This is a genomic window from Actinoplanes sandaracinus (assembly GCF_030009775.1).
Classification (GTDB): domain Bacteria; phylum Actinomycetota; class Actinomycetes; order Mycobacteriales; family Micromonosporaceae; genus Actinoplanes; species Actinoplanes sandaracinus.
The window spans coordinates 184,120-241,790 of the sequence record NZ_JASCTH010000013.1 but is presented as its reverse complement, the minus strand read 5'-3'; the positions used below and the strand labels follow the sequence as shown (position 1 = coordinate 241,790).

The window sequence follows — 57,671 nt, the reverse complement described above, 5'->3', positions numbered from 1 at the left end:
GGGCGCGCTGGGCGGGCACGCCTTGACGGCGCCGGAGATCACGTAGGCGTGCGAGATGTAACGCCCGTCGGTCAGCCGGTCCCACTGGGTGCTGGTTCGCACGGTCCCCTTGACCTTGGCGCCCGGCACAGCACAGGCGATCTTCACCGCGGCGCCGTCGGTGGCCTTGCGCACCACGGCGTGCGCCGAGGACGGGCCGCTGCGCACATTGACCGGGCCGTCGCCCGTGCGCACCTTGCCGGTCACCGCGGCCGTCGCGCCGGCCTGCGTGCCGCAGGGCCGGATGACGGCCGCGGTCCGGACATAGGCGTGCGAGACGTAGCGGCCATCGACCAGGCGGTCCCACTGCGTGGTGGTGCGGACCTTTCCGCGGACGCCCTGACCGGTCACCGCGCAGTCGACGGCGATCTTCTGGCCGTCGGTGAGCGTACCCACCACGCTCGCCGTCAGGCGGGGCGCCGACCGCGCCTTCAGCTCGCTGTTCACGTCGACGGTGGCCGTGGATCCGGCCGCCGCAGCGGCGACGGGGGCGGCCACCGCCCCGGCCCCGGCGGCAAGCACCAGCACAGCGCCGGTGAGCAGTCGTCGGGTGGTGTGGCTCATGAACGAGTCCCCTTCATACCGGCAAAGACGGACATTCCCGTCGTCGTCGGTTACGAAGATCCATCCCGCGCGTTGCACCTCCGGGCCTCGAACGGGTGCGCCCGCGTTGCCGTGCTTGGAAATCGTGCGGATTGGGGAAAGCGTGTCCGCATCGTCAGTCCAGGAGAGGTTCCCGATGACCGCTGTCGAGTCCCGCACGGTCACCACCCGCACGCCGGCGGGCAGCGTGTGGCACACCATCACCCCGCTGTTGCTCGCGGCCCTCGCCGTGGCCGGCACGTTCGCCGTGCACCGGCTGTTCGTCGGCACGGCCCTGGGCCAGTCGGTGGACACCGAGGCGCTGCGCGGTGGCGACTTCGACCATCCGCGGGTCAGCGCGGTGCTCACCCGTACCCTCGACGCCACCCGCTTCGCCGCGCTCGCGATCGTCTGCGTGTTCGCCGCGATCTTCGGTGTGGTGCGCCGCCGCCTCGACCTCGCCGTCGCGGCCGGTTTCGTGGTGGTGAGCGCGAATCTCGTCACCCAGCAGCTCAAGGCCCACCTGGGTCGCCCCGACCTGGACGGCTTCCCGGCGCCCAACTCGTGGCCCAGCGGACACGCGACCGCCGCCGCCACCGCCGCGTTCGTGCTGGTCCTGGTCCTCCCGCGGGCGCTCCGGGGCACCGTCGGCCTGGCCGGGGCCGGTTACGTGACGGTCGTCTCGGTGGCCACCGTCTGGGCCGAGTGGCACCGCCCCAGCGACGTCATCGCCGCCCTGCTCATCGTTCTGGCCTGCGGCTCGCTGGCGGTCTTCGGGGTGCGCCTGCGCCGCACCGGCCCGTCCCGCCCCATCCACCTGCCCAACCGCCTGGTCATGGTGGTCCTGGGGGTGACCGCCGCGCTGGCCGCCGCGACCGCCCTGTTCGGCATGGGCGCGGTCGCGCTGTCCGAACGGCCCCTGCCGGATCTGGTCTCCGGCCGCTTCGCCTTCCTCACCGGCGTGGCCGGCATCGTCGCCGCCGTCGCCGTCTCCTTCATCGCCTGGGTCCGCCTGACCGCCGGCGAACCCTCCGCCTCCGCCCGCACCCCTCAGGGAGAGTCCGCATGACCAACCCCACCGGCGACACCTCGTTCCCGCCCACCCGGGAGCAGGCGGCGAACGTCCCGCCCACCCGAGACCCGGCCGGCGCCGCGGTTCCGCCCGGGCCCGCCGGAGCGGTTCCCGCACTGCCCGCCCAGACCACCGGCACCGGCATGGGGAGCGGCCCGACCGTCGTGGTCGGCACGTACCCCGACTACGCCCTGGCCCAGCAGGCCGTCGACCACCTCTCCGACAACAGGTTCCCGGTCCAGCGGACCTCGATCGTCGGCACCGACCTGCGCCTCGTGGAGAACGTCCTCGGCCGGCTCACCACCGCCCGGGCGGCCCTCGCGGGCGCGGCCAGCGGCGCCTGGTTCGGTCTGCTGATCGGCCTCTTCTTCGGCATCTTCAGCGACTCCAGCTGGATCGCCGTGCTCCTCACCACGGTGATCATCGGCGCGATCTGGGGCGCGATCTTCGGCGCCATCGCCCACGCCGCCACCGGCGGGCGCCGCGACTTCACCTCCCGCAGTTCGCTGCAGGCCGCGACCTACGAGGTCCACGCCGACACCGAGGTCGCCGACGAGGCCCGCACGCTGCTCATCAGCCTGAATTGGCAGGCCAGCGGCGCCCAGTGACGCGAGAACCCCGTGGACCAGGCCGGTCCGCGGGGTTCCCTCATGCCGTTTGCGTCGTTTCGCACACCGTCCCGGTCGCTTGCCACGCCGTTTCAGTCGGCGAGCTGGCGCCGCAGCTTTCCGAGGGCCTTGGTGAGCAGGCGGGACACGTGCATCTGGGAGATGCCGATCTGGTCGGCGATCTGCGACTGGGTCAGGTTGCCGTAGAACCGCAGCGTGAGAATCCGCTGCTCCCGCTCGTCGAGGGTGGCCAGCGCCGGCCCGAGCGCGACCCGCGTCTCGGCGATCTCGTACTCGTGGTCCTCCCCGCCGAGGGTGTCCCCCAGTTCGGTGGTGCCGTCGGCGCTGATCGGGGTGGACAGCGAGGTGGCGTTGTAGGCGCGGGCGCCTTCCAGCCCCTCGAGGACGTCCTCCTCGCTGATGCCGAGGTGGACGGCGATGTCGGGAACCGTCGGCGAACGGCCGAGGCTGTGGGTCAGGGTCGAGTTGGCCTCGGTGATGGCGAGACGCAGCTCCTGAAGGCGGCGCGGCACGCGGACCGACCAGGTGCGGTCGCGGAAGTGCCGCTTGATCTCGCCGATGATGGTCGGGATGGCGTAGCCGGCGAAGTCGACGCCGCGCTCGGGGTCGAATTTGTCGACGGCCTTGATGAGGCCGACGGTGGCGGTCTGGACGAGGTCGTCGGTGGGCTCGCCACGGCCCGAGTAGCGGTGGGCGAGGTGGCGGGCGAGAGGCAGCCACGCCTCGATCGCCCGGTCCCGCAAGCGGGACCGTTGCCGGCCCGGTGGAGCCGACGCCATGGCGGCGAGGAGGTCCGACGCGGTCGACCCGGGCACCGAGTGCGCGGGGTGATGCGGCGTGACCACGGGTGGTGTCACAGCGGGTGCTGTCTCGACGGGCGATTTTTCCAGCAGGGTCATGAGTGGTCCTCCATCAGACGGGCAGAGAGCCGTGCCCGCACGCGGCGACCGTTCTGAAGTGCAACGCTAGCCGTGAAGCCTAGCGATGCCTAGCCGAAAGTATGAGTGACATTGCGTGAATACGGGAACCACGGAGCGAATTCATCCTATGGTGTCCGGCCGGTGAGGTCCTCCAGAGCGCGAGATTTAAGGTCGCACTCACGTGGTAGACAGCAACGGCGTAGGACAACCTGAAGAACGGGAAGACGGATGACCATCCTCGGCATCGACATCGGCGGCTCCGGCGTGAAAGGGGCGCCGGTCGACCCGGCGCGCGGCGAGCTGCTCGCCGAGCGGGTCCGTGTGCCCACCCCCCAGCCCGCCGACGTGGACAGCGTGATCGAGGCGGTCGCCGAGGTGGCGGCCCAGTTCGACGGTTTCGGCAGCATCGGCGTGACGTTCCCGGGCGTGGTCGTCGACGGTGTGACCCGCAGCGCGGCCAACGTCGACAAGTCCTGGGTCGACGCGCCCGCGGCGCAGCTGTTCACCGAGCGGCTCGGCAAGCCCGTGACGGTGCTCAACGACGCCGACGCGGCCGGTGTGGCCGAAGTGGCGTTCGGGGCGGGCCGCGACCAGTCCGGCCTGATCATGATGTTGACCTTCGGCACCGGCATCGGCAGCGCCCTCTTCCTCGACGGCGTCCTGATCCCGAACACCGAGTTCGGTCACCTGGAGCTCGGTGGAGCCGACGCCGAACTGCTCGCCGCCGACCGCGCCCGCGAGGTGGAGGACCTGAGCTGGGAGCAGTGGGCGGCCCGCGTCGAGCGTTACCTGCGCCATGTCGAGATGCTGCTCTCCCCGCGCCTGTTCATCGTCGGCGGCGGCGTCAGCAAGAAGTCGGAGAAGTTCTTCCCGCTGCTCGACATCCGCACCCCGATCGTTCCGGCCACCCTGCTGAACAACGCCGGCATCATCGGCGCCGCGATCGCCGCGGGCCAGGCCGCCGCCGGCCCCGGCCCGCAGGACCCCGGGGCCATCCAGGTCGACGCCGCCGAGCCCGCCCCGCAAGCCTGAGGAAAGGGATCGGCCATGGCGCGCGGCATCGCGACGAACGACCGGGTCGGACGGGAGGAACTCGTCGAGTTCCTGCGCCCGCGGCACCACGCGATCCTGATGACCACCCGTAAGGACGGGCGCCCGCAGTCGTCGCCGAACACGTGCGGCGTCGACGACGAGGGCCGCATCGTCATCTCCAGCTATCCCGAGCGCGCCAAGGTCGCCAACATCCGCCGCGACCCGCGGGTCACCCTCTGCGTCCTGTCGGACGAGTGGAACGGCCCGTGGGTGCAGGTCGACGGCGTCGCCGAGGTCATCGACCTCCCCGACGCCGTCGAACCGCTGGTGGAGTACTTCCGCTGCATCTCCGGCGAGCACTCGAACTGGGACGAGTACCGCCAAGCCATGCGCGACCAGGGCAAATGCCTTATCCGCGTGACGATCGAGTCCTGGGGACCGATCGCCACCGGCGGCTTCCCGGCCCGCCTCGCCGAGTAGCGGGCCGCTCCCTCACGACCGCTGGACGAGTCCCGTCCCGCAACGCCGAAAGAGGCCGCGAGGCCGGCACCCAGGAGGACAAGGGCGGTGCCGGCCTCGCGGCCTGGGACCCCCCCGTTCCGGCGGTCAGACGCGCAAGCGCAAGACCTCGGGAGGGAAAGACGGTATTCGACCGGATCTAAGCCGAATCAGAGCGACAGTGAAGGCCGGTCAGCTCACCGCGAGGTCAGCCGGCTCGGCGTCGAGCAGGTACAGCAGGGTGTCGCGGTGCAGGGAGGCGATCGGGTCGAGCAGGTCCGGGTGGCGCAGCAGAGCGGCGGCCTCGCGGTCGCGGGAGTCCGGCTGCAGCAGGCGGCGGAACTCGGTGGGCATGCCGGTGCCGGTGGTGCGGCGGGCGTGCGGGCGGGGCCGGTGGTCCTGCTGGACCGGCATCGCGGCGATCACCGAGTCGACGCCGCGGCGGGCGAGCAGCGGGTCGGCTAGCAGGCAGGCGGCCCAGCTGACGACGACCTCGTCGACCCAGGTGCGCCAGCCCTCGCCGTCGGCGAACTCGTCGTCGGGCTCGCTGCCGGCCTTCCAGTCGAGGATCGCCGAGCCACCGGGGCCGGCGATCGCGACGAGCGCGGCGTCGATCTCGGTCGGGTAGCGGAGCCATGCGGCGACGGTCACGGCCTGCCGGGCCTGCAGTTCGGCGAGGGTGTGCGCCACCGTGTTGGAATCGCCACCGGGGTAGGCACGGGCCAGCCAGTGGGTGCTGGCAGCGATGACCGGCGACAACGCGGTGGACGGACCTGTCACGTGGGGCTCCTCCCTCAGGCGCCGCCGGGATCCGGTGGCGTCAGGGATATAGCTCGGTGGCACGGCGCCGTTCTTGAGCACGGTTCCTCAATGGCAACGCACCGCAACCAACGCACTCCCGTCGTCGCTCGTGGCGGAGAGGGGCGCGGACGCCGTACCGCCGAGGGTGTCGCATCTCGGTGAGGGGCGGGCTGACGGTGCCGCCGCTGCCGCCGGGTCCCGATGAACGTCTGTTGCCGGCAGGTGAAATTGTCGTGTTTTCCGGCGGCGCGCGGCCGCGTCTGGATGCGCCGTAGGCACCCGCCTCCGGTAGGTTGGACGCATCGGCGATCGGCCGTTTCAAAAGCCTCCACTGCGGAGAAGTCATAGAGACGCCGGCGGTGGTTTTCCCGGTCGTCGAGTCCTCTGGCTGCCCTCTGACTACGGTGGAGATCATGACCGGTCGCTTCCCCATCGAAGACGTGACACCGGCTGTCGCCGGTGGCCGCTACCCCGCTAAAGCGGTGGTCGGTGAATTGGTTCCCGTCTCGGCGGTGTCCTATCGCGAAGGTCACCACGCGCTCGGCGTGAACGTGGTATGGCGCGGCCCCGACGGCGAGACCCAGCCGTTCACCCGCATGACCCCGGGCGAGCCCGGCCTCGACCAGTGGCACGCCGCGATCCGCCCGGACAGTGTGGGCCGGTGGACGTTCACGGTGGAGGCGTTCGACGATCCGTACCGGACGTGGCGCGACGCCGTGGTGAAGAAGATCGGCGCCGGACAGGGCGCCGAAGATCTGTTCAACGATCTGGCCGAGGGCGCCGACGTGCTCGACCTGGCCACCAAGATCGTGCCGGCGGAGTTCGAGGACCGGGTCCGCGACGCCGCGGCCGCGCTGCGCGACGAGCAGAAGTCGCTGTTCGCCCGGGTCACCCCGGCTCTGGACCTGGAGGAGCTGCTCTGGCACAACCCGGTGCGGCTCCTGGTGACCACGACGCGTTCGTTCGCCATCTGGGCCGATCGGGTCCGCGCTCTCTATTCGTCGTGGTACGAGTTCTTCCCCCGCTCCGAGGGCGCCGAGATCGGCCCGGACGCGACGCCGATCCGGCACGGCACGTTCGCTACCGCGGCGCAGCGGCTGCCGGCCATCGCGGCGATGGGCTTCAACGTGGTCTATCTGCCGCCGATCCACCCGATCGGCAAGATCAACCGTAAGGGGCGGAACAACACGCTGGTGGCCCGCCCGGAGGACGTCGGCTCGCCCTGGGCGATCGGCTCCGACGAGGGCGGCCACGACGCCATCCACCCGCAGCTCGGCACTCTCGACGACTTCCGGCGGTTCCGGGAGCGGGCCGAGGAGCTCGGCATGGAGGTCGCTCTGGACCTGGCCCTGCAGGCGGCGCCCGACCACCCGTGGGTCAAGCGGTTCCCGCAGTTCTTCACGACCAAGCCCGACGGCACCATCGCGTACGCCGAGAACCCGCCCAAGAAGTACCAGGACATCTACCCGATCAACTGGGACAACGACTACCGCACGCTGCGCGACGAGGTCTACCGCGTGGTCATGCACTGGGTGAACAACGGCGTCAAGATCTTCCGGGTCGACAACCCGCACACCAAGGCCGTCAACTTCTGGCAGTGGCTGATCCCGAAGGTCAAGGAGACCGACCCTGACGTGCTGTTCCTGGCCGAGGCGTTCACCCGGCCGGCGATGATGAACGGGCTCGGCAAGATCGGCTTCACCCAGTCGTACACGTACTTCACCTGGCGCACCACCGCCGCGGAGATGCGTCAGTACATGCAGGAGCTGCTGACCTCGATCGACTGGATGCGGCCGAACTTCTGGCCGAACACGCCCGACATCCTGCACGAGTCGCTGCAGCACGGCGGTCCGCCGATGTTCAAGATCCGCGCCGCGCTGGCCGCGATGCTCACCCCGTCGTGGGGCCTCTACTCCGGATTCGAACTGTTCGAGCACGTGGCCCGGCCCGGCGCCGAGGAGTACATCGACAACGAGAAGTTCGAGCTGAAGCCGCGGGACTGGGCCGCGGCGGAGCGCACCGGCCGGTCGCTGGCGCCCTACCTGACCAAGCTGAACCGCATCCGCGACGAGAACCCGGCCCTGCACTGGCTGCGGAACCTGCGGTTCCACGAGATCGACAACGGCGCGCTGCTCTGCTTCTCCAAGCGGGATCCCGACACCGGCAACACCGTCCTGGTCATCTGCTCGTTCGACAGCAGCAACGTGCAGTGGGGCAACACCACTCTGGACATGCCGGCGCTGGGCATGGACTGGCACGAGCGTTTCACGGTGGTCGACCAGATCAGCGGGGCGACTTACGAGTGGGGTCAGTACAACGCGGTCCGGATCGACCCGTACGTCGAGCCGGCGCACATCTTCGTCGTTCAGGCGGGGTAGGGGGAGAAAGACGATGGAGCTGCCGACCGAGCACGACCCGTCTGACGGGAGTCACACCGAGGACGGGGTGGTCGAACACCCGAGCGCCGACGATTTCGGGCACGCCAGGGCCCTTCCCGCGGACCGGACCTGGTTCCAGCGGGCCGTCTTCTACGAGGTGCTGGTCAGGGCGTTCTACGACTCGGGCTCGGACGGCGGCGGCGATCTGCGGGGGCTCATCGAACGGCTCGACTACCTGCAGTGGCTCGGGGTGGACTGCCTCTGGCTGCCGCCGTTCTACGACTCTCCGCTGCGTGACGGCGGTTACGACATCCGTGACTTCTACAAGGTGCTGCCGGAGTTCGGCACGGTCGAGGACTTCGTGGCCCTGCTGGACGCGGCGCACAAGCGCGGCATCCGGGTGATCACCGACCTGGTCATGAACCACACGTCCGACTCGCACCCGTGGTTCCAGGCGTCCCGGCACGACCCGGAGGGGCCGTACGGCGACTTCTACGTCTGGAACGACACCAGCGACAAATACAAGGACGCGCGCATCATCTTCGTCGACACCGAGGAGTCGAACTGGACGTTCGACCCGGTGCGGCGGCAGTTCTACTGGCACCGGTTCTTCTCGCACCAGCCGGACCTCAACTACGAGAACCCGGCCGTGCAGGAGGCGATGCTCGACGTCCTGCGGTTCTGGCTCGACCTCGGTATCGACGGATTCCGGCTGGACGCGGTGCCCTACCTCTTCGAGGAGGAGGGCACCAACTGCGAGAACCTGCCGGCCACGCACAACTTCCTGAAGCACTGCCGCAAGGTGATCGACGACGAGTTCCCGGGCCGGGTCCTGCTGGCCGAGGCGAACCAGTGGCCGGCCGACGTGGTGGAGTACTTCGGCGACGCGCGTTCCGGCGGCGACGAGTGCCACATGGCGTTCCACTTCCCGCTGATGCCGCGCATCTTCATGGCGGTGCGGCGCGAGTCGCGTTTCCCGATCTCGGAGATCCTGGCGCAGACCCCGGCCATTCCGGAGAACACCCAGTGGGGCATCTTCCTGCGTAACCACGACGAGTTGACGCTCGAGATGGTGACCGACGAAGAACGCGACTACATGTACTCCGAGTACGCCAAGGACCCGCGGATGAAGGCGAACGTCGGCATCCGCCGCCGGCTCGCCCCGCTGCTGGAGAACGACCGCAACCAGATCGAGCTGTTCACCGCCCTGCTGCTGTCGCTGCCCGGCTCGCCGGTCCTCTACTACGGCGACGAGATCGGGATGGGCGACAACATCTGGCTCGGTGACCGCGACGGCGTGCGCACCCCGATGCAGTGGACCCCGGACCGCAACGCCGGCTTCTCCACCGCCACGCCGGGCCGGCTCTATCTGCCGGTCAACCAGGACCCGGTGTACGGATACCAGGCGGTCAACGTGGAGGCCCAGCGGGACAGCGCGACCTCCCTGCTGAACTGGACGCGGACCATGCTCGCCGTCCGCCGCAGGCACGAGGCGTTCGCCGTCGGCACGTTCCGTGAGCTGGGTGGCTCCAACCCGTCGGTCCTCGCCTATCTGCGGGAGATCGGTGACGACGTGGTGCTCTGCGTCAACAACCTGTCACGCTTCCCGCAACCGATCGAGCTGAACCTGCAGCACTGGAACGGTTACACACCCGTGGAGCTGACCGGACACGTCAACTTCCCCCGGATCGGGCAACTGCCTTACCTGCTGACGCTCCCGGGGCACGGGTTCTACTGGTTCCAGTTGTGCGGGTCGGAGGAGAAGCAATGACGCTGCCTTTCGCCGAGTGGTTACCGAAACAGCGCTGGTACGCCGGGCGCAGCCGAGTCCTGTCCTCGGTCAAGGAGGCGTCCGCCACGCCGTTGGGCGATGACCTGGAACTGGTCCTCGTCGACGTCGAGTACACCGACGGCAGTTCCGAGCGATACCAGGTCCTGGTGGGCTGGGGCGCCGGGCCGATACCGGAGTACAGCGCGGTGGCCACCATCGGCACCGCCGACGACGGCCGGGTCGGCTACGACGCCCTCTACGATCCGGCGGCCGCGCGCTATCTGCTCGGGCTGATCGACCGGTCCGAGCCGGTCGGTGACATCGGCTTCGAGAAGGAGCCCGGTGTCGTGCTGCCGCTGGAGGCCTGGCCCCGGGTGTTCGACGCCGAGCAGAGCAACACCAGCGTGATCTTCGACGAGGACGCGATCCTCAAGCTGTTCCGGCGGGTCACCTGCGGCATCAACCCGGACATCGAGCTCAACCAGGTGCTCGGCCGGGCACAGAACCCGCACGTGGCACGGCTGCTCGGCTCGTTCCAGACGGCCGACGACGCCGGTTCGTGCTCGCTCGGCATGGCCACCGAATACGCCGTCAACTCGGCGGAGGGCTGGGCGATGGCCACCGCGTCCGCGCGGGACCTGTTCGCCGACGCGGCGTACGCGGCCGACGAGGTGGGCGGCGACTTCCAGGGCGAGTCCTACCGGCTCGGCGAGGCGGTCGCGTCGGTGCACCTGACGCTCGCCGCGGAGCTGGGCACCGGCCCGTCGCCGTTCCCGGTCGACGCCGTCCTGGCCCGGTTGCGCACCGCCGCCAACGCGGTGCCCGAACTCCAGCAGTACGTCCCGGCGATCACCGAGCGGTTCACGAGCCTCACCGGCGAGCAGGTCGACGTTCAGCGGGTCCACGGCGATCTGCATCTCGGGCAGGTGCTGCGCACTCCCGAGGGCTGGCTGCTGATCGACTTCGAGGGCGAGCCCGGCCAGCCGCTGGACGAGAGGCGGCTGCCCGACTCGCCGCTGCGCGACGTGGCCGGCGTGCTGCGCTCCTACGAGTACGCGGCCTACCAGTTGCTGGTCGACCAGGACGACGACGAACACCTCGCGGCACGCGCCCGGGAGTGGGTGGACCGCAACCGGGAGGCGTTCTGCGACGGATACACGCACGTGGCGGGCAGCGACCCGCGCGCTCACCGTGCGCTGCTGGCGGCGTACGAGCTGGACAAGGCGGTCTATGAGGCCGCGTACGAAGCCCGGCACCGGCCCGGCTGGCTGCGGATCCCCCTGCGGTCGATCGCCCGGCTCGTCGGATGAATCCCGGAGGGCACCCCAAGATCATGATCGGACAGACCACTTCTCGTCTCGCCGCCGACAAACGCGCCATGGACAGCGTGATCGCCGGGGACTCCCACGACCCGCACGCCGTCCTGGGCGCCCATCCACACGGCGGGCGCACCGTCATCCGCACCCTCCGCAAGGGCGCCACGAGCGTCACCGTGCTGCACGACGGGGAACGGTACGAGACGACGCTGGTCCACCCGGACGGGATCTTCGCGGCCGAGCTGCCCGGCACGGTGCTCGACTACCGGCTCGACGTGGACGGGACGCAGTACGACGACCCGTACCGTCACCTGCCCAGCCTCGGCGAGCTCGACCTGCACCTGATCGGTGAGGGCCGGCACGAGCACCTGTGGCGTGTCCTCGGCGCGCAGCCGCGCGGCACCGGTGTCGCCTTCGCGGTCTGGGCGCCGGGCGCCCGCGGTGTGCAGGTGATCGGCGACTTCACCGGCTGGGGCCCGTTCGACGGGTGGCCGATGCGGTCGCTCGGGTCCAGCGGCGTCTGGGAGCTGTACGTGCCGGCCGCGCACGTCGGCAGCAAGTACAAGTTCAAGATTCTCGGCCGGGACGGGGTGTGGCGTGAGCACGCCGACCCGCTGGCCCAGCACACCGAGGTGCCGCCGGCCACCGCGTCGGTCGTCTACCAGTCGTCGTACCAGTGGCACGACGAGGCCTGGATGCGCGAGCGGGCCCGCAAGTCGTGGCACCAGGAGCCGATCAGCTGCTACGAGGTGCACCTGGGCTCGTGGCGGCCGGGCCTGTCCTACACCGAGCTCGCCGAGCAGCTCGTCGAGTACGTGGTGGAGACCGGCTTCACCCACGTCGAGCTGATGCCGGTGATGGAGCACCCGTTCGGCGGCTCCTGGGGCTACCAGGTCACCGGCTATTACGCCCCGACCTCCCGGTTCGGCACGCCCGACGAGTTCCGGCACCTGGTCGACAAGCTGCACCAGGCCGGCATCGGCGTGATCCTCGACTGGGTGCCCGCCCACTTCCCCAAGGACGAGTGGGCGCTGGCCCGGTTCGACGGCTCCCCGCTCTACGAGCACGGCGACTGGCGTCGCGGCGAACAACCCGACTGGGGTACGTACGTCTTCGACTTCGGCCGCAAGGAGGTCCGCAACTTCCTGGTCGCCAACGCCCTCTACTGGTGCGAGGAGTTCCACGCCGACGGCCTGCGGGTCGACGCCGTCGCCTCGATGCTCTATCTGGACTACTCGCGCAAGGAAGGCGAGTGGACCCCGAACCAGTACGGCGGCCGGGAGAACCTCGACGCGATCAGCTTCCTGCAGGAGACGAACGCGACCGTCTACAAGAACCACCCCGGCGTGATGATGATCGCCGAGGAGTCCACCGCGTGGCCGGGCGTCACCCGTCCCACCCATCTCGGCGGCCTCGGTTTCGGCTTCAAATGGAACATGGGCTGGATGAACGACACCCTCTCCTACATGGAGAAGGAGCCGGTCTATCGGCAGTGGCACCACCACCAGATGACCTTCGCCACCGTCTACGCGTGGAGCGAGAACTACTGCCTGCCGATCAGTCACGACGAGGTGGTGCACGGCAAGGGCTCACTGACCGGCAAGATGCCCGGCGACCTGTGGCAGAAACTCGCCAACACGCGCGCACTGCTCGGTTTCATGTGGGCGTTCACCGGCAAACAGCTGCTCTTCATGGGCTCCGAGATGGGCGACCTCCGGGAGTGGAGCGAGGAACGCGGCCTGGACTGGGACCTGCTCCAGGACCCGCAGTTCGGCGGGATCAAGGGCCTGGTCGGTGACCTGAACCGGGTCTATCGGGAGACGCCGGCGCTGTGGACGCAGGACACCACGCCGTCCGGCTTCCGGTGGATCACCAGCGAGGACTCGCAGCACAACACGTTCTCGTTCGTCCGGTTCACGCCGAACGGCGATGCCCTGGCGTGCGTCGTCAACTTCGCCGCCATCCCGCACGAGGGTTACCGCATCGGCCTTCCCCGGCCCGGCCGGTGGACCGAGGTGATCAACACCGACAGCGAGCTCTACGGCGGCTCCGGCGTCGGCAACCTCGGCGCCGTCGACGCCGAGAACCTGGCCTGGCACGGTTTCGACGCCTCCGCCGCCCTGCGGGTTCCTCCGCTGGGCGCGGTGTGGCTGCGCTACGACGGCTGATCCTCGCTGATCTTGTGGAGTTCGCCAGGAACGACGCGGCCGAACTCCACAAGATCGCGGCTTGCTGGCCACTCCGTGGCCAGCAAGCCGTACAGGAGGTCGTCTGTCCACTCACCCTTCAGGTATGTCTGCTGTCGTAGCAGGCCTTCGCGGGTGAAGCCCAGGCGCTCCAGCAGGGCTGCTGACCGCGCGTTGCGCGCGTCGCACTCCCCCATCACCCGGTGCAGCCGCTGCACGCGGAACAGGCGGTCCAGCACGGCCCGCACGGCCTCGGTCGCATAACCCCTCCTCTGGTACGCGGTGGCGAGCGTGAACCCGATCTCCGCCTGCCTGAGGTTGTCGTGCAGCCGCACCGCGACGTCCCCGATCAGGGTCTGCTCGGCGGTGAGCTCGATCGCGTACTGGAACCAGCCGGCCCCGGACGGCGAGCCGGCCGCGAAGTCGCGGACCGCGGCCTCCGCCTTCTCCAGCGGGAACGGCGCGTCCCATGACTGGTAGCGCGCCACCTCGGGGTCGGACCGGTAGGCCGCCAGGACGGGCGCGTCGGATGCCCGGAATCGTCGCAGGGTGAGCCGCTCGGTCGCCATCAGCACGGGGCCGAGAATATGTCACACCCGGAGCGCAGAATGCGGGGCATGGACGCGACGACGACGACCGAGCGGATCCGCGAGATCTGCCTGCGCCTGCCCGAGGCGACCGAGCGGCTCAGCCACGGCTCGCCCGCCTTCTTCGTCCGCGGCAAGAAGCAGTTCGTCATGCTCTGGCCCGACGGCCACCACGACCACGAGTTCCCTCACCTGTGGTGCGCCGCCCCGCCCGGCACGCAGGAGGAGCTGATCGCCGCCGACCCGGCCCGTTTCTTCCGGCCACCCTATGTGGGTCATCGCGGCTGGGTCGGCGTCCGCCTCGACCGCGATCCCGACTGGTCCGAGATCGCCGAGCTGTGCGAGGACGCTTTCCGCACCCTCGCCCCGACAACCCTGCTCACCCGCCTCGACGAACAAGATTGATCGAGAGCGGCAACGGCATCGCCCTCCATGACGCCCCCGGGGGCGGGGTCATGAGCCGGCGGGTGGGACGCCGCAGTTGCGGCGGAGCATGGTGTCGAGGGCCTTCCGGTCGTCGTCGTCGACCGGCACGGTCGTGTGAAGCTGCCGGCCCCCGTCCAGCGAGACTCTGACCGGAAACTCGAAGGGCTTCTTCACCTCGGCGAAGGCGTGCAGATCGCAGCGCAGCGGACCGGCCACGAACGGCACGGTGGCGGTCGGGCCGGCAGCGGTCACCTCGGCCAGCGGTGTGGCCGGGGCGAAGGTGAGGCGATACATCACGTTGCCGTCGAGGGAGTGGAGCCGCACGGCGCCGGTGGCCGCCGCGGTCCGCTCGACGACGAGACTGCCGCGGACGCCGTCGGCCCCCAGGTCCTCCCAGTCGCCGAAACGCAGGACGACGCTGTTTCGCACCGTCTCGGTGGCGCAGTCGTCGGCGAGGAGGCGGTTCAGGAGCTCGCTGGGGTGCGGCAGGGCGAGTCGCACCCGCTGCCACCCGGTCCGCCCTTCCGCACGCGCCACGACCGTCACCGAGGACGGCGCGGCGGCCGGCTGGCACGATCCGGTGCCGTACGGCACGGTCACATCCACCCGCAGCCCGTTCGCCGGGAGGAGGGCGGGCGTGTCGACCGGGGCCTCACCCTCGAAGGACGGCAGATCGGGCTCCACCCGGGAGACCCAGACCGGCGAGTCCCCGTCGTTGTAGAGCGCCACGCCGAGCAGGCGGGCGACCTCGTCCTGCCGCCACTGCTCGGCGGTGGCCCGCAGCCGCAGCGGCGGGCCGGCGTCGGCCGGGTCGCCGGTGCCGCGGGTGGACAGGGCCGCCACCGCCCCGGCGATCAGCAGGGCGGCCGCCACCCCGGCGATCACCAGGTGGCGGCCCCGGCTCATCGTTGCCGTCAGGCTTCGACGACGTCGGCGATGATGACGGTCACGTTGTCGGGCGCGCCGTTCTCCAGAGTGCGGTTGACCAGTTCGGCGGCGCACGTCTTGCGGTCGGCGACCTCGCGCAGCGTGTGCGCGATCATCGCGTCCTCCACATAATCGGACAGGCCGTCGCTGCACAGCAGGAAACGGTCACCGACGCGGGCCGGGATCATCCGGCCGGCCGGGCGGAACGGGCCGCCCTGCACGGCCTGGGTGACCAGCGCCCGCTGCGGGTGCCGCCGGGCGTCCTCGGGCGTGAGCACGCCCTGGTCGACCAGCGCCTGCACGTAGGTGTCATCGCGGGTGACCTGCTGGAACTCGCCGTCGCGGAGCAGGTAGCAGCGGGAGTCGCCGACGTTGAGGGCGGCCAGCCGGTCGCCGGAGAGCAGCAGCGCGGTCACCGTCGTACCCATGCCGTCGCGGGCGTCGTCGTCGGCGACGGCCGCCTCGATCCGCTGGTTGGCGGTCTGCAGCGCGTTGATCAGATCCTGAAGGGGTTCGCCGTTGTCCGGCGCGGTGTCGACGACACTCAGGCTCTGCACCAGAATGTCGCTCGCCAGTTCCCCGGCCGGGAGCCCACCCATGCCATCCGCCACCACGAAGAGTCGATTACCGACGAAGACCGCGTCTTCGTTGTTGGACCGGACAAGGCCCTGATCAGTGGCGGCGACCGCCCGGACAGCAAGCGTCATGTGACAAGAGTGCCAAAGGCCAATTCCGTTGTCTCTAGTACCTCCTACCAAGTGTCTTTCCGGGGGTGCGGTATCAGGGTCCGGCGGGCACCGTCCGCGCCGACCGCCCGGCGGATGTCTGCGCTGGTCAAGGGCCTCGACGGCGGCAGAAACGCCCGCCCGGCACGCCTGGGGCGGACGCCGCTGCCGACCCGGCCGGCGATCCGGATCCCGCCGGACGGCGCGCGGGCCGGACGTGACATTCGCGACATCGGAGTACGGACGGCCACCGCCGGACGGTTCAGGGCGGATCCGGGCATGCCTCGCGAGCGGTGCCCGGTACGCCCGGCCGCGTACCACATGACGGCCCGGGTGTCAGCCGAACCGGCCGACGGCGTCCGGTGGGTGGTGGTTCGGCACCCGGCCGTGCGGGGCGGCGCGACAAGGTGTGGCGGCCTCGGTAACAATCGTCGGCGTGACGACAGCTATCCATCAGCGCATCGCCTCGGAACTCGGGGTACGGGAAGGTCAGGTCACCGCCGCGGTCGAGCTGCTCGACGGCGGGGCCACGGTGCCGTTCATCGCCCGCTACCGCAAGGAGGTGACCGGCACCCTCGACGACGCCCAGCTGCGCACGCTGGAGGAGCGCCTGGGCTACCTGCGGGAGCTGGAGGACCGGCGGGCCGCGGTGCTGGAGTCGATCCGCTCCCAGGGCAAGCTCGACGACGCCCTGGAGCAGCAGATCCTCGCGGCCGACACGAAGGCCCGCCTGGAGGACATCTATCTGCCGTTCAAGCCGAAGCGGCGCACCAAGGCGATGATCGCCCGTGAGGCCGGTCTGGAGCCGCTCGCCGACGGCCTGCTGAACGACCCGTCCGTCGCCCCGTTGGCGGCGGCAGCGGCGTTCGTGGACCCCGACAAGGGCGTCGCCGACCCGCAGGCCGCGCTGGACGGGGCCCGGGCCATCCTGATCGAGCGGTTCGCCGAGGACGCCGACCTGATCGGTGACCTGCGTGAGCAGATGTGGACGCGGGGCCGGCTGGTCGCCAAGGTGCGCGACGGCAAGCAGACCGACGGCGCCAAGTTCTCCGACTACTTCGACTTCGCCGAGCCGTACCCCAAACTCCCCTCGCACCGCATCCTGGCGATGCTGCGCGGCGAGAAGGAGGACGTCCTCGACCTCACCATGGAGCCGCACCCGGAGGAGGACGAGGGCTACTTCGAGGGGCGCATCGCCGGCCGCAACGGCATCAGCGACCACGGCCGTCCCGGGGACAAGTGGCTGATCGACACGGTCCGCTGGGCCTGGCGCACCCGCATCCTCATCCACCTCGGCGCCGACCTGCGGGTCCGGCTGCGCGAGGCGGCCGAGGACGAGGCGGTCCGCGTGTTCGCCGCCAACCTGCGCGACCTGCTCCTGGCGGCCCCGGCCGGCACCCGCACCACGATGGGCCTGGACCCGGGTTTCCGTACCGGTGTGAAGGTCGCCGTCGTGGACGCCACCGGCAAGGTGGTGGCGACCGACACGATCTACCCGCACGTGCCGCAGAACAAGTGGGACGAGTCGATCCACCGCCTCGCCGCGCTCGCCTCGAAGCACAACGTCGAGCTGATCGCGATCGGCAACGGCACCGCCTCCCGGGAGACCGACAAGCTGGCCGCCGAGCTGATCAAGCGGCACCCGGACGCGAAACTCACCAAGGTGGTCGTCTCCGAGGCGGGCGCGTCGGTCTACTCGGCCTCGGCGTACGCCTCCCAGGAACTGCCCGGCATGGACGTGTCGCTGCGCGGCGCGGTCTCCATCGCCCGCCGCCTGCAGGACCCGCTCGCCGAGCTGGTGAAGATCGACCCTAAGTCGATCGGGGTCGGGCAGTACCAGCACGACCTGTCCGAGGTGAAGCTGGCCCGCTCGCTCGACGCGGTGGTCGAGGACTGTGTGAACGGCGTCGGGGTGGACGTCAACACCGCGTCCGCGCCGCTGCTGACCCGGGTCTCCGGGATCACCGCCGGCCTGGCCGAGAACATCGTGCTGCACCGTGACCAGAACGGGCCGTTCCGGAACCGTCAGCAGATCAAGAAGGTGGCCCGGCTCGGCCCGAAGGCGTTCGAGCAGTGCGCGGGCTTCCTGCGGATCCGCGACGGTGACGACCCGCTCGACTTCTCCAGCGTGCACCCGGAGACGTACCCGGTGGTCCGGACGATCGCGGCGGACGCCGGCGCCGACATCAAGACGCTGATCGGCAACAGCCCGATCCTGCGGGCGATCCGGCCGGAGAAGTTCGTGACCGACACGGTCGGCCTGCCGACCGTCACCGACATCCTCAAGGAGCTGGAGAAGCCAGGCCGCGACCCGCGGCCGGCGTTCACCACGGCGGCCTTCGCCGAGGGCGTCGAGAAGATCGCGGACCTCTCGCCGGGCATGGTCCTGGAGGGCCAGGTGACGAACGTGGCCGCGTTCGGCGCGTTCGTCGACATCGGCGTGCACCAGGACGGTCTCGTGCACGTCTCGGCACTCTCCGACAAGTTCGTGCAGGACCCGCGCGAGGTGGTCAAGTCCGGCGATGTGGTGAAGGTCCGCGTGCTGGAGGTCGACCCGGTCCGTAAGCGGATCTCGCTGACCATGCGCCTGTCCGACGAGCCGAACAAGGGCGGAGGCCGCCCCCGCGACGATCGCGGGCAGGGTCAGCGCCCCGGCGGCCAGGGTGCGCAAGCCGGTCAGGGTGGTCAGGGTGGCCAGGGCCGGCAGGGCGGCGGCCAGCAGCGTCAGGGTGGCGGCCAGCGGCAGCCCCGGCAGGGCGGCGGCCAGCGGGGTGGCCAGAGCGGCAGCAGCGGTGGCGGCAACAGCTTCGGTAACAGCGCCATGGCGGACGCGCTACGCCGGGCCGGACTGACCCGCGACTGATCAGGAGCCGGTGAGGAGGAGGGCCCGGGCCCTCCTCCTCACAGCTTCCAGATCTTCACATCGGTGAAGGCGACCTCGTAGGGGCCGTTCACCGGGGCCTCGCGCTCGTTGTAGACGCCCAGCACCACCCGGCCGTCGACGATCTCCTTGTCCTCCAGCGGGCTCGCACCCACCTGGACGCCGTCCCGCAGCACCTGCAGCACGTTCCCCCGGACCACCAGCGTGATCCGGGTCGGGCTGTCCAGGGCGATCGGCGTCCCCGACAGCGGCATGGTGCGGTTAACGCTGACCTCGTTGGACCGGTGCACGCCGAAGTAGACGTTGCTCTCGCAGACGCGGACCTGGTAACCGAGACTGCCGTCGTTGCGGAACCAGAAGGTCGCGCAACTGGCCGGCGTGCTCAGGCGCACCGTGGCCTCGACCCGCACGTCGCCGGGGAACTCGTCGAGAGGCCCCTTGCACTTGTAGGTGCCCGACCTGTCCCGTCGCGCGACCAGCCCCCGCCCGGCGGCGAAGAGACACTCCCCCTCGCCGGGCTGCGCCTTCGCCTTCCAGTAGGCCTCCTGCAGCAGCGGGTCGCTGATCCAGGGCGCGGTCGACGGGAAGGGCACATCCTGCGGGCCGGTCCCCGCCTCGGCGTCGCCCCGGTGCGCCTGTGACAACGCCAGCATGACGGCGCCGGCCACCACCGCGATGATCAGGAAAGCCACCAGGACGGGCAGCGCCCAGCGGCGGCCGGGCTCCCGCGACTGCGGGCCGGTCAGCGTGGGTTCCGGCGCCGCCGAGATCGGCACCGTGATGATCGAGTTCTCGTCGTACCCCACCATGCCCGGTGGGATGTCGAGGGTCGGCACGTTCTCGGCGGCGGCCTCCGCCGGGGGTGTGCTCGCGAGCCCTGTCACCGCCTGAGCCTCGACCGCCGCCGCGCGCAGGGCCGGCTGGTCGGCGAACGCCGCGGCCGTCGCCGCCGGCCGCTCCTTGCCGGAGATCAGCAGGTCGAGCAGCTCGCGAGAGCTGGGCCGGTTGGCCGGGTCCTTCTCCAGAGCGTGCCCCACCAGGTCACGCAGCGGCCCGGTGAGACCGTCGAGGCGGGGCGGCTGGGTGAGGATGCGGGCGGCCATGGCCGGCGGTGAGTCGGCGTAGAACGGGGTGTGTCCGGTGCCGGCGTAGGCGACCACGCTGGCCCAGGCGAACACGTCGGCGGCCGGCGTGATCGGGGTGTCCGGCTCGGAGCTGAACCGTTCCGGCGCCATGTAGGCCACCGTGCCGACCATCTGGTCGGTGCGGGTGTTCGCGCTGGTCGCCTCCATCGCCCGGGCGATCCCGAAGTCGATCACCTTGGGGCTGCCCGGCGCCAGCAGCACGTTGCGCGGCTTGAGGTCACGGTGGATCACCCCGGCGCCGTGGATGGCGGTCAGCGCGGTGGCCACCCCGATCGCCACCCCGTGCAGGTTGGCGCTGGTCAGCGGCCCGCGCTCCTCGACCACCTCGGCCAGGGTGGGCCCGTCGACATACTCGACGACCAGGTAGGGGTGCTCGTGGTCGGGGTCGGCGTCGATCACTTCGGCGGTGCAGAACGGCGGCACCTGCCGGGCCCGGTTCACCTCGCTGCGGAAGCGGCGGCGGAACTCGTCGTCGTGCGCCAGGTCGGCGCGCACCATCTTGACCGCGACCAGCACCCCGCCCGCGGTCCGGGCCAGATAGACGGTGCCCATCCCGCCCTCGCCGAGCCGGCCGACCAGCTTGTAGTCGCCGAGGGTCAGCGGGTCACGCGGGCGCAGCGGTTGTGTCCGCTCGCCCGGCAGAGCGTCATCGACCATGCCCGTTCCCCCCGCAGCGCGCCCCTTCCGTCATGCCGCTCGCACTGTATAGGGCCGGGTCTTCGTAGGGATAGGCGGCGGCCTCATGGAGATCCCCGATACCGGGATCCGGGCCATGCCCGATGCCGGACCGCCGCCCGGGCGCACACCATGGAGTCATCGATTCACCACCAGTGAAGGCAGGGATCTTCTCATGAACGCCGTGCACGACTCGCTCGCCCGCCAGGGCCTGGTCCGCCCGCAGGACGGCCGGATGATCGCCGGCGTGTGCGCTGGCCTCGCCCGCCGCTTCGGTCTCGACCCCTGGATCGCCCGGCTGCTGTTCGTCCTGGTCCTGTTCGTCGTCCCGGGCAGCCAGATCCTGATCTACCCGGTGCTCTGGATCGTGATGCCGGCCGAGAAGCCGGCCTGGCAGACGACGCCCGGCAGCACGATCTGAGCCGCGCGGGCAGACGGAACGGTTAAGGTCGCTGGACGAGCCAGCCGGTCACGCCGTGAGCGCCTGAACCTTCTCGGTCAGCTGGAGGTCGTCCAGGTAGCCACGGAAGACGATCTCCCCCCGGCTGTCGAGCATCACGTACCAACTCTGCTGCGCGATCCCGAACCGCTTCCACACCTTGCCGCCCGAGTCGTTCAGGTGCGGCAGCGCGCCAAGCTCGAAATCGGACACGAAGTCCTTCATGTCCGCGGTGCTGCCGAGCCCGGCGACGCCGAGGATGCCGAGCTTCTGGCCGTACTCCTGGTGAATGTCGGCGAGTGACTGCGCCTCGCTGGCGCAGGTCGCGCACCAGGGCGCCCAGAACCAGAGGATGGCCGGCTTGCCGGCCAGACTCGCGGCGTCGAACTTCTGCCCCGCCACCGTCGTCCCGCTGAAGCCGAGGTTCTTCGAGACGGCCACCGGGGCGACGGCGGACGGGGCCGCGCCCGAGGGCGCGGCCGCCGGCCCGGCCGGAGGAGCCGGCGGGGACGACGCGACCGGTTCGGCGGCACAACCGCTCACCGCGAGCCCGGCGGCCAGCGTCAGGGACACCAGCAGGGGTACGCGTGACGCACGGCCCGGCCGCACTAGCCGGCCGTCGTCGGCTCGGTGAGCCGCAGCGCGAGCGCCGGGCACACGTTGACCGCCTTGCGGGCGCCGTTCTCCAGCCACGGCGGCAGCGGCGTCTGCGGGAACGCCGGGTAGCCGTTGTGGTCCAGCCGGATGATCTCCGGGGCGACCGCCGAGCAGAGCCCGTGACCGTCGCAGCGTGACCAGTCCAGGGCCAGCTTCCGAGCGCCCTTCTCGGCCGTGTACGGCAGCGGCAGGATGCCCCGCACCGGCTTGCCGCAGCCCTCCCCGTTGGCGTGCGCCAGCACGTCGTCGCGGAAGACCTCCAGGGCGGAGAGGGCGAAGCGGGAGGTACCGTCCGGGTGGCTGCACGCGCCGCGGCCCTTCACCATGCCGGCCGCCTGCCGCACCTGCTCGACCGCGTTGCCGCCGAGCGACACCAGGGTGACGGCACGGGCCAGGTCGGGCAGGCCCATCCGGCACGGGCCGCACTGGCCGGCCGACTCGCCGGCCAGGTACTGCACGACCTGGGCGACCTCGCCGACCGGGCAGGTCTTGGAGCCGATCGGGATCAGCATCCCGGCGCCGAGGGTGCCGCCGACCTTGGCGAACCCCTTACGGGAGATGTTGATCGTCTTGGCCTGTTCGGCGCTCACCCACTTGCCGTGGTACCCGCCGACCAGCAGACCCGGGCCCATGTCGGCGCCGCACATCTCCAGCACCTCCATGAGCGGGGTGCCGGTGGGCGCCTCCACCACGGCCGGCGCCGACGCGGAGCCGCCGACGGTGAGCATGACCGTGCCGGGCTCCTCGGGAATGCCGACCGAGTTGTACTCCCACGGGCCGAGCCGGGCCGCGATCGCCAACTGCGAGTACGTCTCCGCGTTGGACAGCAGGGTGGGCAGGCCCATCACGCCGTTGTCGCTGGATCGCACCTTGCGGCCGGGCGGGATGTGCGCCTCGCCGTTGATCCCGCGGACCAGCGCGCCGCCCTCACCGGAGATGAACCGGTGCGGCACCACGACGATCCGGGTCGGGCAGGGCATCTTCCGCTCGGCCAGCGCCGCGGCCAGGGACTCCTGGCCGACGCCGTCGTCGGCGACACCGATGACGATCTCCTCGGCGTCCAGGGCGGCGGCGGCCAGAGCCGCGCCGTCCAGGATCAGGTGCGGGCCGCGGGTCAGGATCGACTTGTCCTTCCACGAGGGCGGCTCGCCCTCGGTGGCGTTGACCACGATCACCGGCGGCAGATCCTGCCGGCGGCAGGAGTCGACCACGGCACGCACCTTGCGGGCGAACGGGAAGCCCGCGCCGCCGCGTCCACGCAGCTCGATACGGTCGGCGAGGCCGATCAGCTCGCCCGAGGAGAGAGCCGCGAACCCGCCGTGCACCTCCTGGTGGGCCAGGAGGTCGAGACGGCCGTACTCGTCGAACCCGGCGGTGATCCGCGGGGTCCCGATGGCCGTGACCGGGGGGACCTGTGCCGTGCTCAATTCGATTCCCTCATGTCACCGCGTAGCTGGGAGAAATAACCGTCGTCGCCGTCGTCGGGGCCGCGCCGGCCACCGCGGCCGGATTCGCCGCGACGGGCCCGGCGGGAACCGGTGTCGACCAGAGTGGGAGTGTCGTCCACCGGGTAGGCGGGGTCGTCCGCGAAGTCGACGAACTCGCTGCGGCTGGGGCGGCGGGGCGGCTCCTCCTCGTAACGGGCGCCACGGGCCGGGCGCGGGGCGGGCTCGTCGGCGTACCGGGCGGCCCGGGGGCGGGGGACCTCCTCGTAGTCCTCCTCGGCGCGGCGGCGGCCGCGCGGGCGGTCGTCGTACTCGGGGTAGTCCGGCTCGCGGCGCGGTGCGCGGGGAGCGGGCTCCTCCTCCTCGTAACGCCGCATCCGGGCGCTGGTCGACTCGATCTCGTCGCGGCGCATCCGGGTGCCGGTGGCCGCCGGGTCGTCGCGGCGCATCCGGACGCTGGTCGACTCCAGATCGTCACGGCGCATCCGGGTGCTGGTCGACTCCAGTTCGGCGCGGCGCATCCGGGCGCCGGTGGTCTCGACCTCGTCCCGGAGGCGGGGGCGCGGCGCCGGCTCGTCGTCGTCGTCGAAGCGGCGGCCACGGCCACGGGGGGCCTCGTCGTAGATCTCCTGCGAGCGGGCGCCACGGGCGCGCGGCGCGGGTTCGTCGTCGTACTCGTAGAGCTCCTCCTCCACGTCCCGGCGCGACAGCCGGGTCTGGGAGTCGTAGCGCTCGTCGTCCTCGACGGATCGCCGCTGCCGGGGCGCGGGCGCCTCCGGCTCGGGCCGGCGACGAGGCGGGTAGTCCTCGTCGACCAGGTCGGGCACCGCGCTGACCGGACGGGCGACGGGAGCGGGCGCCGGGCTGACCGGACGCGCGGGCGGCTCGTTCCAGGCCGGGCTGACCGGGCGGGCGACGGGCTCGTTCCAGGCCGGGACCGACGGGCCGGCGACGGGCTCGTTCCAGGCCGGAACCGACGGGCCGGCGGCCGGCGCGAGCAGATCGGTCGCGGGCTCGGCCCGGCGCGACGAGCGACGGATCGGCGCGGCGGCGGTGGGCAGCAGCTTGCCGGTCTCCTGCGGCTTCACGGCGCCGACTCCGGCCGGCGAGGCGAAGTCCTTGCGGCGGTTCAGGCTGACCGAGAGGCGTACGGCCAGACCGACGAGCACGCCGAGCACGCAGACGACGTAGCTGACGGTGACCCAGGTGTCCGCGGGACGGCCGGCCGAGAGGCCGTGCGTCAGGGCGATCGGCCACATCAGGTAGGAGATCGCGTGGATGCCCCGCCACATCCAGGGCCGGCCACGGCCGATGAACTTGGCGCGGGCGATGCCGGACCACATGACCAGCACCATGATCCATCCGGAGATGGTGCCGAGGCCGACGTAGAGGCCGTTGGGCCCGTCGACCAGGAACGGCACGAAGATGTCGATCAGCCCGATGAAGTCCTTGGTGAACTTCGTCCAGACGTGCACGAACAGGGCGCCGACCGCGATCACGCCGGTGGTGCGGTGCGCGGACTGGAGCAGCACGCGCTGGCGGATGCTGAGCACGAGCCGGTCGGTGGCGACCAGACCGACCATGATCGTGATGGAGAGCGACACCAGGCTGACGACGCCCACGAAGTAGTCGACGTAGGCGAAGAAGTAGTAGTAGGCGCGACGACCCGGAGCGGTCATCATCGCCACGGCCCACACGGCGGCCAGAATGCTCAGGACGAGCAGGGCCACCGCGGGCCCCGACGCCGGGCGCGTGCCGGTGGATCCGACGTCGACCGCCACTCGGGGGGCGGTCGCCTTGGTGTTCTTCGAGCGGGCCATGGACTCCTCGTTCTCCTTGGTGCGGTCACATCCCATGGGCGGTGGGACGCTGGCGTCCGTGGGGGACGCCCCGCGCTCAAGCGCTGCTGCTGGATCCGGTCCGTGGCGAAGCTTTCCCCTGCGTGCCGCGGTCCGTGTCCTCCCGGGATTACGTGCCTGGCCCGGGTTCGGATGAACAGCACCGGAATTTTTTCCGTAGCAGCACGGCTACTTTCCGCGCAGGGCCGCTGAGCTGCGCAGACAGCCGAGAGGTTGCCGACCTGAAGAAAAAATAAGGCGCCGGCGGTGAGTGACGCGGGCCACCGGCTGAACCATTCGCGGTCCGTGGGCGAACTATGTAGTGCAGGCGAATCTGAGGGTAAGCCCTGGGAAGGGGGATCGTCATGCGTCACCGGATCACCGCGCTCATCGGCGTGGTCGTCGCGGGAACCGTACTGAGCTCGCTGGCATGGACGGCGCCGGCCGCGGCCGACGTGCCGGGGTTCAGTGTGCGGGTGACCGCGCCCGGGACCATCACCGCGGGCCAGCCCGCGGCGACCGTGACGGCCGTGGCCACCTCCGAGAACCGGCAGTGCCGCAAAGTCCGCTGGGTCCTGCTCGTGCGCTCCGGCTCGGACGCCGGTCAGCTACGGGTCATCCGGGTCGAGGACGACGGGCCGTTCGCGGTGGACACCAGCACCGAGGGCAACACCACCACGATCGTCGACCGGGCCCTCGACCCGGGCACGCTGTGCCGCGGCCGTACGGTCACCGGCCGCTGGCAGGTCGCCGCCGAGGACTCGACGGGCGGCCAGGTGCAGTTCGAGGCGCGGGCCTTCGACGCGGAGGAGACATTGCTGACCGCCGCGGGCGCGACGACCACGGTCCGCGGCGATCGCACCGCCTCCCCGTCGGCGTCCCCGTCCGGGAAGGCCACGCCGGAGAAGACCACGCCGGCGGGAAACGCGGGCAGGCGGACCGGGGCGGTGATCGCCGACTCCTCCGACGAGACCGAGACGGCCCTGGTCGCCAATGAGACCACGCTGCTCGGACCCGGCCTGATCGTCGGCGGAATCTGCGTCTTCCTCGGCGTGCTGCTGCTCATCCGCCTGCGCTCGCGGGCTCGGCTGGCGCAGATCGAGGAGCAGGCGATGCCGACCGGCTTCTACCGGATGCCCGGTTCGTCCAGATAGCGGCACTTCCTCCGGGTGATTTCCGGTCACAACAGGCCTTCCCCGGTCCGGCGGCCACTAGCGTGAGGCAACGCGTCACCGTCCATAGGGGAGGACTTCGTGACTCAGCGCCCCGCTGTCGCGCGCATGCCCGTCAACCGGCACGCGTCATTCACCCGGAACAGTAAGATCACCGCCGCGTTCGGCGCCCTCGCGCTCATCGCGGTCGCCGTGCCCACCGGCGTCTCGTTCGCCGGGACCGACCGGCCGCCGGCCGCGGTTCCGCCACCCGCCGGGGCCGCCCGCTTCCCCGGCCTCGACCCGCGGGTGCCGGCCGAACTGAACCCGCCCGCCGGGCATGTGCCGTACGCGGTCCTCAAGGCCAGGGGCGTCCAGATCTACGAGTGCCGCGGCGGCGCCTGGGCGCTGCTCGAACCGGCCGCCTCGTTGTCCGGCGTCACCATGCACCCGGTGAAGAAGGTGAGCGCCCTGCACTTCCGCGGCCCGAGCTGGCAGTCGGACCAGGACGGCTCACTGCTGGAGGGTGACCCGGAAGGGGTCGTCCGGGTCGCGTCCGAGCACCCGGACAGCATCCAACAGCTGCGGATCAAGGCGAGACTCACCCGCGGCGACGGGGTGTTCGGCAAGGTCACCTACATCCAGCGGCTGGACACGGTCGGCGGGGTGCCCCCGGCCGGATCCTGCGCCGGCGGGACGACAGCGGTGCCGTACCGGGCGGTCTACCGGTTCTTCGCCGCCAAGGGCTGACCGGTCACGTCCGCCGGCGCGAGGAACGCCATGGCCGCCGCGACCAGGCCCTCCGGGTCGTCGGCGTGGAACCGCACGGTGGTCGCGGGCTGCCCCTTGGCCTTGCGGACCGGAAGCACCAGCGGGGCGGTCAGGCGCACGTCGACACTCGTCTGGCTGCCCATGCCGAGGGAGAGCACGCCGTCCTCCCACTGGGTCTGGCCGCCCGGCGGCATCGAGCGCCGGTGCACCGCGATCGAGGCGACCGACTTCCAGTCGATCGCGACGTCCATGGTGATGCTGTTGCGGATGCGCAGTCCGGACGGACCGACCAGGTGCGGGTACGCCCACATGGTGGCGGCCAGGCCGATCATCCAGATCAGGCCGTAGACCCCGGCTCCCAGCACGACGATCCGGACCGGCTCCCACGGAATCATCAGGTCCAGGATCGGGATCTCGATGGCGGAGACCGCGATGAAGGCGATCAAAATCATCTTGACCGCGCCGGCGTACGCGAAACGCAGCGTCCCCGGTTCGACCGGGACTGGACGCCGGAGGATCCAGCGGAACAGCGCGGCCCAGAGCCGCAGCTCGTAGACGACCACGAACCGGGCGAGTCCCCATACCTTCTTCACCCCGCCACGGTAGGTCACAATTCACTTGTATTGCAATAGCCGACCGGCCGGTGCTGGAGAGCACCGGCCGGTCGTTCACTGACCTGACGAACCGATCAGAGCGCCGGGTAGGCGTTCGCCATGAGCTGGGCGAACTGCGCCGGGAACCAGGCGCCCGAGATCGGGGCGTTCGGCAGGGCGCCCGACATACTGTTGCCGTTGCGGGCGTTACCGGCGTAGGCCGGGTCGCACATCTGGTCGAATCCCTTGCCCTCGTCGTTGTCGATGAGGGTGCTGGAGCCGTCCGACTCGCCCGGCGGCTTCACCCAGACGTAGGCGTCGATGCCGGAGGCCGGGGCCGCGGTGGGACGCTCGCCCAGGCCCGCGCCGGACTGGTTGCACCAGTTGCCGGCGTGGATCCGGCGGTCGATGCGGGACTCGTTGACGAAGGTGTCGACGTTGGTGCTGGTGCTCGCCGCGGTGGGCCGGGCCGCGCCGCCCCAGCCGTTGCGGGAGGTGTCGATCAGCATGCCGATGCCGGAGTCGAAGCCGATCGAGACCAGCTTGGTCCGGAAGGCCTGGGCGAAGGTCAGCTCATCGGTGTACTGGTTCCAGTCCACCCACTTCGACTGCCGGACGCTCTGGCCGTTCACCGAGGTGCTGGGCTGCACGAACAGCTCACGCAGGGCCGAGTAGTTGGCCGTGTTGGTGATGAAGCCGTGCACGTTCTTCACGTTGCCGGACGCCCGGGCGGCCTCCAGCATGATGTCGGCGGTGGGGCCGAAGTTCGAGTCCCAGCCGATCCAGCCGTGGTGGGCGGCGTCGACGTAGTTGTAGGTGTTGCCGAGCGCGCCGAGCTTGCTCAGGGCGTAACCGATGCCCTGGACGTAACCGCCGTTCGCCTTCATCGTGTCGCAGGTCGCCGTGGCGCCGGCCTGGCTGCCCACGTTCGTCACCAGGTTCGGCAGCGAGTCGATCTCGACGATGTTGATGATCCGCAGAGCCTTGTACTTCGCGTCGGCCTGGATCGCGGCGATCGGGTCGATGTAGTCGGTCTTGTACTTCGGCAGTTCGTTCACACCGAGCTCACCGTTGGAGGCGAGCGCCGCGCAGTCCCGGCCGGGCAGGTTGTAGATGACGAACTGGATGTAGCCGGCGCCCTGCGCCAGAGCCGCGTCCAGGTGGTCACGCACCCCCATCGAACCGTTCGAGCTGCTGCCGGAGGTGCCGTTGATCGCGGCGATCCGGTCGATCCAGACGGCGGTCGGGTTGTTGGAGACGCGGCTGCCGCCGGTCACCGACTCGGCCTTGGCCTTCCACTCCGGGTTCACGTAACCGCGCGCACCGGCATACGGGTTGTCGACCTTGGTGGTCGGCGACGTGGAGGTCGACGGAGACGTCGAGGTCGACGGTGAGCTGGACGGCGAACCGGTCGAGCCGTTGCAGACCGTGCCGTTCAACGAGAACGACGCGGGCGCGGCGTTCGTGCCCGAGTAGTTCGCGTTGAAGCCGAAGTTGGCGGTGCCGTTGGTGCCCAGCGACGACGCCCAGCCCGGGTTGGTGGCCGTGACGTTCGCCCCGGACTGGGCGATCGTCGCGCTCCAGCCCTGAGTGATCTGCTGGTTGCCGGCCCACGACCAGGTGAGGTTCCAGCCGCCGGAGATCGGGTCGCCCAGGTTGGTGACGGTGACGTTGCCGGTGAAGCCGTTGGACCACTGGTTCGCCGAGTAGTCCACGCGACAGCCGGCGGCAGCGCTCGCGCTGGTCGCGACGGCGACGGCGCCGGTGGCGGCGACGACACCGACCACAGCGGCGGCCGTCAATGCCCTCGCACGGGTGGGGGTGGGTCTCATCAGGACTCCTAGAGACGGTGGTGGTGCGGGAGCGCACCGGGGAACGGCGACCAACACATCGGTGGGGATCGCTGGCCGATGTGGACAGCATTCCATGGGAGCGCTCCCAGCGCAATCATTCCGAAACAGATGGGCAACCGGGAGTTCACGGCACCGCAGCGGCGCGCCATCGGTGCCGGTCACGGCCATGGTGAGGAGCGATGATCCAGCGCAGAACTCTTGGGCAGGGCGGTGATGTCGGCGGCTTTTCAGGCCGCCGTCGACCGTTGTGCCCGAGACGGCTACGGCCACGCCTTCCGGACCACCGGGCCGGGCCGGCGACCCAGGCCATCGTCCCGACCGCGGAGCGGCGACGCGGCGAAGCACGCCTCACCGACGGCCCACTACCTGGCGAAGCACGCCTACCGGACGCCTCCACGAGGCGAAACACGCCTCACCGAGGGCTCACCACACGAGGCAAAGCACGCCTTACCGCCGGCTCACCACCGGACGAAGCACGCCTCATCGACGGCTCACCACCAAGGGAAACACGCCCACCCGACGGCTCACCGCCGCCCTGACCGCTCGCTGCGGCGAGCCACGGTGAGCCGCCAGGCCCGCTCCCAGCAGCGCGCCGTCACCCCGGCGCAGCCGCCACCCGATCCGGACGCAGACACTGGGCCGGCAACCTCAGCCAGGACGATGGCGAACGCGAGGACCGGGCCGGGGTGAGCGGGAGAGGTGCTCTTGGCGTACAAATGGGGGGGTTGCGACGCACCGCCGCCCGCACCCACCGCGACCGAAACGCCGTGCGGGGTGTCTTTGAAGGCGTCTGCGGCCCGCGGCGGCAGGACCAGCCGCTTCCGCGCGAACCGGTTGATGGCAGGTGACGGCTCGTGGGCCAGACCTCATCGCCGCATGCCAGGACTTCGAAACGGACAAGGCCACCGGGTCGAACGAGGCCCAGCGCAGATGAGGCCACCAGCCCGGGCCAGGGCAGGCCACCAGCCCAAGCCACCAGCCCGGACCAGGGCAGGCCACCAGCCCAAGCCACCAGCCCAGCCCAAGCCCCCAGCCCAGCCCAAGCCCCCAGCCCGGACCAGACCACCAGCCCCAGGCCATGCCACCGGGTCGGGTCAGGCCACCGGTGGCGCCTGCCCGCCGGGAACCGCGCGTCACCGCGAGCCGCAGCACGCCTTCGATCTGACCTCGGCTTCGGCTTCGGTTTCCGGCTTCGGCAGGCGTTGAGGTCGGCGGTCAGTTCCAGCGTCGCACGCGCCTCCTCCCGGTGTCCGGTTTGCCGCACGTGCCTGATGGTCCGGTCCGAGGCCGGTCCGAGGCCGGTCCGAGGCCGGGCCGACCGCACGGGCCGGCTTCCGTGTACCGCCCGTCGCTGATGTCGCTGCCGTGGTCGGCGACCAGGCGGGAACGGCCGAGTTCCAGGCTGTCCCACTCCCCGCTCGCGGCGCCGGCCGTCCAGCAGAGTGATGTCGCTATCGGTCAACGGACCCTCGAAGTCGAAGATCAACAACCTGGCGCCGACGGGTGATGACGAACGGCACCCGAGCGCACCCCAATTGCGACCCGCCGTCCGGGGCCCACGGCTCAACCGCAAGCCCGCGATGCCGACCCTAGGGCCATGAGCGTGGGCAGCGAGATGCACACAGCCGGTTCCGAGGTCGAGGGGGCCGGCATGGACACAATGACCCCGGACCGTCAGGGGCTGATGCTGGCTGAACTGGTGGGGTTCATGACCAAGGACACCCCGTCGGTGCAGCATGTGCTCGACCTGACCGGGCCGCATCTGCGGGACATCGCCGGGCTGACCGCGGCCACCGTCTTCGAGCTGGACTCCGAGACCGGCATGATGACGGCGAGCGCCCAGCTCGGCGAGCCCGGACGGCGCGACCAGCTGGTGGCCGGCAAGGTGTTCCGGGCGCCGGCCGGCGGCAAGCCGGTGGTCAACGGCGAGCAGATGGCGATCCGCCTGCGCATCGGCGGGCAGACCGTCGGCGTGCTCCTGCTGACCGGCTCTCACCTGGCCGAGCTCCAGCTGGACACCATCTCGACGATGGCCCTGCACTTCGCCACCACGCTCCAGGGACTGGCGGCCGAGAAGCAGCGGCAGTTCGTCGCCCACAGCAGCGCCACCATCCAGGAGCTGTTCGAGCAGGGCATGACGGCCGGCAACATGGAGACCGCCGCCGAGCTGCTGGCCCGGCAGTTCGCGACCGCCTTCCGGACCGAGCACGCCGCGATGCACCTGATCGACGGCGAGGGCAAGGTCCGGTACGTGCACGGCGTCGGGTTCTCCGACGACATCCACCAGGCTCTCTCCACCAACATGCTCGGGCGGCTCGCCTCCGAGTCGCCGGTCTGGCGCTCCGTGGCCGAGTCCGGCGAGCCGGTGCTCGTCGGCGACGCCAGCACCGCCAAGACGCGGGCCGGCGGGTTCGTCCAGACGATCGGGGTGCGCTCTTTCATCGCGATGCCGCTGATGTCCGGGCAGGGACCGGTCGGCATGGTGATGTGCGGCGACTCCACCGGCACCCGGGACTGGAGCGCACGCGACCGGCTCCTGGCCCAGCAGCTCGCCGTCGAAGGCGCCCTGATCATGGACAGCGCCCGGATGCGGCAGGCCGCCGAGGTGCACATGAACGAACTGCACCGGCAGGCGTTCCACGACTCGCTGACCGGGCTGCCCAACCGCAAGCAGCTGCTCGACCGGGCCGAGGTGGCCGTGGAGATCGCCGCCGCGACCGGCACCCGGGTGGCGTTGCTGCTCCTCGACCTCAACGGGTTCAAGCAGGTCAACGACACGGTCGGGCACCACGCCGGTGACGTGCTGCTCCAGCTCGTCGCCAAACGGCTCCAGGGCGTGGTGCGGCGGCCGGACCTGGTGGCCCGGCTCGGCGGTGACGAGTTCTCGGTGCTGCTCACCTGCGACCCGGACGCCGAGGACGCGATCGGGGTCGGCGAGCGGATCTGCGAGCGGCTCCGGGAGCCGTTCGACATCGAGGGCGAGCCGGTGCGGATCGGCGCGAGCATCGGGGTGGCGCTCTTCCCCGAGCACGGAACCGAGTTCGCGGGGCTGATGCGGGACGCGGACGCGTACATGTACCAGGCCAAGCGTGGCGGCGGCGGGGTGCGGCTGGCGGGGAGCTGAACCCACCGGCCACTGGTCCGGCCGCTCACTCGCCACCGACTCCGCCGGTCTCCGGCCGCCTCGCGCGGGGCGGGCTCGCCATCAAGTCCGCCGATCTCTGGCCCGCTCATGTCGGCCGGACTCGCCGTCAACCCAGCAGAACCGACAAAAGCCGCATCCCGTACTGGTAGTTTTCGGGCTGAAACATCCCGAAACTACCCCACGGGGAGGACAAGTGGGCAGTATCCGCTTGCGCGCGGCCGGCGCCCTGGCGACCGGCACCGCGATGGTCGCCACGCTGGCCGGCGCAACCCCGGCCGGGGCGGCGCCCGCACCGAAGCCCGCAACGAACATGGAGTTCTCGGCGTCGCCGAACGAGACGACGCCGGGCTCGCCGGTCGTTCTCAGCGGCTGGGCCGGCTTCATCGGTCGCGACACCGGCAACGCCGGCAAGGTCGAATTCTGGTTCCGTAAAGGCGAGAAGGACCCGAAGGTCTACCTGGGGTCGACCAACGCCAGCAGCTCCGGCAAGTTCCGCTTCCCGGTCCGTGCCACCGCCACCGGCCAATACGTGGCCCATTACCAGCACCAGAAGCAGGACGTCGGCGCCGACGGCACCGATCACCTGGATGTCTACAACAACCGGGCGGTGGACCGGATGCTCTACTCATGGACGGCCACCGCGCTCTCCTGCCTGCCGTCGTGCAAGACGACCGGGCCGGAGCAGTTCATCAGTGCCGGGCCGGTGAAGGTCAAGCTCAGCCGTGAATGCCTCCAGCCGAAGTCGGGCGGCCGGATCGGTTTCACCGACGACCCGAAGAACGCCTTCAAAGCCGGCGAACCCGGCTGGCGGGAATTCCCCGAAGGCGAGGGGCCGGTCGAGTTCGAGCTCAAACCGAAGGTCACCAGAGGCCACTTCTATCTCGAGTGGACCAGCGCACCCGCCCCGGCCGGTGGGCTCACCTCGTGCAATCTGTCGTTCACCGCTTCACAGACGGACATCCACAAGGACTACTTCTGACGTCGTCACCGGCCGGCCCGGGTTCCTCCCGGGCCGGCCGTTTCCTCGTATAGCCGGTCGCTTCCCTCTCCCCCGGCCGGGCTTCCTCGCGCGGCCGAACTCCCCACACGGCGGCCCTTCAGACGAAGGCCCCGTGGCCGGTGATCGCACGGCCCACGATCAGCGAGTTGATCTCGCGCGTGCCCTCGTAGGAGTAGAGCGCCTCGGCATCCGCCACGAACCGGCCGATGCCGTAGTCGAGCACGATCCCGTTGCCGGCCAGCAGCTCGCGGGCCCAGCCGACCACCTCCCGCATCCGGGTCGTGCAATAGGCCTTGGCCAGCGCCGAGTGCTCGTCCCGGTAGACCCCGGCGTCCTGGAGCTGAGCCAGGCGCACACACATCCCCATCGAGGCGGTCACGTTGCCGACCATCCGCACCAGCAGGTCCTGGACGAGCTGGAACTTGGCGATCGGGCGGCCGAACTGCGTGCGCTCCCCGGCATAGGCCAGGGCGAGCTCGTAGGCCGCGGTCATCACGCCGACCGCCTGCCAGGCAACACCGGCCCGGGTCCGTTGCAGCACCCGGGCGGTGTCCTTGAACGAGTCGCCGAGCTGGAGCCGGTCGGACTCCGGCACGCGCACCCCGGTCAGCTCGATGTCGGCGTTCTGCACGATCCGCAGGGCGATCTTGTGCTCGATCTTGGTGGCCGTGAACCCGGGCGTGTCCTTCGGCACCACGAAGCCCTTGACCTGGTCGTCGGCCTCGTCCCGGGCCCAGACCACGATGAGGTCGGCGAAGGTGGCGTTGCCGATCCAGCGCTTACGGCCGTTCAGCACCCAGGTGTCGCCCTCGCGCTTCGCGGTGGTGCGCAGGCCGGCCGCCACGTCCGAGCCGCCGGTCGGCTCGGTCAGCGCGAACGCACCGATCTTGTCGAACGACGCCATGGCCGGCAGCCACCGCTCCCGCTGCTCGGGTGAGCCGCACTCCTGGATGCTGCCCATGGCCAGCCCGGCGTGCACCCCGTAGAACGTGGCCATCGACGCGTCGGCGTGCCCCATCTCCAGGGCCAGCCAGCCGTCGAGCAGCGAGGACCGCTCCACCCCGGCCAGTCCCAGTCCGGCGAACTGCTTGATCAGGTGGGACGGGAACTCGGCCCGCGCCCAGTATTCGTTGGCGATCGGCGTCACCTCGGCGGAGAGGAACTCGCGCACCCGCCGGACGGTGGCGGTCTCCTCATCGGTCAGCAGGTCTTGAAAGGCGTAAAGATCTCCCACGAGCATGTTTGCGTACCTACCCTCGGACGGGCCCACCTAGACTTCGGTCCCATGCTCACCATGCAGGACGCACTGGCCCGGTTGACGACCTACTGGACGGATCAGGGCTGCCTCGTCGTCCAGCCGATGAACACCGAGGTCGGTGCCGGAACCCTCAACCCGGCGACATTTCTGCGGGTGCTCGGGCCGGAGCCGTGGCGGGTCGTCTACCCCGAGCCGTCGGTGCGGCCCGACGACTCCCGTTACGGCGAGAACCCGAACCGGCTGCAGACCCACACCCAGCTTCAGGTGATCCTCAAGCCCGATCCCGGCAATCCGCAGGAGCTTTACCTCGGCAGCCTGGCCGCGATCGGCATCGACGTGGCCGCGCACGACGTGCGGTTCGTCGAGGACAACTGGGCCTCGCCCGCGCTCGGCGCCTGGGGTCTGGGCTGGGAGGTCTGGCTCGACGGGCTGGAGATCACCCAGTTCACGTACTTCCAGCAGGCCGGTGGCCTGAACCTCGACCCGGTCAGCGTGGAGATCACGTACGGCATCGAGCGGATCATCATGGCGCTGCAGGAGAAGACCCACTTCAAGGAGATCGAGTACTCCCCCGGGGTCAGTTACGGCGAGGTCTTCGGCCAGGCTGAGTACGAGATGTCGCGCTATTACCTCGACGACGCCGACATCGACGCCAACCGGCGGCTGCTGGAGCTTTACGCCGCCGAGGCGCAGCGCATGATCGACGCCGGGCTGCCCGTGCCGGCCCACTCCTTCGTGCTGAAATGCTCGCAGGCCTTCAACGTGCTCGACTCCCGCGGCGCGGTCTCCACCGCCGACCGGGCCGCCGAATTCGGCCGGATGCGGCGCCTCGCCGGTGAGGTCGCCAAACTCTGGGTGAACCGCCGCACCGAACTCGGGCTGCCGCTCGGCACCATCGAGCCGCTCGAACCGGCACGCGCCGCGGGCGCCGTCCAGACCAGCACCGGCGAGCGCACCCTCGTCTTCGAGATCGGCACCGAGGAACTCCCGCCGGGCGAGCTGCGCTCCGCCCGCGAACAGGTCAGACGACTGCTCACCGAAGGCCTGGCGGCCACCCGGCTCGGGCACGGCGACGTCCGGGTCTTCGGCACGCCCCGCCGGCTCATCGCCGTGGTCCCGGCGGTCGCGGCGCGCGAGGCCGATCACGTGCGCACGGTCAAGGGACCCAAGGCCCAGGCGGCGTACGCCGCGGACGGCACGCCCACGAAAGCGCTCGAGGGTTTCGTCCGCGGGCAGGGCGTCACGATCGCCGACGTGGAGACGGAGGAGCTCGGAGGCGTACCCCATGTGGTGGTCAAGAAGCACGAGGCCGGGCGCGCGGCGCCCACCGTGCTCGCCGCCGTGCTCGCGCAGGTCGTGACGGGGCTGCGCGCGGCGAAGAACATGCGGTGGAACGACCCGAAGCTGTCTTTCAGCCGGCCGCTGCGGTGGCTGACCGCGCTCTGGGGCGACGACGTCGTGCCGGTGGCCGTCTCGACGCTCTCCGCCGGCCGCCGCACCCGGCTGCTGCGCACCGCCGAGCCGCCGGTCGCCGACATCGCGTCGGCGGAGACCTTCCTGGAGACGCTCGGCGTGAACGGGATCGTCGCCGACCACGCCGACCGCCGCGAGCTGATCGTCATCGGCGCCCAGGACCTCGTCTATCCGGACGGGAAGATCGACGTCAAGGGCGAAGCCGCGCTCATCGACCAGATCACCGACCTGGTGGAGCAGCCGGTGCCGCTGCTCGGCACCTTCGACGAGAGTTACCTCTCGCTGCCGGACGCGGTGCTGACCACGGTGATGCGCAAGCACCAGCGTTACCTTCCGGTGCGCGACGCGGACGGGGCTCTGCTGCCGATGTTCGTCACCGTGGCGAACGGGCCGGTCGACGTGGAGCTGGTGCGGGCCGGCAACGAGGCGGTGCTGCGCGCCCGTTACGAGGACGCGGCGTTCTTCTACCGAGCCGACCTCGCGACGCCGATCGCCGCCATGAAAGCCCACCTGGACCGCCTCACCTTCACCGACAAACTCGGCTCGATGGCCGACCGGGCCCGCCGGATCGCGGCCCTCGCCCTCTCTATCGCGGACCGCCTCGACATTGGTTCACCTGTTCTAACCCGAGCAGCTGAGCTGCTGAAATTCGACCTCGGATCGCAGCTGGTCACCGAGATGACCAGTCTGGCCGGGGTGATGGCCCGCGACTACGCGCTGCACGCCGGCGAGGACCGGACGGTCGCCCAGGCGGTGTACGAGGCCGAGCTGCCCCGCAACACCGGGGACACCCTGCCCGCCTCGCTCCCGGGCGCTCTGCTGTCCCTGGCCGACCGGCTCGACCTGGTCGCCGGCCTGGCCGCCACGGTCGGCCTGCCCACCGGGTCGAGCGACCCGTTCGCGGTCCGCCGTGCCGTGCTCGGCCTGCTCGCGGTGCACCGGGCGACGCCCGCGCTGGCCGCGTTCGACCTCTTCGAGGGCCTGGCGCTGGCCGTCCAGCCGGTGCCGGTCTCCGAGCAGGTGCTCGCGGACTGCCGCGACTTCCTGACCAAGCGACTGGAGCAGGTGCTCGTCGAGGAGGGCCACCCTGTCGACCGGGTCCGGGCGGTCCTGCCGCACGCCGCCCGGCCGTCGGTCGCCGACACCCTGCTGGCGCAGCTCGGCACGGCGGTCGGCGACCCCGCCTTCCGGGCCGTGGCGGAGGCCGTCCAGCGGGCCAGCCGGATCGTCCCCGAGGGCACCCCGGCCGCATACGACCCGGCCGTCCTCAAGGAACCCGCCGAACTGGCCCTGCACGAGGCGGTCGTCGCGGTGCCGGCCGTCCACGACGTCTCCGATCTGGTGCGGTCGGCGTCTCCGCTGGTCACTCCACTCGCGACCTTCTTCGACGAGGTGTTCGTGATGGCCGACGACCCGGTGCTGCGGGCCGCCCGGCTGGGGCTGCTGGCGACGGTCCGTGACCTCGGGGCCGGGCTGCTCGACTGGAGCCACCTGCGTATGTGAATTCCTTTCGGACCCCTCCGCCGGCCTTCCCGGCGGAGGGGGTTCTCCATGGGCGCGTGGTGCTCGCCTGCCGCCCGCGCCATTCCCGCCGCACCCGAGCGGGCCGTTTCCATCGCCGCAGGGGTGGCGAGCCGTTCCGCGCTGTCTTCCGCGTGGGTGATTCCGTCGCCGCAGGCGGGGAATGTGATGCCGGTGGCCGGCCCGGCTGGGAGCGGCGGCGGATCAGGCGACGGGCGAGGCGTTGACCCGTCGTTCGCGGACACGCCATGAGGTCGTCGCCTGTGCGACGGGTCGGTCACGTCGACTCTGTCCGGACGTCCGGCGATCATCGCCGGATCCGAGCCTTCTGGAGGAGAACGTGGCTGATCGCCGTCAGGTGCTGCGCTTCGGCGCTGTCGCCGCCGCCGCTCCGGCGCTGGCCGGGGCCGCTTCCGCGCCCGCGTGGGCCGGCGGGCACGGCGGGACCAGGACCAGGTCGCTGGTGGTCGGGCACCGCGGCGCCTCAGGCTACCGGCCCGAGCACACCCTCGCGTCGTACGAACTGGCCGGGCGGCTCGGCGCCGACTACCTGGAGCCCGACTTGGTGATCACCAAGGACGGCGTCCTGGTCTGCCGGCACGAACCGGAGATCGGCGGCACCACCGACGTCGCGTCGCGGCCCGAGTTCGCGAGCCGCAAGCGGACCGTGGTCCTTGACGGTGTCAGCGTGACCGGCTGGTGGACCCAGGACTTCACGCTCGCCGAGCTGAAGACGCTGCGCGCCGTCGAGCGGATCCCCGCCGTCCGCCAGCAGAACACGATCTATGACGGACGTTTCCAGGTGCCGACCTTCCAGGAGGTGCTGGACCTGCGCAAACGCCTCTCCAGGGAGCTGGACCGCGACCTCGGCGTCTTTCCGGAGACCAAGCACCCGACCTTCTTCCAGAACATCGGCCTGGGTCTGGAGAAGCCGCTGGTCCGCACACTGCGCCGCAACGGCCTCGACAGGCGGGGCGCCAAGGTCTTCATCCAGTCGTTCGAGGCGGCCAACCTGCGCACTCTCGCCGACGAGCACCGCGTCGAGGTGCCGCTGGTGTTCCTGACCGGTGCGACGGGATCGCCGTTCAACGACCCGCGACCGTACGCCGACTACCTGACCCCGGCCGGGCTCAAGGAGCTGTCGGAGTTCATCGACGGACTCGGCCCGGAGAAGAGCCAGATCATCCCGCGTAAGGCGGACGGCACTCTGGGCGCTCCGACCTCCCTGGTCATGGACGCCCACTCGGCCGGCATCAAGGTGATCCCGTACACCTTCCGGGCGGAGAACTCGTTCCTCCCGGCCGAGTTGCGGGTCGGTGCCGACCCCACCGCCTACGGCAGGTCGATCGACGAGCAGGTCACGTTCCTGCGGACCGGCATCGACGGTCTGTTCACCGACAACCCCGACATCAGTGTCCTGGCCCGCAGCCTGGTCTGACCGTAGCCGGCGGTGGACCGGCCGGCCGGTCCACCGCCGGCTACGGCTGGCATTCGGCGGCGGGTCGACCGGCGGCCGGGGTGGGGTGTGGCCACGGCTCTGGAGCACGTTCAGTGACGGCAGAGGGCAGGTGCTGGGCCCGGCCCCGGCTCAGGCATGTCATCGCGCGTGCTCGACACGCCTGAGCCGACCGGGTTCGGGTCGCCTGGTGGCGGGCTACTTCTCGACGAGGGTCGGGTAGATGGTGGAGAAGTCGAGTTTGTAGCCGAACCCGCTGGCCACGATGAAGGTCAAGCCCAGCATGACGCCGATGACCACCACGGCGAAGAGGGCGTAGCCGAGGGCCGTCCCGACCGGGCGGCGGGGACCGGAGACGGCGACGGCCGGGCCGGAAGCGACGGCCGAACTCTCTCCGGAAACCCCGTCGAGCACGGCGGACGCAGTACCGGACGACCCGTTGAGCAAGGCGGAGGCGGGCCCGGAGGAGCCGTTGAGCACGGCGGAGGCAGGCCCGGACGAACCGTTGAGCACGGTGCCGGTGGTGGCCGCCGGAACGGCCGAGGTGGTGACCGGAACGAGCGACGCCGCGGCGGGGGCCGCAGCGGCCGAGGTGGTCGCGCCGGCGCCCCACGCGAGGGAACGGATGCCGAGGGCGAAGAGGATCGGGAGGCCCGCGCCGAGGGCGAGGCCGGCGAGCAGGACCTGCCAGGCGCCGTCGAGGGCGAATCCAAGGTTGTGCATCTGGGTCGCCTCTCAGCTTGCCGCGACGTTCGCCGCGACGGCGGGGACTGCGGGTACGGGGGTGGTGACGGCGGGCGGCGTGGGTGAACCGTCCCAGTCGTCGTTGACGTTCTCGTGGTCGACCTTGCCGGTGCGGGAACGCAGGTACATGGCAGCGGAGGCGAGGACGAGCAGGGTGAAGACGACGAGGGCGCCGGCCGTGCCGCCGACGGCGTCGCCGATCCAGAACATGACCGCGCCGACGAGGCCGGCGGCGGGCAGAGTGATCAGCCAGGCGAGGATCATGCGGCCGGCGACGGCCCAGCGGACGACGGCGCCGGGGCGGCCGAGGCCGGATCCGATGACCGAGCCGGTGGCGACGTGCGTGGTGGAGAGCGCGAAGCCGAGGTGGCTGGAGGCCAGGATGACGGCGGCGGCGCCGGACTGAGCGGCGGTGCCCTGCGGCGGGTTGATGTCGGTGATGCCCTTGCCGAGGGTCCGGATGATGCGCCATCCGCCCAGGTAGGTGCCGAGCGCGATGGCGACCGCGGCGGACACCTTCACCCAGAGCGGAATGTTCTCCAGGTCGCTCCAGTGACCGCTGGCGATCAGCGCGAGGGTGATCACGCCCATGGTCTTCTGTGCGTCGTTGGTGCCGTGGGCGAGAGAGACGAGCGAGGCGCTGCCGATCTGGCCCCAGCGGAAGCCCTGTTCGGTGAAGCGGGCCGCCACTCCGGCAGTGATCTTGAAGATGATCCAGGTGCCGACGGCGGCGACCACACCGGCGATGACCGGGGAGATCACGGCGGGGAGCAGCACCTTGCCGATCACGCCGTCGAGTTTCGAGCCGTCACCGCCCCAGTTGACGCCGGCCAGGCCGAGCCCGGCGAGGGTGGCGCCGACCAGGCCGCCGAAGAGGGCGTGTGAGGAACTGGACGGCAGGCCGAGCAGCCAGGTCAGCAGGTTCCAGACGATGCCACCGACCAGGCCCGCCAAGATGATCAGCAACAGGGCGTTGCCGCCGTCGGCGAGGAGTTCCGCCTTCGGGGCGCCGCTCTTGTCCTGGATCTTGACTACGGCGTTGGTGACGGTGAGCGCGACCTCCACCGAGAGGAAGGCGCCGACCAGGTTCAGGACGCCCGACAGGGCGACGGCGGTCTTGGGCCGTAGCGCCTTGGTGGCGATGGAGGTGGCCATCGCGTTGGCGGTGTCGTGGAACCCGTTGGTGAAATCGAAGGCCAGGGCCGTGATGACCACCAGCGCCAAGATCACGGATGTTTCAGTCACGCCGTGATCGTGACCGAGTTACCGGCCGACGGCCATAGCCGAAACGGGACATGTACAAGATTCCGTCGCCGTTAACCTTCCGTTTCCCAATTTTGAGCGCTGTGCAACCAGATCACTACGCACCGCCCCTGTCAACTGCTCCTTAGTGAACTTTCCTTTAGTTCCGTTCAGGACCTATATCGCGCCAAGGCCTCAGAAAGTACGAAACTCCGTATCGGCGGTGGCGATCGCGTCGATCAGGATGGCGAGGCCTTCGCGGGCCTCCTCCTCGGCCAGGGTCAGCGCCGGGCCCAGCCGCAGCACGTTGCCGTGGAGGCCGCCCTTGCCGACCAGCAGCCCGCCCTCCCGGCACAGGTCGAAGACCCGCACGGTGGCAGCCGGATCGGGTTCGGTGGTGCCCGGGCGGACGAACTCGAGACCGATCATCAGGCCCCGGCCGCGCACGTCGGCGAGGATGTCGTACGACAGCGCCCGCAGCCCTTCCATCAAGATCGATCCCATCCGCCGCGCGTTCCCCTGCAGGTCGTGGTCGAGCACATAGTCGAGGACCGCGTTGCCGGCCGCCGCGCTGACCGGGTTGCCGCCGAAGGTGGAGAAGCTGATCGCCGGCACCGCGTTCATCACCGCCGCACTGCCGACCACCCCGCCGAGGGCGAACCCGTTGCCGATCCCCTTGGCGAAGGTGATCAGATCAGGCGTGACCCCGTGCGCCTGATAGCCCCAGAAGTGGTCGCCGGTGCGGCCCCACCCGGTCTGCACCTCGTCGGCGATGAGCAGGATGCCGCTTTCGGCAAGGACCTTCTGGTACGCCCCGAGCAGCCCGTCCGGCCCGTGGACGAACCCGCCCACACCCTGGATCGGCTCGGCGATGAGCGCGGCGACGTCTCCCGCGGTGACCGTCGCGAGCACCTCCCGCAGATCGTCGACGGCCGCGTCGATCAGGTCGCCGTCGCCGAGCCCCGCCATCCGCCCGCGCAGCCGGTCGGCGGAGGCGAGCCAGTTCACCGACAGCGGGCTGAGCGCGCTCGACGACCAGCTGCGGTGCCCGGTGACGGCCATGGTCGCGAAGGTCCGCCCGTGGTAGCTGTTCTTGATCGCCAGGATCTGGTGGGACCGCCGCACGTTGGTCGCCATGAGCAGCGCCGACTCGTTGGCCTCGGAGCCCGAGTTGGTGAAGAACACCCGTGCGTCCGGGATGCCGGAGATCCGGGCGATCTTCTCGGCCAGCTCGACCTGCTGCCGGATCAGGTAGAGCGTGGAGGTGTGTGCGACGCCGGTGCCGACCTGCCGGCGGACGGCGTCGCTGATCTCGGCCACGTCGTACCCGATCATCGTGGTCAGCACCCCGCCGAAGAAGTCGAGGTAGGTGCGACCGGAAGCGTCGGTGACGCGCCGTCCGCTCCCGGAGACGATCTCCAGCGCGTCGTCGCCGTAGTAGACGGGCATCCAGCTCGGCATGACGGCGCGGTGACGGTCCAGCAGGCTCATCGCCAGATCCTCTCGGCTGAGATCAGCGCCAGCCGGCCGGGTGGCCGAAGCCGCGCCGGCCGCTGCCGCGGGTGGTCGGGGAGGCGGCCGCCGCGAGCACGTCGGCCAGGTCGTCGTAGCCGTCGGCGACCAGCCCCACGGTGATCCGCAGGTGGTCGCCGTCGAGCGGGGTGACGCAGAAGGGCGCGCCGGGCGCCGCCGCGATGCCGTGGGCGGCCAGCGCGACCAGGGCGTTCTGCTGGTCGGCGACCTCCATCCAGAGGTTGATGCCGTCGGCGGCGGTGGCGGTCACCCCGCGGTCGCGCAGGGCTTTCAGCAGGCTCGACCGGCGTTCGGCGTAGACGAAGCGGGCGGTCGCGACGCGGGCCACGGCGCCGGGATCGGTCAGCAGGTCGAGCAGCACGCCCTGCAGCAGGCGGCTCGACCAGCCCGGCCCGAGGAGCCGCCGGTCGGCGACGGACTCGAGCACGTGGGCGGGCCCGCCTACGGCGGCGAGCCGCAGGTCGGGCCCGTGGCTCTTGGAGAAGCCGGCCACGTGCACGGTGCGCTCGGGCAGGTACCGGCCGATGCTCACCGGCGGGGCGGTGGCGATGGCGCCGGCGTGGTCGTCCTCGACCACGAGCAGATGCGGAGCCTCCAGGAGGACATTGGCCAGTAGCGCCGCGCGGGAGGCGTCCATGCTGGTACCCGTGGGGTTGTGGGCACGCGGCTGGAGGAAGAGGGCGACCGCCCGGTAGTCGCGGATCGCTTTCCGGAGCGCGTCGGGAACCAGACCCGCGGAGTCCATCTCGACGCCGATGACGGTGGCGCCGAGCGCCTGCAACAGGTCCAGCAGCGGCGGGAACGCCGGGTTCTCGACGAGCACGTGGTCGCCGTAGCGAAGGACCGCGCCGGCCACCCGGTCGAGGCCGTCCATCGCGCCGTCCACCACGGTCAGTCTGTCCGGAGGGTACGGCCACCGCTCCCGCAGCAGCGCCTCCAGGCCGGGCAGCACCGGGGCGTCGAGGTAGCTCCCGGCCCACCGCCCGTCGCCGATCCGGCACAGCGCCTCGCTGAGGCCGGGCAGCAGCAGGGGGTCGGGCACGCCCGTCGACAGGTCCCGCGGCAGGTTCACCCGGGCTCCGCCGAGCTGGGCGTACCGCAGCCGGGCCCGTGGTGGCAGCGGCCCGGACACGAAGGTGCCGGACCGTCCGCGGGTCTGGATCGCCCCGGCGAGGATCAGGTTGCGCCACGCCTCGCTGACCGTCGTCGGGCTCACTCCGAGGCCGGTGGCCACCGTGCGCACGGTGGGCAGGCGAGCGCCGGCGGGCAGCCGGCCGGAGGTGATCAAGCGGCTCACGGCGGCCGCGATGCCCCGGGCGCTCCGGTCCTGAACCGCCCCAGTGATCACGGTCAGCAAATTATCGACTCCGAAACATTCCGTAACGTACGGGCAATTGTTCACCTCAATGTGTGTCGTTAGTGTCCTACGGCATCCGGCGCTTGTATGCAACCCCTGGCGCAGGGCCTATGACGAGGAGTAAACAGGCGATCACAGGCTCTTCGCACCCCGCCTGACAAGAGATCAACCGTGCGTAAATGATCAAAGAGAGGGGCCGCCATGACGACCGGAATCGTTCGCGCCGCCCTCGTCCAGACCACCTGGACGGGCGACAAGGAATCGATGATCAAGGTCCACGAGGACTACGCTCGCGAGGCCGCCGCCCAGGGCGCGAAGGTGATCTGCTTCCAGGAGCTGTTCTACGGCCCGTACTTCTGCCAGGTCCAGGACGCCGCCTACTACGAGTACGCCGAGTCGGTGCCCGGCCCGACGACCGAGCGCTTCCAGACGCTGGCCGCCGAGCTCGGCATGGTCATGATCCTGCCGATGTACGAGCAGGAACAGCCGGGCGTCCTCTACAACACCGCGGCCGTGGTCAATGCGGATGGCGAATACCTCGGCAAATACCGCAAGAACCACATTCCTCAGGTGAAGGGGTTCTGGGAGAAGTTCTACTTCCGCCCCGGGAATCTGGGTTATCCGGTTTTCGACACCGCGGTCGGCAAAGTCGGCGTTTACATCTGTTACGACCGGCACTTCCCGGAGGGCTGGCGCGCGCTGGGCCTGGGCGGCGCGCAGATCGTGTTCAACCCGTCGGCCACCAGCCGCGGCCTCTCCTCCTACCTGTGGCAGTTGGAGCAGCCGGCCAGCGCCGTCGCGAACGAGTACTTCATCGGCGCGATCAACCGGGTGGGTGTCGAGGAGCTGGGCGACAACGACTTCTACGGGCAGACCTACTTCGTCGACCCGGAGGGCAGGTTCGTCGGCGACGTGGCCGACACCCACCATCCCGAGCTGGTCGTCCGTGACCTGGACCTGAGCCTGCTCGGCACGGTCCGCGACCGGTGGCAGTTCTACCGGGATCGCCGGCCGGACAGCTACGACGGGCTGGTGGCGCCGTGACCGCCAAGCTGATCAAGGGTGGGACCGTCGTCGGCCCCACGGGGGCGGTGAAATCCGACGTCCTCATCGACGGCGAAACCATCGCCGCGATCTTCGCACCCGGCAAGTCCCCGCACATCGACGACGTCATCGACGCGACCGGCAAGTACGTGATCCCCGGCGCCGTCGACGCGCACACCCACATGGAACTGCCGTTCGGTGGCACCCACGCCAGCGACACCTTCGACACCGGCACCAGGGCCGCCGCGATCGGCGGCACCACCACGATCATCGACTTCGCGGTGCAGCGGACCGGCGAGGTGGTCCAGGACGGGCTGGCCGCCTGGCACGGCAAGGCCGAGGGCAACTGCCACATCGACTACGCCTTCCACATGATCCTGGGCGGGGTCGACGACGAGTCGCTCAAGGCCATGGACCAGTTGGTCGCGAGCGAGGGCATCAGCAGTTTCAAGCTCTTCATGGCGTACCCCGGCGTCTTCTACTCCGACGACGGGCAGATCCTGCGCGCGATGCAGAAGGCTCGCGACAACGGCGCCATGATCATGATGCACGCGGAGAACGGGCCGGCCATCGACGTGCTGGTCAAACAGGCCCTGGAGCGCGGCGAGACGGACCCGGTCCATCACGGCCTGACCCGGCCGCAGGAGCTGGAGGCGGAGGCCACCAGCCGGGCGATCTGGCTGGCGAGCGTCGCCGCGGACTGCCCGCTCTACATCGTGCACCTCAGCGCCTCGAAGGCTCTGGAACAGGTCAGGAACGCCCGTGACCTGGGGAAGAACGTCTTCGCCGAGACGTGCCCGCAATACCTGTACCTCACGCTGGAGGACCAGCTCGGCGCTCCCGGCTTCGAGGGCGCCAAGTGGGTCTGCTCGACGCCGCTGCGCAGCAAGCACGAGACGCACCGCGCCGACCTGTGGCAGGGCCTGCGCACCAACGACCTGTCGGTGGTGTCGACCGACCACTGCCCGTTCTGTTTCAAGGACCAGAAGGAGCTGGGCCGCGGCGACTTCTCCCGGATCCCGAACGGCATCGGCAGCGTCGAGCACCGGATGGACCTGCTCTACCAGGGCGTCGTCGACGGGAAGCTGTCGCTGAGCCGCTGGGTGGAGACGATCGCGACCACCCCGGCACGGATGTTCGGCCTCTACCCGAGGAAGGGGATCATCGCGCCCGGCTCGGACGCCGACATCGTGCTCTACGACCCGGCCGGGCGGACCCGGATCAGCGTCGAGACCCACCACATGAACATGGACCACTCCGCCTGGGAGGGCTGGGAGATCGACGGCAAGGTCGACACGGTCCTCTCCCGCGGCGAGGTCATCGCCGCGAACGGCGAGTACACCGGCCGGGCCGGCCGCGGCCGTTACCTCAAGCGCGGTCTCAGCGACTACCTGATCTGAGCGGAGGCCGAGACAGTGGACATCGGTGTGGTGCTGCAGAACGACCCACCCGCGCTGGAGATCGTCGAGTGGGCGAAGAAGGCCGAGGCGGCCGGATTCAGTCACTTCTGGACCTTCGACTCACACGTGCTCTGGCAGGAGCCGTTCGTGGTCTACTCGGCGATCCTCGGGGCGACCGAGCGGATCATCGTCGGGCCGATGGTGACCAACCCGGGCACCCGGGACTGGACGGTCACCGCGTCGGCCTTCGCGACCCTCAACGAGATGTACGGCAACCGGACCGTCTGCGGCATCGGCCGCGGCGACTCGGCCCTGCGGGTCCTCGGCCTCACGCCGCAGACCCTGGGCCAGCTCCGCGAGAGCGTCCAGGTGATCAAAGGCCTGGGCAACGGTGGGAAGGTGAACGTCCGGGGCAACGAGATCCAGTTCGCCTGGGCGGCGGACAGCCGCCTAGAGGTCTGGGTGGCGGCGTACGGCCCGAAGGCACTCGCCATCACCGGGGAGGTGGGCGACGGCTACATCCTGCAACTCGCCGACCCGGACATCGCCGAGTGGATGATCACCGCGGTGAGGAAGGCCGCCGCCGGAAAGAAGCGGGACCCGGACGCGATCAGGTTCTGCGTGGCGGCCCCGGCCTACGTCGGCGACGACCTCGCGCACCAGCGGGAACAGACCCGGTGGTTCGGCGGCATGGTCGGCAACCACATCGCCGACATCGTCGCCCGTTACGGAGGCGAGGGCGGCGCGGTGCCGCGGGCCCTCACCGACTACATCAAGGCCCGGCAGGGGTACGACTACAGCGAGCACGGGCGGGCCGGCAACAGCCACACCACGTTCGTGCCGGACGAGATCGTGGACCGGTTCTGCGTCCTCGGCCCGGTGGAGAACCACATCAAGCGGCTCCAGGAGCTGAAGTCGCTGGGTGTCGACCAGTTCGCGGTCTACCTGCAACACGACGCCAAGGACGAGACCCTCGCCGCGTACGGCGAGCAGATCATCCCGGCATGTGCATGAGAAGAGTTCTCTCGGTCCTGGCCGGGTTGATGGCGGCGGCGTGGTCGTGGGAGGCCTACAAGGCGGCCGGGAATCCCGAGGGGACGGTGCTGTTCGGCGTGCGGGTCCTGCCGCGCGCCGACGACCTCTCCATGCCGCACCTGTGGACGATCGTCCAGCGGCTGGCCGGCCCGGAGACGACCGGCGGCCGGCCGGTGTGGCTGGTGGTGCTCGACGCGTGCCTGTTCACCCTCGGCGTCACCGCGGCCGGGTTCGCCGCCGGGTCGGTGGTCGGCCTGATCCTGGCGGCGGCGATGCAGCGCTTCCGGATCGTGGAGCGCGGGCTTCTGCCGTACGTCATCCTCTCGCAGACCGTGCCGTTGGTGGCGCTCGCGCCGCTGATCGCCGGCTGGGGCGGCACGCTGATGCCGGCCTGGGCGACGGTCGCGGTGATCGCCGCCTACCTAGCCTTCTTCCCGGTCGCGGTGGGCATGTTGCGCGGGCTCCAGTCGCCGTCGGCGAGCGGCGTCGAGCTGATGCGCAGTTACGCGGCCGGCTGGTGGCGGACTCTGGTGAAGCTGCGTCTCCCGGCGGCGCTGCCCTACCTCTTCCCGGCGTTGCGCCTGGCCGGGGCGGCGGCGGTGGTGGGCGCGGTGGTCGGCGAGATCTCCACCGGCACCCGTGGTGGCATCGGCCGTCTGATCATCGAGTACTCGCGGGAGGCCACCTCGGATCCCGCCAAGGTCTACACGGCCATGCTCGGCGCGGCCCTGCTGGGCCTGCTCGTGGCCGGCGCCGTCTCTCTTCTCGAACTGCCGCTGATGCGGCACCGGCGCCACGTGGAGGTAGTGACCCTATGAGCGGGCACGCGAGCGAACCAGCCGGCACGGTGGAGGTCGCGGCATGACAGCCGTGGTGGTCGACAAACTCACGAAGGTCTTCAACCAGGGCCGGCCCGACGAGGTGCTCGCCCTGGCCGACGTGGACCTGACGGTCGGTGACGGCGAGTTCGTGTCGCTGATCGGGCCGTCCGGGTGCGGCAAGAGCACCCTGCTCCGGTTGATCGCCGACCTGATCGGCCCGACGACCGGCACGGTGACCGTCGCCGGCCTGCCGGCCGCGCAGGCCCGCCGCGAGCAGGAGTACGGCATCGCCTTCCAGCAGGCCGGCCTCTTCGAGTGGCGGACCGTGCGGCGCAACGTCGAACTGCCGCTCGAGCTGCGCGGCGCCGGCAAGGCCGAGCGGAGGGCCAAGGCCGAACAGATGCTGGAGCTGGTCGGCCTGTCCGACTTCGCCGGCCACTATCCCGGTCAGCTCTCCGGCGGCATGCAGCAGCGGGTGGCGATCGCCCGGGCGCTCGCGGTGCAGCCGCCGCTGCTGCTGATGGACGAGCCGTTCGGCGCGCTCGACGAGATGACCCGTGAAAGGCTGCAGTCGGAGCTGCTCGGCATCTGCGCCAAGACACGCACCAGCACGGTCTTCGTCACCCATTCGATCTCCGAGGCGGTGTTCCTCGCCGACCGGGTGGTGGTGATGTCCGCCCGGCCCGGCCGGATTACGGCGTCGATCGAGGTCGAGCTGCCGTCCCGGGACGAGGCGGGACGGCAGGCGCCGGTCTACTTCGACAAGATCACCGAGGTGCGGCAGGCGCTGCGCGGGATCTCCACCGGACCAAGAGCGGATTCCCGGGCGGAGGCGTGATGCGTACGACGAAACGCGCTCTGCCTCCGTTGATCTTCGGTTTTCTCGCCCTGGGCCTGTGGGAGGTCTTCGTGACGCTCGGCCGGGTCGCGCCGTTCATCCTGCCGGCGCCGTCGGCCATCGGGGCACAGATCGCCGAGCAGTGGCGGAACATCGGGAACGCGGCCCTGGCCAGCGGCGCCAACGCCCTGGCAGGCCTGATCGGCGGCACCCTGCTGGCGGTGTTCGCCGCGCTGGCCGCGAGCCGGTTCCGGTTCCTCGGCGAGGTGGCCGTCCCGCTCGCGGCGCTGATCAACGCGCTGCCGATCATCGCGCTCGCCCCGATCCTGAACAACATGTTCGAGTCGACCAGCAGCGTCCCGCGCCGCCTGGTCACCGGCATCGTGGTGTTCTTCCCGGTGTTCCTCAACCTGCTGCGCGGCCTGCGCGAGGTGGACCCGGTCCATCAGGAGCTGATGCGCACGTACGCCGCCTCGGGCTGGACGTTCGCGGCCAAGGTGCGGCTGCCCGGCGCCCTTCCGCACCTCTTCACCGGCCTGCGGCAGGCGTCCTCGCTGGCCGTGATCGCCGCGGTCGTCGCCGAGTACTTCGGCGGCCTGCAGGACGGGCTCGGCGCGCGGATCACCTCCGCCGCGGCGTTCACCGCCTACTCCCGCGCCTGGGCCTTCGTGGCCGGGGCCTGCCTGCTCGGGCTCACCTTCTACCTGGTCACGCTCCTGCTCGAACGCGTGGCCATGCCCTGGAAACAACGTTTGATCGGCTAGTTAGGGGTTCGCGCCTTGAAGATCTCCCGCATTCTTCTCGCCTCCGTTCTCGCTCTGACGGCTTGTGGCACCGCGGATACACCCACCACCCCGGCGCCCGGCGCCGGCGGCGCGCTCACGCCGGTCAAGGTGCAGCTCCAGTGGGTCTACCAGGCCCAGTTCGCCGGCTACATGGCGGCTCGCGACCAGGGCTACTACTCCGAACAGGGCCTCGACGTCAGCCTGCTGGAAGGCGGCGTGGACATCGTCCCGCAGACGGCTCTCGCCCAGGGCAGAGCCGACTACGCGATCGCTTGGGTGCCGAAGGCCCTCGCCTCCCGTGAGCAGGGCGCCGGCATCACCGACGTCGGGCAGATCTTCGCCCGCTCCGGCACCTACCAGGTCGCGTGGAAGGACAGCGGCATCACGAAGGCCGCCGACCTGGCCGGCAAGAAGGTCGGCAACTGGGGCTTCGGCAACGAGTACGAGCTGTTCGCCGGCATGACGAAGGCCGGCATCGACCCGGGCAAGGACGTGACCCTGGTGCAGCAGCAGTTCGACATGCAGGCGCTGCTGAAGCGGGAGATCGACGCCGCCCAGGCGATGAGCTACAACGAGTACGCCCAGCTTCTGGAGGCGAAGAACCCGGCGACCGGGCAGCTCTACACCGCCGACGACTTCGCGGTCATCGACTGGAAGACCGAGGGGTCGTCGATGCTCCAGGACGCGGTGTGGGCGAACACCGAGAAGCTCGGCGACCCGGCCTACCAGCAGCAGACCGTGAAGTTCCTGACGGCCACGATCAAGGGCTGGGCGTTCTGCCGAGACAACGCGGAGAAGTGCCGTGACCTGGTCGTCGCGAGCGGCTCCAAGCTCGGCAGGAGCCACCAGCTGTGGCAGATGAACGAGGTCAACAAGCTGATCTGGCCGGCCGCCGGCGCCGGGATCGGCGTGATCGACGAGGCGGCCTGGAAGCAGACCGTGGACATCTCGATGACCACGAAGAACCAGACCGGCGACACCGTGCTGACGAAGGCCCCGGAGGGCCTGGCCTACACGAACGACTACATCAACCAGGCGATCGCCCAGGCCCGGGCCGCCGGCGTCGACGTGACGGGGACGGCGTTCCGGCCCGTCACGGTGACCCTCGCCGAGGGCGGCTCGTAAGCCGGCGAGCGGGTGGGCCCCGGCTGCCGGCCGGGGCCCACCCGCTCGTGCTCGTGCCGGGACCGTGCCTCAGACCGGGATGAGACGAGCCGCCAGGGCGACCGCTGTCAGGTCGCCCCGGCGCAGTTTCTCCGCCGCGTCCTTCTCGCCCATCCCCTCCAGGCGGACGGCGGAGACGTCGATCAGCGCGTCCTCCCCGGCGAGCAGGCGGCGCGCGATGCGCGACTGGGCCGGGCTCAGCTCCGCGTAGGCGCACTTGTCCAAGGCGCCGACGGTCTCCTCGTCGAGCTGGCCGGCCAGCGCCCGCTCCGTGACGATCTTGACGAGCCAGCTGGGCCACCAGCTGTACTTGCCCACCACCATGCCGGAGTGCATGGCCGCGGACGGCTCGTGCCCGGCCGCCAGCATCTTGACCGCCAGATCGGCGTCGAACCGCTCCATCCGCATCGCGCCGACGAAGACCCGCAGGATCTGCTGGGTCTTGAGGAACTCCTCCGCCGCGTGGGCGGCCTCACCGAAACGGCCCGCCAACAGGTGACAGATCGCGTGCGCCTCGACAAGCGAGAGCAGCTCACCGGAGCGCTCCTCCAGCCGCTCCACCGTGGCGAGCAGCCGGTCGACCGATTCGCCGGCACGCTGGGCCAGCTCGTCGCTCTGCGGCTTGTTGAGATGCCGCACCGCGAGGTCGGTGGCGATCTCCGCCTCCCGTCGCAGCAGCGGTGCGGCGATCTTCGGATTGATCAGGTCACCCAACCCTTCGGTCAGGTAAGCGGCGTCGAACCGCTCGGAGGCCTCTTCGAACTGCGCCCACCACGACGCCGGGTGTCTCCGCTGATTTTGTGTCACGTACATAGCGTGACCTACCGATTACCCTCCGGCCAATGTTTCGGCGGAGAGGAATGGGTGGCAACTCTCACCGCGGTTTCGGCTCAACCAGGTTGGCCGGGTTGAGCAGGCCACCTTTCACCACGATCCGGCTCAGCGGACGGGTCAGCGCGGCCAGCCGCAGGGAGCCCTCCTCGCCGAGCGCCCGGCGATAGGCGACCTCGGAGACCGCGTCGGTGCGCTCCTCGATCCGGGCCCGCAACGCGACCCCGGCCTCGGTCAGACCCTCGTCGCCCAGCAGCCCGCTGCGGCGCAGGTCGCCCTCCGCCTCCGCCCACTGGTCGCGGCTCCAGCCCCGGGTGCCGCGCAGGAAACGGCCGTCCATCTCGCCGCTGGCCACGTGCATGACGATCGCGTCGAGGCCGCTGACCCCGTGGGCCAGCAGCGCCGCCACATGCCCGTCGCCACGGAACTCGCGCAGCAGCATCTGCGCGTGGAAAAGCACCAGATGCGGCCGCTCCGGCCAGGGCAGCGCGGCGTGCGCGGCGAACAACGGCCGGCCGTGGGGCAGCGTCGCGGCGACCTCCGCCGCCGCACGGGCCAGCTCCGCCGCCTCGGCCACCTCGGGACCGTTCACCACCTCCGCCCCCAGCCCCCGGGTCAGGGCGGCGTCAGCGGCCTCCAGCCGGGCCGCGACGAGCTGCTCCGGGGTGGCCTTCGCCCAGGCCGACGGCAGCGCACGGGCCACCCGGGCCGGGTTGAAGTTGTAGAACGTCGCGGTCACGATCTCCGGTCCCACCGGGCCGAACGCGGCGCCGCGGGACGCGAAGTAGCCGTCCATCGGGTCGAGGCCGAACGTCGCGTACCGCTCCGAGGCCTCGGGCACGAAATAGACCATCGCGTGCAACGGCTCGGTGACCCGCCAGGCCAGGCGGTACGGGCTCTCGGTCACGTTTCCCACGGCAGCTCCTCGGCGTGGACGGTGGCGGATCCAGGGGCGGCCCCGGAGTGGCGAGGTGCGGGCCGCGCCGACACCGTATGCCATCGACCGGACCGGCGGGCGGCCTCGACGACCACGAGATGCACCGGCAGCGGCGGCGGCGGGAACGGGCCGGCGCCCCAGCGGACCCAGATCGCCACCCGGCCGGCGGCGGCCTCGGCGAGCAGCTTGTCGACCGTGCGCTGCCGGTCCTTGCGGTCGACCTCGATCGCGATCGGCGAGCCGCCGGGCCGGGCACACGCCACGTCGAGCACCGAGTTGCCGCGCAACGGCGGGGGCAGCGGGAAGACGCTCGGCGCCCGCCGGTAGACCCGCCAGCTCTGCCAGTCGGCCCATTTCGCGATCGCGTCGACGATCCGCGCGGTCGCCTCGCCCTCCGGAAGGTCGGCGAAGGTGAGGCTCTCCAGCCACTCCCCCAGCGACCGGGCGGTGGAGGTGCCGTCGTCCGCCAAGCTCATCGCCGTACGATATCGGGCTCTCAGGCGGCGGCGGCCACCCGCTGCCGGGCCGCGAAGATCTCGGTGAGCTTCTCCGCCGGCATCGGCCGGCCGAGGTGGTATCCCTGGCCGACGGTGTACCCGAGCCGGAGCAGCCGGTCGGCCTGCTCCTGGTTCTCGATGCCCTCCGCGACCGTGTCCAGCCCGAGCGCGTCGGCGAGCTGCACCACCGCGCGGGCCACGGCCTGCCGGGCATCGGCCGCCGGAGTGCCCGGATCGTCGAGCTCGATGCCGTCGACGAACGACTTGTCCAGCTTGACGATGGCCGCCGGGAAGGCGCGCAGCAGGCTCAGCGACGACTCGCCGGTACCGAAGTCGTCCAGCGCCAGCCGCACCCCCATGGCGTGCAGTTCGTGCAGGACCTCGGAGACCTGGTGGCCGCGGAGCACCGCCGACTCGGTGAGCTCCAGAACGAGGCGGGCCGGGGGCAGACCGTGATCGGCGAGGGCGGCGGCCACGTCGGCCACGAAGTCGGGGTCGTGCAACTGCCGCACCGACACGTTCGGCGCCGCCTTCTCCAGCACGTCCGGGCCGAACTCGGCGAGCCAGGCGGCCGCCTGCCGGCAGGTCTCGCGCAGCACCCACCGGCCCAGCGGCACGATCAGGCCGGTCCGCTCGGCGGCCGGGATGAACTCCGCCGGCGACACCAGGCCGCGTTCCGGGTCCTCCCACCGGACCAGCGCCTCCACCCCGACGATCCGGCCGCCGGCGAGCGCCACGATCGGCTGGTAGAACAGCCGGAACTCGCCGTTGTCCAGGGCCCGGCGCAGGTCGCCGCCGAGCCGGACGTGCGCCGACGCCGGACGTTCCATCCCGTCGGCGTAGTGCACCCAGTTGGCACGGCCACGCTCCTTGGCGGCGTAGAGGGCGGCGTCGGCCCGGCGCAGCAGGTCACTGGCGGGCGTGCCGGGCGGCACGGTGGCCAGGCCCGCGCTGAACCGGACTAGCAGCCGCTGCTCGCTGATCGGCACGGCGGTCGCGGCGGCCACCGCCGAGACCACCGCCTCGCCCGTACGATCGCCCGGCAGCAGCACCGCGAACTCGTCCCCGGCCAGCCGGGCCACCTCCGCGTCCGGCCCCGCCGCGTCCTGCAGCACCCGCGCGAACGCGACCAGCAGGCCGTCCCCGGCGTCGTGGCCGAGCGAGTCATTGACCGTCTTGAACTCGTCCAGGTCGGCCAGCAGCACCGCGGCCGGACCGGCGGCCAGGGCCTCGTCGATCCGGTGCCGGAACAGCGCGCGGTTGGCGAGCCCGGTGAGCGGATCGTGGGTGGTCTCGTGCCGCAGCCGGGCCTCCGACTCCCGCCGCTCACGCAGCAGCCGGGTGTTCTCCCGGTACACCACGTACTGGCGCAGCGCCACCAGGACGGTGACCGCGACCGCCGACGACACCACGAGCCTGCCCTCCCAGACTCCCGGCGACCAGAACCAGGTGCGGACCAGCACGTCCACGACCGGCACGTCGACAGCCAGCACGGCCAGGTAGGGCAGCCAGATGTTGCCGCCACGCCGCGGGCCGGCAGCGGCCACCGCGGCGTGCTGACGGCGGACGGCGGACGTGACCAGCAGCCCGCTGACCGGCATGATCACCGCCTGGCCGGGCAGGATGCCGTGGTAGCCACCGAGGACCGCGAGCAGCGCCACCAACGCCGCGGCGATGCCGGTGGAGGCCACCAGGCGCATCGCGGTCCGGTCCACCGGGCCACCGGCGATGTACGACACCTTCGTGATCGAACCCGCCGCGAACAGGCACGCCAGCAGCAGGATCGTCAACGCCGACGTGCTCCACGGATCGGCCGCCCAGATCATCGGCGAGATGCCGAAGTGCCACAGCACCGTGGTGCAGCCGAGGAACGCGATGGTCCGGTCCAGCCACTGCTTGCCACGCTCGTACCAGGTGGTCACACCGAGCGGCACCTGCGCCACGCCCCACATGGCGACCAGCACCCCGCCGCCGATCAGCGCGGCGCCGGCCGGGGGCATCGCCGTCAGCTCCGGGGCGGCCCGGAACGCGTCCACCGCCAGCAGGCCGAACCCGGCCGTGAACAGATAGCAGCAGATCTCCAGCAGCAGCCAGAACCGCCGGCCGGCCGGCTCCAGCGCGACGGCCCGGCGCAACGCGTGCACCGCGAGCCCGGCCGTCCCCATGGACAGCGGCATGAACAGGTAACCGATCGCGACCGTGCCCGGGGAGACGGTGACCCAGGCCAGATACCAGAGGATGCCGAGCAGGCAGATCACCGCCGTGGCATACGTGTAGCGCCTCATGACACGTACGCCCGGCTATGTTGTTTCTCCTCGTACATCCGCAGGTCGGCGGCGTTGAGCAGATGGTCCGGGTCGGCCGTCGAGTCGGTGGCCAGGCCGATGCTCGCGCCCACCCGCAGTCTGCGGCCGGCGAGGTCGGCCGGCACGGCCAGGGCGTCGCGCAACCGGGCGGCGATCCGCTCCGCCTCGGCCCGGTCACCACCGGCCAGCACGGCGAACTCGTCACCGCCCAGCCGGGCCGGCACGTCGTCCGGCCCGGCGCAGTCACGCAGCAGGCCGGCCACGTGACGCAGGACCGCGTCGCCGGTGGCGTGCCCGTACGTGTCGTTGATCTGTTTGAAGCCGTTGAGGTCGATCAGCAGCACCGTGGCGTCGCCGGCGCGTGCCGAGATCGCGGCGGTGAACTGACGCCGGTTGGCCAGCCCGGTCAGCTCGTCGTGCCCGGCCTGGTACCGCAGCCGCTCGTGCAGTTCCCGGGACTCGGTGACGTCCCGCGAATTGCAGACCACGCCGTCGATACCCGGCTCGTGGGTCAGGTTCACGCCCACCACCTCCAGCCAGCGCCATGATCCGTCGGCGTGCCGGTAGCGCCCCTGGTAGGTCAGCTCGGCGCCGGGGGTCGAGTACAGCACGGCTAGGTCACCGGCGAGCCGGGCACGGTCGTCGTGGTGCAGGATGTCGAGCGCACAGTAACCCAGCACCGTCTCCACCGGGAAGCCGAGCACCGGCTCGACCGCCGGGCTGACATAGGTGAACACGCCGTCCCGGGTGGCGATCGAGATGATCTCGGAGGAGTGCTTCAGCAGCGAGCTGAGCCGCTGTTCGCGATTGCGGATGCCGACCAGCAGATCGTTGTTCTCGGCCAGCGCGAGAAGCTGGCGCCCGATCACCATGCCGACGTTGACCAGAAGCCCCGCCAGGGCGCCCCAGGCGGACAGCCCCAGCCCCTGCGTCGCCAGCACGATCACCAGGGTGGCCGCGCACACCACGGTCCCGCCGTAGGGCAGCACGTGGTGCCCACGCCGTGCCGACCACCAGCGACGCCCGTCCAGCCCGCGCGGCCCGTCGAGGATTTGGATGCGTGGCGCGGCGAGCAGCACGAAGCAGGGCGCGATCACCATCGCCAGTTGCGTGCCGCTGTCGCCGGCGCTGCCACTGGGCAGCAGGATGTTCGCGGCCGCCAGCATGAGCGTCGAAGCCACCACCGGCACCGCGGCCGTCCCGCTCAGCGGAGCGACTCCGAGGCCGGACCGCAGAGCGACGTACACGGCGCAGAGCATGAGCCCACAGCTGAACAGCGCGACGACGTAGGCGCCGGCGCCCGCTCCGGCCATTCCCGGCCGGGTCATCAGGCACCACGCCACCACGGCCGATGCGGTGCCCACGATCGCGGTGTCCAGCAGAAGGCGGATCCGCTCCCGGCGCGACCAGTTCGCGGGGCTCCGTGGCAGCAGCGCGGCGACACAGCAGACCAGCACACCGATCATCACACCGGCCGACTGCGCCGGGTGGAAGATGAGCCGGTCGAGGGCCGGGTCGGCGAGCACCGTCACGAGTTGCGCCGTGTCGCCCGCGAAGAACAACAGGCCGGCCGCACTCACCGCCTGCCAGAAACGGCGCGCGTACGGCGGGAGCGTGAGAGTGCGCCACGCCCGGCGCGACAGCCAGAATTGGAGGAGGTCCAGCACCGGCGCGATCGACCAGCAGGCCACCAGTTGGGCCCGGGGCGTGCCCACGTCGAGCAGGAACGCGCCGAGCACGAGAACCGCGGCCACGGTGAGCGCGACCAGCACCGGATCGCGCCACAGCGGGGCGCGCACCGCTGTGGACATGCCATTCTCCCGTTCTGCCGGCCCCTGGCTGAATCGGCCGGGGCGGGGCAGGACTGAGGAAAACAGCCGGCGACCGGCACGCCCCCGCGGGGGGGGGGGGGGGGGGGGGGGCGGGGGCCCGGGGGGGGGTCGGGGG

The 57,671-nt window shown here is 70.8% G+C and carries 46 protein-coding genes (1 of these 46 running past the window's edge); 24 read left to right on the top strand and 22 right to left on the bottom strand.

Annotated features, from left to right (window positions below; all coding sequences use genetic code 11):
• Positions 1–603, bottom strand: partial view of a sporangiospore maturation cell wall hydrolase GsmA gene (gene gsmA, locus QLQ12_RS21295; protein WP_282761984.1) — the 5' portion only. Its footprint begins 567 nt before the window's first position; 603 of the gene's 1,170 nt are visible here — the first part of the coding sequence; the start codon lies at positions 601–603; its stop codon lies beyond the left edge, outside the window.
• 175 nt (positions 604–778) lie between these two features.
• Here gsmA and QLQ12_RS21290 point away from each other — a divergent pair, with 175 nt between their 5' ends.
• Both QLQ12_RS21290 and QLQ12_RS21285 read left to right on the top strand, forming a co-directional pair.
• Positions 779–1,690 (top strand): phosphatase PAP2 family protein, encoded by a 912-nt coding sequence (locus QLQ12_RS21290; RefSeq protein ID WP_282761983.1) that lies wholly within the window; start codon positions 779–781, stop codon positions 1,688–1,690.
• Positions 1,687–2,301, top strand: a complete 615-nt coding sequence (locus tag QLQ12_RS21285; protein WP_407651526.1) for a general stress protein — start codon at positions 1,687–1,689, stop codon at positions 2,299–2,301. The genes QLQ12_RS21290 and QLQ12_RS21285 overlap by 4 nt, the downstream gene beginning before the upstream one ends.
• Positions 2,302–2,393: 92 nt before the next feature.
• Here QLQ12_RS21285 and QLQ12_RS21280 read toward each other — a convergent pair whose 3' ends face one another.
• The gene (locus tag QLQ12_RS21280) at positions 2,394–3,221 is read right to left on the bottom strand and encodes an RNA polymerase sigma factor SigF (RefSeq protein WP_407651525.1); all 828 of its coding nucleotides are present in this window, start codon (positions 3,219–3,221) and stop codon (positions 2,394–2,396) included.
• Between the two features lie 249 nt (positions 3,222–3,470).
• Between QLQ12_RS21280 and ppgK the strand changes: the two genes are divergently transcribed.
• Positions 3,471–4,274 carry a polyphosphate--glucose phosphotransferase gene (ppgK, locus tag QLQ12_RS21275; RefSeq protein WP_282761982.1) on the top strand — a complete coding sequence of 268 codons (804 nt, stop codon included), beginning with the start codon at positions 3,471–3,473 and terminating at the stop codon, positions 4,272–4,274.
• Positions 4,275–4,289: 15 nt separating this feature from the next.
• Positions 4,290–4,754, top strand: coding sequence for a PPOX class F420-dependent oxidoreductase (locus QLQ12_RS21270; RefSeq protein WP_282761981.1), 465 nt, complete (start codon positions 4,290–4,292; stop codon positions 4,752–4,754).
• Between the two features lie 210 nt (positions 4,755–4,964).
• On the opposite strand, the gene QLQ12_RS21265 is transcribed toward QLQ12_RS21270, so the two are convergent.
• Entirely contained in the window at positions 4,965–5,552 is a 588-nt protein-coding gene (locus tag QLQ12_RS21265) for a hypothetical protein (RefSeq protein ID WP_282761980.1), read from the bottom strand.
• 434 nt (positions 5,553–5,986) lie between these two features.
• Here QLQ12_RS21265 and QLQ12_RS21260 point away from each other — a divergent pair, with 434 nt between their 5' ends.
• From QLQ12_RS21260 to glgB, 4 genes are read left to right on the top strand one after another with little or no spacing between them, the layout of a single operon-like run.
• On the top strand, positions 5,987–7,951 hold the full coding sequence (locus QLQ12_RS21260) for an alpha-1,4-glucan--maltose-1-phosphate maltosyltransferase (RefSeq protein ID WP_282761979.1): 1,965 nt from the start codon (positions 5,987–5,989) through the stop codon (positions 7,949–7,951).
• 13 nt (positions 7,952–7,964) lie between these two features.
• Entirely contained in the window at positions 7,965–9,722 is a 1,758-nt protein-coding gene (treS, locus tag QLQ12_RS21255) for a maltose alpha-D-glucosyltransferase (protein WP_282761978.1), read from the top strand.
• Positions 9,719–11,032, top strand: a complete 1,314-nt coding sequence (locus QLQ12_RS21250) for a maltokinase N-terminal cap-like domain-containing protein (protein ID WP_282761977.1) — start codon at positions 9,719–9,721, stop codon at positions 11,030–11,032. The genes treS and QLQ12_RS21250 overlap by 4 nt, the downstream gene beginning before the upstream one ends.
• A 23-nt stretch (positions 11,033–11,055) precedes the next feature.
• Positions 11,056–13,206, top strand: a complete 2,151-nt coding sequence (gene glgB, locus QLQ12_RS21245) for a 1,4-alpha-glucan branching protein GlgB (protein ID WP_282761976.1) — start codon at positions 11,056–11,058, stop codon at positions 13,204–13,206.
• Here the strand turns inward: glgB and QLQ12_RS21240 are convergent.
• Positions 13,194–13,793: a GNAT family N-acetyltransferase gene (locus QLQ12_RS21240; protein WP_282762015.1), complete on the bottom strand. Its 600-nt coding sequence runs from the start codon at positions 13,791–13,793 to the stop codon at positions 13,194–13,196. The two genes, glgB and QLQ12_RS21240, sit on opposite strands and share 13 nt — an antisense overlap.
• A gap of 48 nt (positions 13,794–13,841) precedes the next feature.
• On the opposite strand from QLQ12_RS21240, the gene QLQ12_RS21235 reads away from it, so the two are divergent.
• Positions 13,842–14,216 (top strand): MmcQ/YjbR family DNA-binding protein, encoded by a 375-nt coding sequence (locus QLQ12_RS21235; RefSeq protein WP_282761975.1) that lies wholly within the window; start codon positions 13,842–13,844, stop codon positions 14,214–14,216.
• Between the two features lie 48 nt (positions 14,217–14,264).
• Here the strand turns inward: QLQ12_RS21235 and QLQ12_RS21230 are convergent, their stop codons facing one another.
• Together QLQ12_RS21230 and QLQ12_RS21225 are read right to left on the bottom strand one after the other, a co-directional pair.
• Positions 14,265–15,143 carry a hypothetical protein gene (locus QLQ12_RS21230; RefSeq protein ID WP_282761973.1) on the bottom strand — a complete coding sequence of 293 codons (879 nt, stop codon included), beginning with the start codon at positions 15,141–15,143 and terminating at the stop codon, positions 14,265–14,267.
• 8 nt (positions 15,144–15,151) lie between these two features.
• The gene (locus QLQ12_RS21225; protein WP_282761972.1) at positions 15,152–15,871 is read right to left on the bottom strand and encodes a PP2C family protein-serine/threonine phosphatase; all 720 of its coding nucleotides are present in this window, start codon (positions 15,869–15,871) and stop codon (positions 15,152–15,154) included.
• Positions 15,872–16,325: 454 nt separating this feature from the next.
• Here QLQ12_RS21225 and QLQ12_RS21220 point away from each other — a divergent pair, with 454 nt between their 5' ends.
• On the top strand, positions 16,326–18,752 hold the full coding sequence (locus tag QLQ12_RS21220; protein ID WP_282761971.1) for a Tex family protein: 2,427 nt from the start codon (positions 16,326–16,328) through the stop codon (positions 18,750–18,752).
• Positions 18,753–18,790: 38 nt separating this feature from the next.
• Here the strand turns inward: QLQ12_RS21220 and QLQ12_RS21215 are convergent, their stop codons facing one another.
• The gene (locus QLQ12_RS21215) at positions 18,791–20,572 is read right to left on the bottom strand and encodes a serine/threonine protein kinase (protein ID WP_282761970.1); all 1,782 of its coding nucleotides are present in this window, start codon (positions 20,570–20,572) and stop codon (positions 18,791–18,793) included.
• 193 nt (positions 20,573–20,765) lie between these two features.
• On the opposite strand from QLQ12_RS21215, the gene QLQ12_RS21210 reads away from it, so the two are divergent.
• The gene (locus tag QLQ12_RS21210) at positions 20,766–21,011 is read left to right on the top strand and encodes a PspC domain-containing protein (protein WP_282761969.1); all 246 of its coding nucleotides are present in this window, start codon (positions 20,766–20,768) and stop codon (positions 21,009–21,011) included.
• Between the two features lie 48 nt (positions 21,012–21,059).
• Here QLQ12_RS21210 and QLQ12_RS21205 read toward each other — a convergent pair whose 3' ends face one another.
• The 3 genes from QLQ12_RS21205 to QLQ12_RS21195 are packed head-to-tail and all read right to left on the bottom strand — an operon-like array spanning position 21,060 to position 24,987.
• Complete coding sequence (locus tag QLQ12_RS21205) at positions 21,060–21,602, bottom strand: TlpA family protein disulfide reductase (RefSeq protein WP_282761968.1); 543 nt, start codon at positions 21,600–21,602, stop codon at positions 21,060–21,062.
• A gap of 35 nt (positions 21,603–21,637) precedes the next feature.
• Entirely contained in the window at positions 21,638–23,113 is a 1,476-nt protein-coding gene (locus QLQ12_RS21200; protein WP_282761967.1) for an NADH-quinone oxidoreductase subunit NuoF family protein, read from the bottom strand.
• Positions 23,110–24,987, bottom strand: a complete 1,878-nt coding sequence (locus QLQ12_RS21195) for a translation initiation factor III (protein ID WP_282761966.1) — start codon at positions 24,985–24,987, stop codon at positions 23,110–23,112. The genes QLQ12_RS21200 and QLQ12_RS21195 overlap by 4 nt, the downstream gene beginning before the upstream one ends.
• Before the next feature lie 347 nt (positions 24,988–25,334).
• Between QLQ12_RS21195 and QLQ12_RS21190 the strand changes: the two genes are divergently transcribed.
• The gene (locus tag QLQ12_RS21190; RefSeq protein ID WP_282761965.1) at positions 25,335–26,123 is read left to right on the top strand and encodes a hypothetical protein; all 789 of its coding nucleotides are present in this window, start codon (positions 25,335–25,337) and stop codon (positions 26,121–26,123) included.
• 99 nt (positions 26,124–26,222) lie between these two features.
• A complete protein-coding gene (locus QLQ12_RS21185) occupies positions 26,223–26,870 on the top strand; it encodes a DUF3455 domain-containing protein (protein ID WP_282761964.1) in 648 nt (215 codons plus the stop codon).
• Here the strand turns inward: QLQ12_RS21185 and QLQ12_RS21180 are convergent.
• Together QLQ12_RS21180 and QLQ12_RS21175 are read right to left on the bottom strand one after the other, a co-directional pair.
• Positions 26,843–27,484, bottom strand: coding sequence for a hypothetical protein (locus tag QLQ12_RS21180; protein WP_282761963.1), 642 nt, complete (start codon positions 27,482–27,484; stop codon positions 26,843–26,845). The two genes, QLQ12_RS21185 and QLQ12_RS21180, sit on opposite strands and share 28 nt — an antisense overlap.
• A 95-nt stretch (positions 27,485–27,579) precedes the next feature.
• Complete coding sequence (locus QLQ12_RS21175; RefSeq protein WP_282761962.1) at positions 27,580–29,316, bottom strand: glycoside hydrolase family 6 protein; 1,737 nt, start codon at positions 29,314–29,316, stop codon at positions 27,580–27,582.
• A 1,672-nt stretch (positions 29,317–30,988) separates the two neighbouring features.
• Between QLQ12_RS21175 and QLQ12_RS21170 the strand changes: the two genes are divergently transcribed.
• Positions 30,989–32,461 (top strand): sensor domain-containing diguanylate cyclase, encoded by a 1,473-nt coding sequence (locus QLQ12_RS21170; RefSeq protein ID WP_282761961.1) that lies wholly within the window; start codon positions 30,989–30,991, stop codon positions 32,459–32,461.
• A 214-nt stretch (positions 32,462–32,675) separates the two neighbouring features.
• The gene (locus QLQ12_RS21165) at positions 32,676–33,461 is read left to right on the top strand and encodes a hypothetical protein (protein WP_282761960.1); all 786 of its coding nucleotides are present in this window, start codon (positions 32,676–32,678) and stop codon (positions 33,459–33,461) included.
• Positions 33,462–33,579: 118 nt separating this feature from the next.
• Here QLQ12_RS21165 and QLQ12_RS21160 read toward each other — a convergent pair whose 3' ends face one another.
• A complete protein-coding gene (locus QLQ12_RS21160; RefSeq protein WP_282761959.1) occupies positions 33,580–34,722 on the bottom strand; it encodes an acyl-CoA dehydrogenase family protein in 1,143 nt (380 codons plus the stop codon).
• A gap of 45 nt (positions 34,723–34,767) precedes the next feature.
• Here QLQ12_RS21160 and QLQ12_RS21155 point away from each other — a divergent pair, with 45 nt between their 5' ends.
• Both QLQ12_RS21155 and QLQ12_RS21150 read left to right on the top strand, forming a co-directional pair.
• Positions 34,768–37,716, top strand: a complete 2,949-nt coding sequence (locus QLQ12_RS21155; RefSeq protein ID WP_282761958.1) for a glycine--tRNA ligase — start codon at positions 34,768–34,770, stop codon at positions 37,714–37,716.
• A gap of 358 nt (positions 37,717–38,074) precedes the next feature.
• The gene (locus QLQ12_RS21150; protein ID WP_282761957.1) at positions 38,075–39,172 is read left to right on the top strand and encodes a glycerophosphodiester phosphodiesterase; all 1,098 of its coding nucleotides are present in this window, start codon (positions 38,075–38,077) and stop codon (positions 39,170–39,172) included.
• Between the two features lie 216 nt (positions 39,173–39,388).
• Here QLQ12_RS21150 and QLQ12_RS21145 read toward each other — a convergent pair whose 3' ends face one another.
• From QLQ12_RS21145 to QLQ12_RS21130, 4 genes are all read right to left on the bottom strand, one after another.
• Positions 39,389–39,913, bottom strand: a complete 525-nt coding sequence (locus tag QLQ12_RS21145) for a hypothetical protein (RefSeq protein ID WP_282762020.1) — start codon at positions 39,911–39,913, stop codon at positions 39,389–39,391.
• Between the two features lie 12 nt (positions 39,914–39,925).
• Positions 39,926–41,179: an inorganic phosphate transporter gene (locus QLQ12_RS21140; RefSeq protein ID WP_282761956.1), complete on the bottom strand. Its 1,254-nt coding sequence runs from the start codon at positions 41,177–41,179 to the stop codon at positions 39,926–39,928.
• Between the two features lie 192 nt (positions 41,180–41,371).
• Complete coding sequence (locus QLQ12_RS21135; protein WP_282761955.1) at positions 41,372–42,667, bottom strand: aspartate aminotransferase family protein; 1,296 nt, start codon at positions 42,665–42,667, stop codon at positions 41,372–41,374.
• A 22-nt stretch (positions 42,668–42,689) separates the two neighbouring features.
• Positions 42,690–44,057 (bottom strand): aminotransferase class I/II-fold pyridoxal phosphate-dependent enzyme, encoded by a 1,368-nt coding sequence (locus tag QLQ12_RS21130; RefSeq protein WP_282761954.1) that lies wholly within the window; start codon positions 44,055–44,057, stop codon positions 42,690–42,692.
• A 210-nt stretch (positions 44,058–44,267) separates the two neighbouring features.
• Between QLQ12_RS21130 and QLQ12_RS21125 the strand changes: the two genes are divergently transcribed.
• Genes QLQ12_RS21125 through QLQ12_RS21095 form a run of 7 tightly spaced genes read left to right on the top strand, consistent with a single transcriptional unit; the run spans position 44,268 to position 51,114 of the window.
• Positions 44,268–45,110, top strand: a complete 843-nt coding sequence (locus QLQ12_RS21125; RefSeq protein ID WP_282761953.1) for a nitrilase-related carbon-nitrogen hydrolase — start codon at positions 44,268–44,270, stop codon at positions 45,108–45,110.
• Positions 45,107–46,510 carry a dihydropyrimidinase gene (gene hydA, locus QLQ12_RS21120; protein ID WP_282761952.1) on the top strand — a complete coding sequence of 468 codons (1,404 nt, stop codon included), beginning with the start codon at positions 45,107–45,109 and terminating at the stop codon, positions 46,508–46,510. Before QLQ12_RS21125 ends, hydA begins: the two co-directional genes overlap by 4 nt.
• 15 nt (positions 46,511–46,525) lie before the next feature.
• Complete coding sequence (locus QLQ12_RS21115) at positions 46,526–47,524, top strand: TIGR03842 family LLM class F420-dependent oxidoreductase (protein ID WP_282761951.1); 999 nt, start codon at positions 46,526–46,528, stop codon at positions 47,522–47,524.
• Complete coding sequence (locus QLQ12_RS21110) at positions 47,521–48,363, top strand: ABC transporter permease (RefSeq protein ID WP_282761950.1); 843 nt, start codon at positions 47,521–47,523, stop codon at positions 48,361–48,363. Before QLQ12_RS21115 ends, QLQ12_RS21110 begins: the two co-directional genes overlap by 4 nt.
• A gap of 43 nt (positions 48,364–48,406) precedes the next feature.
• The gene (locus QLQ12_RS21105; RefSeq protein ID WP_282761949.1) at positions 48,407–49,204 is read left to right on the top strand and encodes an ABC transporter ATP-binding protein; all 798 of its coding nucleotides are present in this window, start codon (positions 48,407–48,409) and stop codon (positions 49,202–49,204) included.
• Positions 49,204–49,968, top strand: coding sequence for an ABC transporter permease (locus QLQ12_RS21100; RefSeq protein ID WP_282761948.1), 765 nt, complete (start codon positions 49,204–49,206; stop codon positions 49,966–49,968). Before QLQ12_RS21105 ends, QLQ12_RS21100 begins: the two co-directional genes overlap by 1 nt.
• Before the next feature lie 15 nt (positions 49,969–49,983).
• Positions 49,984–51,114, top strand: a complete 1,131-nt coding sequence (locus QLQ12_RS21095) for an ABC transporter substrate-binding protein (RefSeq protein WP_282761947.1) — start codon at positions 49,984–49,986, stop codon at positions 51,112–51,114.
• A gap of 69 nt (positions 51,115–51,183) precedes the next feature.
• On the opposite strand, the gene QLQ12_RS21090 is transcribed toward QLQ12_RS21095, so the two are convergent.
• The 5 genes from QLQ12_RS21090 to QLQ12_RS21070 form a co-directional block, all read right to left on the bottom strand.
• Positions 51,184–51,960: a hypothetical protein gene (locus QLQ12_RS21090; protein ID WP_282761946.1), complete on the bottom strand. Its 777-nt coding sequence runs from the start codon at positions 51,958–51,960 to the stop codon at positions 51,184–51,186.
• Between the two features lie 67 nt (positions 51,961–52,027).
• Positions 52,028–52,900, bottom strand: coding sequence for an SCO6745 family protein (locus QLQ12_RS21085; RefSeq protein WP_282761945.1), 873 nt, complete (start codon positions 52,898–52,900; stop codon positions 52,028–52,030).
• Positions 52,888–53,397, bottom strand: coding sequence for a hypothetical protein (locus QLQ12_RS21080; RefSeq protein ID WP_282761944.1), 510 nt, complete (start codon positions 53,395–53,397; stop codon positions 52,888–52,890). Before QLQ12_RS21080 ends, QLQ12_RS21085 begins: the two co-directional genes overlap by 13 nt.
• A 20-nt stretch (positions 53,398–53,417) precedes the next feature.
• Positions 53,418–55,703, bottom strand: coding sequence for a putative bifunctional diguanylate cyclase/phosphodiesterase (locus tag QLQ12_RS21075; protein ID WP_282761943.1), 2,286 nt, complete (start codon positions 55,701–55,703; stop codon positions 53,418–53,420).
• Positions 55,700–57,535 (bottom strand): sensor domain-containing diguanylate cyclase, encoded by a 1,836-nt coding sequence (locus tag QLQ12_RS21070; RefSeq protein WP_282761942.1) that lies wholly within the window; start codon positions 57,533–57,535, stop codon positions 55,700–55,702. The genes QLQ12_RS21075 and QLQ12_RS21070 overlap by 4 nt, the downstream gene beginning before the upstream one ends.
• Between the last annotated feature and the right edge of the window lie 136 nt (positions 57,536–57,671).

Bases quoted from the DNA above. Each gene is read 5' to 3' on its own strand.
- QLQ12_RS21290 (WP_282761983.1), top strand. From the start codon at position 779: ATGACCGCTGTCGAGTCCCGCACGGTCACCACCCGCACGCCGGCGGGC.
- QLQ12_RS21285 (WP_407651526.1), top strand. From the start codon at position 1,687: ATGACCAACCCCACCGGCGACACCTCGTTCCCGCCCACCCGGGAGCAG.
- QLQ12_RS21280 (WP_407651525.1), bottom strand. From the start codon at position 3,221: ATGACCCTGCTGGAAAAATCGCCCGTCGAGACAGCACCCGCTGTGACA.
- ppgK (WP_282761982.1), top strand. From the start codon at position 3,471: ATGACCATCCTCGGCATCGACATCGGCGGCTCCGGCGTGAAAGGGGCG.
- QLQ12_RS21270 (WP_282761981.1), top strand. From the start codon at position 4,290: ATGGCGCGCGGCATCGCGACGAACGACCGGGTCGGACGGGAGGAACTC.
- QLQ12_RS21260 (WP_282761979.1), top strand. From the start codon at position 5,987: ATGACCGGTCGCTTCCCCATCGAAGACGTGACACCGGCTGTCGCCGGT.
- treS (WP_282761978.1), top strand. From the start codon at position 7,965: ATGGAGCTGCCGACCGAGCACGACCCGTCTGACGGGAGTCACACCGAG.
- QLQ12_RS21250 (WP_282761977.1), top strand. From the start codon at position 9,719: ATGACGCTGCCTTTCGCCGAGTGGTTACCGAAACAGCGCTGGTACGCC.
- glgB (WP_282761976.1), top strand. From the start codon at position 11,056: ATGATCGGACAGACCACTTCTCGTCTCGCCGCCGACAAACGCGCCATG.
- QLQ12_RS21240 (WP_282762015.1), bottom strand. From the start codon at position 13,793: ATGGCGACCGAGCGGCTCACCCTGCGACGATTCCGGGCATCCGACGCG.
- QLQ12_RS21235 (WP_282761975.1), top strand. From the start codon at position 13,842: ATGGACGCGACGACGACGACCGAGCGGATCCGCGAGATCTGCCTGCGC.
- QLQ12_RS21230 (WP_282761973.1), bottom strand. From the start codon at position 15,143: ATGAGCCGGGGCCGCCACCTGGTGATCGCCGGGGTGGCGGCCGCCCTG.
- QLQ12_RS21225 (WP_282761972.1), bottom strand. From the start codon at position 15,871: ATGACGCTTGCTGTCCGGGCGGTCGCCGCCACTGATCAGGGCCTTGTC.
- QLQ12_RS21215 (WP_282761970.1), bottom strand. From the start codon at position 20,572: ATGGTCGATGACGCTCTGCCGGGCGAGCGGACACAACCGCTGCGCCCG.
- QLQ12_RS21210 (WP_282761969.1), top strand. From the start codon at position 20,766: ATGAACGCCGTGCACGACTCGCTCGCCCGCCAGGGCCTGGTCCGCCCG.
- QLQ12_RS21195 (WP_282761966.1), bottom strand. From the start codon at position 24,987: ATGGGATGTGACCGCACCAAGGAGAACGAGGAGTCCATGGCCCGCTCG.
- QLQ12_RS21190 (WP_282761965.1), top strand. From the start codon at position 25,335: ATGCGTCACCGGATCACCGCGCTCATCGGCGTGGTCGTCGCGGGAACC.
- QLQ12_RS21175 (WP_282761962.1), bottom strand. From the start codon at position 29,316: ATGAGACCCACCCCCACCCGTGCGAGGGCATTGACGGCCGCCGCTGTG.
- QLQ12_RS21170 (WP_282761961.1), top strand. From the start codon at position 30,989: ATGGACACAATGACCCCGGACCGTCAGGGGCTGATGCTGGCTGAACTG.
- QLQ12_RS21160 (WP_282761959.1), bottom strand. From the start codon at position 34,722: ATGCTCGTGGGAGATCTTTACGCCTTTCAAGACCTGCTGACCGATGAG.
- QLQ12_RS21155 (WP_282761958.1), top strand. From the start codon at position 34,768: ATGCTCACCATGCAGGACGCACTGGCCCGGTTGACGACCTACTGGACG.
- QLQ12_RS21145 (WP_282762020.1), bottom strand. From the start codon at position 39,913: ATGCACAACCTTGGATTCGCCCTCGACGGCGCCTGGCAGGTCCTGCTC.
- QLQ12_RS21135 (WP_282761955.1), bottom strand. From the start codon at position 42,667: ATGAGCCTGCTGGACCGTCACCGCGCCGTCATGCCGAGCTGGATGCCC.
- QLQ12_RS21125 (WP_282761953.1), top strand. From the start codon at position 44,268: ATGACGACCGGAATCGTTCGCGCCGCCCTCGTCCAGACCACCTGGACG.
- QLQ12_RS21110 (WP_282761950.1), top strand. From the start codon at position 47,521: ATGAGAAGAGTTCTCTCGGTCCTGGCCGGGTTGATGGCGGCGGCGTGG.
- QLQ12_RS21105 (WP_282761949.1), top strand. From the start codon at position 48,407: ATGACAGCCGTGGTGGTCGACAAACTCACGAAGGTCTTCAACCAGGGC.
- QLQ12_RS21100 (WP_282761948.1), top strand. From the start codon at position 49,204: ATGCGTACGACGAAACGCGCTCTGCCTCCGTTGATCTTCGGTTTTCTC.
- QLQ12_RS21080 (WP_282761944.1), bottom strand. From the start codon at position 53,397: ATGAGCTTGGCGGACGACGGCACCTCCACCGCCCGGTCGCTGGGGGAG.
- QLQ12_RS21075 (WP_282761943.1), bottom strand. From the start codon at position 55,703: ATGAGGCGCTACACGTATGCCACGGCGGTGATCTGCCTGCTCGGCATC.
- QLQ12_RS21070 (WP_282761942.1), bottom strand. From the start codon at position 57,535: ATGTCCACAGCGGTGCGCGCCCCGCTGTGGCGCGATCCGGTGCTGGTC.